The 57,671-nt window shown below is 57.7% G+C and carries 57 protein-coding genes and 2 riboswitches (2 of these 59 only partly in view); of the genes, 1 reads left to right on the top strand and 56 read right to left on the bottom strand.

Annotation, left to right across the window (positions count from 1 at the left end; all coding sequences use genetic code 11):
• The 46 genes from ELR57_RS02370 to upp all read right to left on the bottom strand — a co-directional run.
• A protein-coding gene (locus ELR57_RS02370) for an S-layer homology domain-containing protein (RefSeq protein ID WP_158629901.1) crosses the window boundary here: on the bottom strand, positions 1–1,457 show its start. It extends 2,479 nt beyond the left edge of the window; 1,457 of the gene's 3,936 nt are visible here — the first part of the coding sequence; the start codon lies at positions 1,455–1,457; the stop codon falls past the left edge of the window.
• A gap of 147 nt (positions 1,458–1,604) precedes the next feature.
• The gene (locus ELR57_RS02365) at positions 1,605–2,750 is read right to left on the bottom strand and encodes an MraY family glycosyltransferase (RefSeq protein WP_370452175.1); all 1,146 of its coding nucleotides are present in this window, start codon (positions 2,748–2,750) and stop codon (positions 1,605–1,607) included.
• A 134-nt stretch (positions 2,751–2,884) separates the two neighbouring features.
• Positions 2,885–3,652: a WecB/TagA/CpsF family glycosyltransferase gene (locus tag ELR57_RS02360; protein WP_126956839.1), complete on the bottom strand. Its 768-nt coding sequence runs from the start codon at positions 3,650–3,652 to the stop codon at positions 2,885–2,887.
• Between the two features lie 6 nt (positions 3,653–3,658).
• A complete protein-coding gene (gene csaB, locus ELR57_RS02355) occupies positions 3,659–4,789 on the bottom strand; it encodes a polysaccharide pyruvyl transferase CsaB (RefSeq protein ID WP_126956837.1) in 1,131 nt (376 codons plus the stop codon).
• A gap of 372 nt (positions 4,790–5,161) precedes the next feature.
• Positions 5,162–7,210 carry a DUF5693 family protein gene (locus ELR57_RS02350; protein ID WP_126956835.1) on the bottom strand — a complete coding sequence of 683 codons (2,049 nt, stop codon included), beginning with the start codon at positions 7,208–7,210 and terminating at the stop codon, positions 5,162–5,164.
• Between the two features lie 171 nt (positions 7,211–7,381).
• A complete protein-coding gene (locus ELR57_RS02345) occupies positions 7,382–9,091 on the bottom strand; it encodes a phospho-sugar mutase (RefSeq protein ID WP_126956833.1) in 1,710 nt (569 codons plus the stop codon).
• A gap of 126 nt (positions 9,092–9,217) precedes the next feature.
• Positions 9,218–9,655 (bottom strand): 3-hydroxyacyl-ACP dehydratase FabZ, encoded by a 438-nt coding sequence (gene fabZ / locus ELR57_RS02340; protein ID WP_126956831.1) that lies wholly within the window; start codon positions 9,653–9,655, stop codon positions 9,218–9,220.
• Positions 9,656–9,845: 190 nt separating this feature from the next.
• The gene (locus ELR57_RS02335) at positions 9,846–10,355 is read right to left on the bottom strand and encodes a CDP-alcohol phosphatidyltransferase family protein (RefSeq protein WP_126956829.1); all 510 of its coding nucleotides are present in this window, start codon (positions 10,353–10,355) and stop codon (positions 9,846–9,848) included.
• 234 nt (positions 10,356–10,589) lie between these two features.
• Positions 10,590–10,823 carry a DNA-directed RNA polymerase subunit beta gene (locus ELR57_RS02330; protein ID WP_238162376.1) on the bottom strand — a complete coding sequence of 78 codons (234 nt, stop codon included), beginning with the start codon at positions 10,821–10,823 and terminating at the stop codon, positions 10,590–10,592.
• A 14-nt stretch (positions 10,824–10,837) separates the two neighbouring features.
• Positions 10,838–11,680 carry a flagellar hook-basal body protein gene (locus tag ELR57_RS02325; protein WP_126956827.1) on the bottom strand — a complete coding sequence of 281 codons (843 nt, stop codon included), beginning with the start codon at positions 11,678–11,680 and terminating at the stop codon, positions 10,838–10,840.
• A 38-nt stretch (positions 11,681–11,718) separates the two neighbouring features.
• Positions 11,719–12,582 (bottom strand): flagellar hook-basal body protein, encoded by an 864-nt coding sequence (locus ELR57_RS02320; protein WP_126956825.1) that lies wholly within the window; start codon positions 12,580–12,582, stop codon positions 11,719–11,721.
• A 10-nt stretch (positions 12,583–12,592) separates the two neighbouring features.
• The gene (gene mreB / locus ELR57_RS02315; RefSeq protein ID WP_126956823.1) at positions 12,593–13,591 is read right to left on the bottom strand and encodes a rod shape-determining protein MreB; all 999 of its coding nucleotides are present in this window, start codon (positions 13,589–13,591) and stop codon (positions 12,593–12,595) included.
• 96 nt (positions 13,592–13,687) lie between these two features.
• Positions 13,688–13,975, bottom strand: a complete 288-nt coding sequence (gene spoIIID / locus ELR57_RS02310; protein ID WP_027094289.1) for a sporulation transcriptional regulator SpoIIID — start codon at positions 13,973–13,975, stop codon at positions 13,688–13,690.
• Positions 13,976–14,222: 247 nt separating this feature from the next.
• A complete protein-coding gene (locus ELR57_RS02305; protein WP_126956821.1) occupies positions 14,223–15,380 on the bottom strand; it encodes an HD-GYP domain-containing protein in 1,158 nt (385 codons plus the stop codon).
• Positions 15,381–15,548: 168 nt separating this feature from the next.
• Positions 15,549–16,277, bottom strand: coding sequence for a M23 family metallopeptidase (locus ELR57_RS02300; protein ID WP_126956819.1), 729 nt, complete (start codon positions 16,275–16,277; stop codon positions 15,549–15,551).
• Positions 16,278–16,350: 73 nt separating this feature from the next.
• Complete coding sequence (gene spoIID / locus ELR57_RS02295; RefSeq protein ID WP_126956817.1) at positions 16,351–17,565, bottom strand: stage II sporulation protein D; 1,215 nt, start codon at positions 17,563–17,565, stop codon at positions 16,351–16,353.
• Positions 17,566–17,891: 326 nt separating this feature from the next.
• Positions 17,892–19,274, bottom strand: a complete 1,383-nt coding sequence (gene murA, locus ELR57_RS02290; RefSeq protein ID WP_126956815.1) for a UDP-N-acetylglucosamine 1-carboxyvinyltransferase — start codon at positions 19,272–19,274, stop codon at positions 17,892–17,894.
• Positions 19,275–19,498: 224 nt separating this feature from the next.
• On the bottom strand, positions 19,499–19,756 hold the full coding sequence (locus ELR57_RS02285; RefSeq protein WP_126956813.1) for a DUF1146 domain-containing protein: 258 nt from the start codon (positions 19,754–19,756) through the stop codon (positions 19,499–19,501).
• Between the two features lie 18 nt (positions 19,757–19,774).
• Positions 19,775–22,408: a S8 family serine peptidase gene (locus ELR57_RS02280; RefSeq protein WP_126956811.1), complete on the bottom strand. Its 2,634-nt coding sequence runs from the start codon at positions 22,406–22,408 to the stop codon at positions 19,775–19,777.
• A gap of 503 nt (positions 22,409–22,911) precedes the next feature.
• Positions 22,912–24,447 carry an NADH-quinone oxidoreductase subunit N gene (locus tag ELR57_RS02275; RefSeq protein WP_126956809.1) on the bottom strand — a complete coding sequence of 512 codons (1,536 nt, stop codon included), beginning with the start codon at positions 24,445–24,447 and terminating at the stop codon, positions 22,912–22,914.
• A gap of 4 nt (positions 24,448–24,451) precedes the next feature.
• Positions 24,452–26,062: a complex I subunit 4 family protein gene (locus ELR57_RS02270; protein ID WP_126956807.1), complete on the bottom strand. Its 1,611-nt coding sequence runs from the start codon at positions 26,060–26,062 to the stop codon at positions 24,452–24,454.
• A complete protein-coding gene (gene nuoL, locus ELR57_RS02265; protein ID WP_126956805.1) occupies positions 26,062–27,942 on the bottom strand; it encodes an NADH-quinone oxidoreductase subunit L in 1,881 nt (626 codons plus the stop codon). The genes ELR57_RS02270 and nuoL overlap by 1 nt, the downstream gene beginning before the upstream one ends.
• Positions 27,943–27,946: 4 nt before the next feature.
• Positions 27,947–28,255, bottom strand: a complete 309-nt coding sequence (gene nuoK, locus ELR57_RS02260) for an NADH-quinone oxidoreductase subunit NuoK (RefSeq protein ID WP_126956803.1) — start codon at positions 28,253–28,255, stop codon at positions 27,947–27,949.
• Positions 28,252–28,791 (bottom strand): NADH-quinone oxidoreductase subunit J, encoded by a 540-nt coding sequence (locus tag ELR57_RS02255; RefSeq protein ID WP_126956801.1) that lies wholly within the window; start codon positions 28,789–28,791, stop codon positions 28,252–28,254. The genes nuoK and ELR57_RS02255 overlap by 4 nt, the downstream gene beginning before the upstream one ends.
• 3 nt (positions 28,792–28,794) lie before the next feature.
• On the bottom strand, positions 28,795–29,256 hold the full coding sequence (gene nuoI, locus ELR57_RS02250) for an NADH-quinone oxidoreductase subunit NuoI (protein WP_126956799.1): 462 nt from the start codon (positions 29,254–29,256) through the stop codon (positions 28,795–28,797).
• A gap of 19 nt (positions 29,257–29,275) precedes the next feature.
• Positions 29,276–30,283: an NADH-quinone oxidoreductase subunit NuoH gene (gene nuoH / locus ELR57_RS02245; protein WP_126956797.1), complete on the bottom strand. Its 1,008-nt coding sequence runs from the start codon at positions 30,281–30,283 to the stop codon at positions 29,276–29,278.
• Positions 30,283–31,383 carry an NADH-quinone oxidoreductase subunit D gene (locus ELR57_RS02240; protein ID WP_126956795.1) on the bottom strand — a complete coding sequence of 367 codons (1,101 nt, stop codon included), beginning with the start codon at positions 31,381–31,383 and terminating at the stop codon, positions 30,283–30,285. The genes nuoH and ELR57_RS02240 overlap by 1 nt, the downstream gene beginning before the upstream one ends.
• 6 nt (positions 31,384–31,389) lie before the next feature.
• Complete coding sequence (locus ELR57_RS02235) at positions 31,390–32,199, bottom strand: NADH-quinone oxidoreductase subunit C (RefSeq protein ID WP_126956793.1); 810 nt, start codon at positions 32,197–32,199, stop codon at positions 31,390–31,392.
• Complete coding sequence (locus ELR57_RS02230) at positions 32,196–32,714, bottom strand: NuoB/complex I 20 kDa subunit family protein (protein ID WP_126956791.1); 519 nt, start codon at positions 32,712–32,714, stop codon at positions 32,196–32,198. Before ELR57_RS02230 ends, ELR57_RS02235 begins: the two co-directional genes overlap by 4 nt.
• Positions 32,699–33,070: an NADH-quinone oxidoreductase subunit A gene (locus ELR57_RS02225; protein WP_126956789.1), complete on the bottom strand. Its 372-nt coding sequence runs from the start codon at positions 33,068–33,070 to the stop codon at positions 32,699–32,701. Before ELR57_RS02225 ends, ELR57_RS02230 begins: the two co-directional genes overlap by 16 nt.
• A 219-nt stretch (positions 33,071–33,289) precedes the next feature.
• On the bottom strand, positions 33,290–35,932 hold the full coding sequence (locus tag ELR57_RS02220; protein ID WP_126956787.1) for a FecR domain-containing protein: 2,643 nt from the start codon (positions 35,930–35,932) through the stop codon (positions 33,290–33,292).
• Positions 35,933–35,950: 18 nt separating this feature from the next.
• Positions 35,951–37,537 carry a stalk domain-containing protein gene (locus ELR57_RS02215; RefSeq protein WP_126956785.1) on the bottom strand — a complete coding sequence of 529 codons (1,587 nt, stop codon included), beginning with the start codon at positions 37,535–37,537 and terminating at the stop codon, positions 35,951–35,953.
• 575 nt (positions 37,538–38,112) lie between these two features.
• Complete coding sequence (locus ELR57_RS02210; RefSeq protein WP_126956783.1) at positions 38,113–38,565, bottom strand: Dps family protein; 453 nt, start codon at positions 38,563–38,565, stop codon at positions 38,113–38,115.
• 72 nt (positions 38,566–38,637) lie between these two features.
• Positions 38,638–39,627: a YpdA family putative bacillithiol disulfide reductase gene (locus ELR57_RS02205; protein ID WP_126956781.1), complete on the bottom strand. Its 990-nt coding sequence runs from the start codon at positions 39,625–39,627 to the stop codon at positions 38,638–38,640.
• 92 nt (positions 39,628–39,719) lie between these two features.
• Entirely contained in the window at positions 39,720–40,118 is a 399-nt protein-coding gene (locus ELR57_RS02200; RefSeq protein ID WP_126956779.1) for a F0F1 ATP synthase subunit epsilon, read from the bottom strand.
• Positions 40,119–40,141: 23 nt separating this feature from the next.
• A complete protein-coding gene (atpD, locus tag ELR57_RS02195) occupies positions 40,142–41,548 on the bottom strand; it encodes a F0F1 ATP synthase subunit beta (RefSeq protein ID WP_126956777.1) in 1,407 nt (468 codons plus the stop codon).
• 41 nt (positions 41,549–41,589) lie between these two features.
• Positions 41,590–42,462, bottom strand: coding sequence for an ATP synthase F1 subunit gamma (gene atpG, locus ELR57_RS02190; protein WP_126956775.1), 873 nt, complete (start codon positions 42,460–42,462; stop codon positions 41,590–41,592).
• Between the two features lie 83 nt (positions 42,463–42,545).
• A complete protein-coding gene (atpA, locus tag ELR57_RS02185; protein ID WP_126956773.1) occupies positions 42,546–44,060 on the bottom strand; it encodes a F0F1 ATP synthase subunit alpha in 1,515 nt (504 codons plus the stop codon).
• A gap of 15 nt (positions 44,061–44,075) precedes the next feature.
• A complete protein-coding gene (locus ELR57_RS02180; protein ID WP_126956771.1) occupies positions 44,076–44,624 on the bottom strand; it encodes a F0F1 ATP synthase subunit delta in 549 nt (182 codons plus the stop codon).
• Positions 44,621–45,106: a F0F1 ATP synthase subunit B gene (atpF, locus tag ELR57_RS02175; protein ID WP_126956769.1), complete on the bottom strand. Its 486-nt coding sequence runs from the start codon at positions 45,104–45,106 to the stop codon at positions 44,621–44,623. Before atpF ends, ELR57_RS02180 begins: the two co-directional genes overlap by 4 nt.
• A 111-nt stretch (positions 45,107–45,217) precedes the next feature.
• Complete coding sequence (gene atpE, locus ELR57_RS02170) at positions 45,218–45,439, bottom strand: F0F1 ATP synthase subunit C (protein ID WP_126956767.1); 222 nt, start codon at positions 45,437–45,439, stop codon at positions 45,218–45,220.
• Between the two features lie 41 nt (positions 45,440–45,480).
• Positions 45,481–46,239, bottom strand: a complete 759-nt coding sequence (gene atpB, locus ELR57_RS02165) for a F0F1 ATP synthase subunit A (RefSeq protein ID WP_126956765.1) — start codon at positions 46,237–46,239, stop codon at positions 45,481–45,483.
• A gap of 1 nt (position 46,240) precedes the next feature.
• Entirely contained in the window at positions 46,241–46,651 is a 411-nt protein-coding gene (locus ELR57_RS02160; RefSeq protein WP_126956763.1) for an ATP synthase subunit I, read from the bottom strand.
• Positions 46,651–46,899 (bottom strand): AtpZ/AtpI family protein, encoded by a 249-nt coding sequence (locus ELR57_RS02155; RefSeq protein ID WP_238162375.1) that lies wholly within the window; start codon positions 46,897–46,899, stop codon positions 46,651–46,653. The genes ELR57_RS02160 and ELR57_RS02155 overlap by 1 nt, the downstream gene beginning before the upstream one ends.
• A gap of 308 nt (positions 46,900–47,207) precedes the next feature.
• A complete protein-coding gene (wecB, locus tag ELR57_RS02150) occupies positions 47,208–48,347 on the bottom strand; it encodes a non-hydrolyzing UDP-N-acetylglucosamine 2-epimerase (protein WP_126956761.1) in 1,140 nt (379 codons plus the stop codon).
• A gap of 35 nt (positions 48,348–48,382) precedes the next feature.
• Entirely contained in the window at positions 48,383–49,012 is a 630-nt protein-coding gene (gene upp / locus ELR57_RS02145; protein WP_126956759.1) for a uracil phosphoribosyltransferase, read from the bottom strand.
• 156 nt (positions 49,013–49,168) lie between these two features.
• Here upp and ELR57_RS02140 point away from each other — a divergent pair, with 156 nt between their 5' ends.
• Positions 49,169–49,489, top strand: coding sequence for an acetyl-CoA acetyltransferase (locus tag ELR57_RS02140; RefSeq protein ID WP_126956757.1), 321 nt, complete (start codon positions 49,169–49,171; stop codon positions 49,487–49,489).
• Between the two features lie 96 nt (positions 49,490–49,585).
• Here the strand turns inward: ELR57_RS02140 and ELR57_RS02135 are convergent, their stop codons facing one another.
• The 10 genes from ELR57_RS02135 to ELR57_RS02090 form a co-directional block, all read right to left on the bottom strand.
• Positions 49,586–50,365 (bottom strand): DUF4247 domain-containing protein, encoded by a 780-nt coding sequence (locus ELR57_RS02135; protein ID WP_126956755.1) that lies wholly within the window; start codon positions 50,363–50,365, stop codon positions 49,586–49,588.
• The gene (locus tag ELR57_RS02130) at positions 50,365–50,877 is read right to left on the bottom strand and encodes a DUF4178 domain-containing protein (RefSeq protein ID WP_126956753.1); all 513 of its coding nucleotides are present in this window, start codon (positions 50,875–50,877) and stop codon (positions 50,365–50,367) included. The genes ELR57_RS02135 and ELR57_RS02130 overlap by 1 nt, the downstream gene beginning before the upstream one ends.
• Positions 50,878–50,902: 25 nt before the next feature.
• Positions 50,903–51,307 carry a DUF350 domain-containing protein gene (locus tag ELR57_RS02125; protein ID WP_126956751.1) on the bottom strand — a complete coding sequence of 135 codons (405 nt, stop codon included), beginning with the start codon at positions 51,305–51,307 and terminating at the stop codon, positions 50,903–50,905.
• A gap of 66 nt (positions 51,308–51,373) precedes the next feature.
• On the bottom strand, positions 51,374–52,039 hold the full coding sequence (locus ELR57_RS02120; RefSeq protein ID WP_126956749.1) for a PspA/IM30 family protein: 666 nt from the start codon (positions 52,037–52,039) through the stop codon (positions 51,374–51,376).
• Positions 52,040–52,204: 165 nt separating this feature from the next.
• The gene (locus ELR57_RS02115) at positions 52,205–53,251 is read right to left on the bottom strand and encodes a hypothetical protein (RefSeq protein ID WP_126956747.1); all 1,047 of its coding nucleotides are present in this window, start codon (positions 53,249–53,251) and stop codon (positions 52,205–52,207) included.
• Between the two features lie 162 nt (positions 53,252–53,413).
• A riboswitch (cyclic di-AMP (ydaO/yuaA leader) is annotated at positions 53,414–53,563 on the bottom strand.
• A 191-nt stretch (positions 53,564–53,754) separates the two neighbouring features.
• The gene (locus ELR57_RS02110) at positions 53,755–55,002 is read right to left on the bottom strand and encodes a serine hydroxymethyltransferase (protein WP_126956745.1); all 1,248 of its coding nucleotides are present in this window, start codon (positions 55,000–55,002) and stop codon (positions 53,755–53,757) included.
• Between the two features lie 292 nt (positions 55,003–55,294).
• A complete protein-coding gene (locus tag ELR57_RS02105) occupies positions 55,295–55,942 on the bottom strand; it encodes a TIGR01440 family protein (RefSeq protein ID WP_126956743.1) in 648 nt (215 codons plus the stop codon).
• Complete coding sequence (gene rpiB / locus ELR57_RS02100; protein ID WP_126956741.1) at positions 55,942–56,400, bottom strand: ribose 5-phosphate isomerase B; 459 nt, start codon at positions 56,398–56,400, stop codon at positions 55,942–55,944. The genes ELR57_RS02105 and rpiB overlap by 1 nt, the downstream gene beginning before the upstream one ends.
• A 193-nt stretch (positions 56,401–56,593) precedes the next feature.
• Positions 56,594–56,674: riboswitch (ZMP/ZTP riboswitch) on the bottom strand.
• Between the two features lie 39 nt (positions 56,675–56,713).
• Positions 56,714–57,295, bottom strand: coding sequence for a low molecular weight protein arginine phosphatase (locus ELR57_RS02095; protein WP_126956739.1), 582 nt, complete (start codon positions 57,293–57,295; stop codon positions 56,714–56,716).
• A 49-nt stretch (positions 57,296–57,344) separates the two neighbouring features.
• Positions 57,345–57,671: the 3' portion of a manganese efflux pump MntP gene (locus ELR57_RS02090; protein ID WP_126956737.1), read on the bottom strand. Its footprint extends 234 nt past the window's final position; the window shows 327 of its 561 coding nt (coding positions 235–561); the start codon falls outside the window, past its right edge; the stop codon is at positions 57,345–57,347.

The raw sequence follows: 57,671 nt of genomic DNA, 5'->3' as shown, positions 1-57,671 counted from the left end.
CCGCTGGCGAAGGCGGATACCAAGTAAACTTGCTCCGTTCCGTCAGTCGCGAGTCCAGAGAATTGTGAAGAGGCATCCGTAAGCGTTACCGCTGTTGCACCCGGAACGTAAGTCGCTAACAGCGGCTTGGAAGGCGCGCTATCGGTCTTCACGAGAATATAGAAATCAGGCGTGAGAACCTCGGCACCGTTCAATGGAACCTTGCTCGCATTCGCAATCGTCGTATCCGTCGATTTGAGGCCGGAGAGGAAATACATTTCCTTGATAACCGTCTCGTTCGGACGATATTGGAATTTCCCTGTCTGAATGGCCGTGAATGAGAAGCTGCTTCCGTACTTAACTGTAACGTTGGCAGGTTGATCGATAACTGCTGAATCTACAGCATATGGGATTTGGAACGAAACAAGCCGGTAAGTAGCCGTAACCCCATCCGCGCCAGCAATAATCGTCTCCGTCGTTTGCCCTGGAATATTATCAACGACATCGTACGCAGATCCATTCAAGCTATAAGTAGCATTGTCGAGGAAAGGAATCGAATCGTAGGGGACAAGGAGCTCTACATTCAAGTTGGTAGTTCCCATAGTCGACTTCGTCACAATAGGAACATTGTTGTTCAATAACGAGTAATCCGTAGACCCGTCATTAAAATCAAGCTTCGTGAACGGACGATCCTTGTCGTAGTAATAAATCGTACGCGTGATCGTGATCGAGTCCGTGCCATTAATGATGACTAACTTAACGGTATTAATCCCCGGAGAGAGCGTAATCGCCGGCGTGAAGAAAGTACCGTCGTCCAGCAGGGACGTCATCATGGCCGTGCCGCCGTTCAAGCTGAGGGTCACCTTCGTCGCATTCTGTACGATACCTTGAAGGGTAACGTTGGCGCTGTCCATGACGACCTGGGTGCCTTCGTTCAGGTTCACCGAGCCGCTGGAGCCGCCGACTACCTTCAGGCTCTTGATATAAGGAACGTTATCGTAGAGCACGTAGAAAATATCCGAACGAGACACGCTGCCCTGGAGCCCCGTGAACGTGATCTTGTTGAAGCCGGAGAACAGAGGGAGACTGCCGGTCGTGAAGCGGTTCGTCGATCCCGACACGGCCGTCACGGTTCCGGTGGTCACGTGGGTGGCATCGGTCAGCCAGGTTCCATCCGAAGCGGCACTCAACTGCTCGACTTTGACGGACATGGAATTGGAAGAAACATAAGCATAAGTACCCGTTATGGTCAGATTACCGTTGGACGTCTGATAAACGTTGGTTCTCGTGATGTTGTTGTTTACGTCGGTATGATCCAGAAGCGCCGTATCCTTAAGAGCCTTCAGATCGGGAATGAAGTACGTTGCCGCCGTCGGCGTCGACGCCGCGCTAGCCTGCTTGGCGAGCTGAGCGGGTAGCCCGGTCAATACCAATGCCGCTACCAGCAGCCAGACTAGTGTTCTTTTGAAGCGGTGCATGATTCGATCTCTCCTTTTTCTCGAATGCTGACGGACATTAAATGTCGAGATATAACTATGTATCGGCATTGGCGCTTCCAATCTTTAGTGCGGAACATCAAAAAACCCGAAGCCGCTTCCGGCTCCGGGTACTCATTCGATAAACGATTATTTAGACCGAGTGTTCGTCTGCTGCCTCAGGAACATTCCCTTAAAGAAGTTGATAACCGGGCGTTTCGTCTTGTCGACGATTCCGATGACCTCCGCTCCGATCTGCAGCAGGAAGATCAGCACGCAGATGACGATGAACGTGACCCAGTTGCCCATTCCCGCGCTCGTCGCGACGGAGAGGATGACGGCGCATGCGCCGAAGAAGGCTGCGATTCCATAAATAATAAGGACGGTCTTGCGATGGCTGAAGCCAAGCTGCTGCAGACGGTGATGCAAGTGCCCTTTGTCCGGGGCGAAAATCGGCTTCTTATTGACCAACCGGCGGATGATGGCGAAGAACGTGTCCGAGAGCGGCACTCCGATGATCAGGATCGGAATCACGAAGGATACGATCGTAATCTGCTTAAATCCGAGCATGGACAGGTTCGCGAGAGCGAATCCTAGGAAAAGAGAACCGGAGTCCCCCATGAATATCCGAGCCGGATGGAAGTTGTAGTGGAGGAATCCGACTACGCCTCCGAGCAGAACCGCCGAGAGCAGGATGACGGAAGCTTGGCCCATGATCGCGGCCATCACGAGAATCGTCGCGATCGCGATGCCGGATACGCCGGCAGCCAGCCCGTCCAACCCGTCGATCAAATTAATCGCGTTCGTGACCCCGACGATCCAGAAGATCGTCAGCGGGATGCTCAGCCAGTCTCCCATCGGCTGCATGGCCGAGCCGAACGGTATATTAACAAGGTTAATCTTGATGTCGAATCCGAAGACTACGATACAAGCCGCGGCAATCTGAACGAGAAACTTCAGCTTCGCGTTCAACTGGAACCTGTCGTCCAGCGCGCCGAGAAGCACGATAACCGTACCGCCTACCAGCATTCCCGCGATCAGCTTCTCGTCGTGATCGCTCAAGAAGCTGTCCGGCAGCCAAGGCAACAGAAGCAGAATCGTAACCGTGAATGCGGCGTAGATAGCTAACCCGCCCATACGAGGCATGATCTTCGTATGAACTTTGCGATGATCCGGCACGTCCATGGCGCCTACCTTAACGGCAAACTTCTTGACGAACGGCGTAAGCGCAAGCGCTAGTGCAAGCGCCAATGCAAATCCGGCAATTCCGCTTCCTACCAACCAGCCTGTCGGCATCTCTATAACTCCCCTTTGTGTGTTCACCGGAATGAATTATACTCCGGCCCCACTGAATTCAACAAGGCAGTTTTTCGGCCAAATTCCGGCGAATTTCCCCGTATCGTTCATTTTCATGATTTTTTCACAAGAGTTCATCTTGTTTTCAGAACCTTTTCTCCGTCTCTGACGACCTTAATCGCGAATTGAGGCAATACCAACATTCTCTTGTAACGTTTCGGCTCCTGCAGCAATCGATACAGCCATTCCATCCCGAACTTGCGGAAAATAGCCGGTGCGCGCTTCAGCTTGCCGGAGATGACGTCGAAGCTTCCTCCTACGCCCATCATGACCGGAACGCCGAGCGCCTCCTTGTGCTTCGCGATCCAGGGCTCCTGGTTCGCGACCGAGCGGGCCACGAAGAGCAAATCCGGCTTCGCCGCCTGAATCTCCGCGATCACCTCGGCATCGTCTTCGTCTTTGAAGTACCCATTGCGCTTCCCGACAAAACGGACTCCCGGGAACTGCTGCTTCAGCTTGGCGTGAGCCTCGTCCAGAATCTCTTGCGAGGTTCCGAGCAAGTAGACTCCCCAGCCGCGCTTGTCCCCTTCTCGCAGAAGCTCGTGCATGAGATCGAAGCCGGCGACCCGTTCCGCGACCGGCTGCTTCACGTGCCGAGCCGCCCAGACGACGCCGGAGCCGTCCGGAACGACGAGATCCGCCGTCTCCATGATCCGCTGATACTCTTCGCTCTCGGCGGCAGCCATCAGCATGATCGGGTTGCCGGTAATGACCCGGTGAGGCTTCTTCTCTTCGACAGCCTTCGTTAAGTACTTGACGGTATCGCCCATGTTCATCTTGGAGAAGGGCACTCCATATAATGAGACGGTAGGATAGGGCCTAAGGTTGCTATTTCCTGTCATTTAACGTCACCTTCTATCTGGATTGAGCAGCGCGCTGACAATGCTGCGGGCGGGGAGAACGGATTCTTCCCGAAGTCGCCAGATCGCGGAGTGCGATCTCTCGCGCCAAGCCTGAGGATTGTCGAGCATGGCCGAAGCCGTGTCCGCGAACCGCTGCGCGTCGAGCGCTTCGGTCGTTCCGATGGCCCGCGCTCCCAGCCTCCCGAGGAACTGATCGATCTTCGGGTCGTAGGAGAGGCCGAGCAGCGGCACCTCCCGGTTGGCGGCATAGATCAGCGAATGCAGCCGCATGCCCACCAGCAGCGAGCAGCGGTCGACCTCGCGAAGCATATCCTGCGGCGCTTCGTGCGCCGGAGTCATCTCCGCGTCCGCCGCGAATCGCCCGAGCCGTTCCATCACGTACAGCGAGGCGTCCTCGTCCGAGCCGCGATGGAACGGCAGGAAGCGCAGCCGAACGCTTCGCCGTTCGGCCAGCGCTTGCAGCGCTCCCGCCGCGCGGTCCAGGTCCGCGCGGTCGGAGCGCCAGAACCGCACGGATACGCCGACGATCGGCTTATCCGTGCCGTTCCCGCCGCCGGCGGCGCCCGCCTGCGGCAGCGGCAGCCCCATGACCGGATCGGGCACGACGTCGATCCGGTCCCTCGCGACGCCGAAGTCGGCCAGCAACTCGGCCGATTCGCCGTCGCGCACGCTCACGTACGCCGCCTTGCGGAACGCGCGCGCGATCCAAGGGCGGAACATCGCCCGGTTCACCGGGCCGATGCCTTGCGCATACACGAATGTCGGTTTGCCACGCATTCGGGCGAGCTCCATGACCCCAAGATAATACGGAATCGAGCCCAATCCCGTTGCATCCTGCAGCAAGCTTCCGCCTCCGCTGATCAATCCGTCGCTCTCTCCCAGAGCCTTGCGAAGCTCTCCGAGCTTCATCCGGGGAACCGCGCGAACGCCGTATTGCTTCTCGGTCCATGCCGGATCCCCGGACAGCACGATCGGCTCCACTTCGATTCCCGCCTGCGTCGCTTCCTTCTCCAGTGCGGTGAGAATGCTCAGCAGCACAGCCTCGTCCCCGCTATTGCGGAACCCGTAGTAGCCGGACAGAACGAGTTTATACCTGCCGTCTTTCTTTGCCTTCATTATGTCACGCACCGCCCGTTCTTACATTAAAATAAGCTGAAATCCCAGCAAGAACCTGCCAGAGCCATTCCCAACCTGTCAGGATTGCGGACCGAAGTGCCGCCTATCCAAGCATAGAGCGAAAATGCACCTAATTCGTCTCTCGAAGAAATAATGGGCCTGATCAAGTGCATATCTGCACCTAATCCCACCCTTCCGCCATTCGACGGCCTCAACGAAGTGCATTTTCGCGCTTATCTTCATCCTAAGCTTAGAATTGACCAAACTTAAATGAATGCTGTAGCAAAAGAGGCCTACGGAGCCAACGCTTAAGCAGCTTAGCGGCTTTCGTGCATTGGCATCCTTACAAGCCCTCTATCTCCTTCGCAGCTCTTACAAACTGCGAGCCTTAACCCGATAGCTCCGCCAGATCTTCTCCGCCAGCTGCCAGACGGCGATGGCGATAAGGCCGAGCACCAGGCCGATTCCGAGGCCGAGCAGATCGCGCGTAGCCGACAGGTAGATAGGCGTGTGAAGATGTGCGAAGGTGTCCACCATGGACAGCTGGCCGAGCGTTGCGGCGACGAGGAACACGATGCCCCAACGGTACTTCAGCGCCAGGAAGAGACCCAGGATAAGCAGCGGGTGGCCGAGCAGGAATTCCTTCGTGCGCGGACGAACGCCGAACGTGCTCTCCAGGAACGAGCGGAATTGGAGCTCCAAGCCCGAGGCTTCTCCGCTGTTGCCCGTACGGGACAGGTAGTACATGCCCATCGCGCCTACAATGGCGATCAGGACGACCCAGAGAACCGTAATCGGCTGCTTCATGAGATTTTTGAAATTGCTCATAACCGTTCCGCCATAGCCATACAGCACCGCGTAGAGCGCGACGAGCGCGATCGGCGCCAAGTGAAGCAGGCTAACCCCGCGGAACTGCTCAAGCACGAGGTTATACGTAATTTTGTTGAGAATCGCGATCACGAACGGAACCGCCACGACCGACAGGACGGCCGTTCTTATGAACAAGACGATAGCGGCGCCCAGGCGGCTCCATGCCGTACGCGGCAAAGCATCCTTGCGGTCGTGCTTGGAGCGCAGCCACCGGAGCAGCAGCACAAGCGACGCCGTCGGGGCTGCGATCGCCGTGAACAGAGCGAGCGCCTGATTGAGCAAGGAGGAGTCCAGAACGAACACCCCTGCGCCTCCGATCGCTCCGATCACCGTCACGAGCGTCAGCAGACTCGGCACATACAAGCCGATGGTCACGGCGATCAGCGCGACGGCGCCGAAGATGGCGAACGCCTTCCACAGCTTCTCCGGCGACGGGTGGTGAATCGTGAACGAATGGGCTTGTCCGACCTCGAACCCGAAGTCCGTAATAAGCTCGGTCGCTCCCTTGGTTCCTTCCTCTTCGTCTCCGGCGACCGTCTTCACGACCGTATCGATAGAATTCGTTACTTGGCCCTTGGATGCGTCCTTCGACGCGCTTGCATTAAGGAAGATTAATCGAAGGTTGCGGTCCTTGACCGCCAGCAGAATGCGATCCGCCAGCGTCTCCGGCTTGCCGACGTTCATCTCTCCCTCGGAGATCGAATGAACGCGCATGACGTTATAATCAAGCAGACTGGCCAGGGTACCCAGGCCCTTCTGCGGGATCTTCAGGTTCTCGATGGCGCCGATCCCGATTCCCGCGTCTTTAAGATGAGCGGCGAACTTATCCAGGCTGCCCTCGTCCGCTTGGTCCGTGACACCGGTCACGGAATCGCCGTCGAAGATAATCGTCTTGACGCCGAGAGCCTTGAATTGCTCGATCTCGGCAGCGATCAACTCATCGTTGTAAGGCGATACCCGGTCCGACAGGCGCGGAACGATGAGGAAGCCCTCGTCCTTCAGCTTCTGCATCGCGAGCGGATTGGGAGGCAGAGGACGCATGACCGCATCGTCCGGCCCAATACCGAGCAGCAAACCATCTCTGCCCCCGGCGGACCAGCTCTCCATCTTCACTCCGTACCGATTGAACGCCTCCTCGATCATCGGACGCAGAACGGATACGTGATCGGGGTTATTGAACAGAAGGTACGTGCGATTGTCGCCCGTCGCAGGAAGCTTGCCTTCGAGAAGAGCGGCGTTCTGGGCATTGTAGACCGTGACTTCCTTCTCCCAGCTCAGCTCTTCCAGGCTGCTCTCGTAGACGGCCATCGCGTTCACTCCGGCATCCTTGAGCACCTTAATCTGCTCGTTAACGAACGCCTGAGGGTTCGCCTGGGTCTGGGAGATCTGAACGATATCCCGGTAGTCCATCACGAATTCCACTTTCTTCGATGAGGCTTCCGTCTGAATTCGCGTATAAGCGAACGGCAGGGAGCCTAGCAGTCCGATCAGGACCACCCACCACAACACCTTCGCCAACCGGCGATTGCTTTTCTCCATCCATTGGGGCACGTCAGTCACTCCTCTTATTCAATGCAAGCGATAAGTCATTGCGAATAGTGTGCGCATCTCAGAAACTGCCATGTATAGATTCGAAAATAGGTCAAAACAAGACAGGATTCGAGCGCATGCGAACGCGGCAAACCGCCAACCTGTGGGGATGACGGTTTGCTCCTTGCTATGTTAGCTTAATGAGTCGACGCGAGCCATGACGGCCGACACCAGGTTGGAGATGCCTTCCGACGCCTCCGTCAGGCTTGCTTTGCGAACCGCGAAGTAAACCTTGATCTTCGGCTCCGTGCCGGATGGGCGCAGGCAGAACCAGGATCCGTCGTCCAGCAGGAACTTCAGCACGTTCTCCGGAGGGAACCCGTCCAGGCCGCCGGAATAATCCAGCACCTTCGTTACTTTCACGCCTGCCACTTCGGCCGGCGGGTTGCCGCGCCAATCGTTCATGATGCCCGCGATCTTCTCGACCCCGTCCTTGCCCTTGAGAGTACGGGACTCCAGCTTCTCCAGGTAAGTTCCGAATTGCGCGTAGAGCTCCAGCAGAACGTCGTACAGCGTCTTGCCCTGCGACTTGAAGTAGGCGGCCGCTTCGCAGATCAAGAGTGCGGCGACGATCGCGTCCTTATCGCGGGCATACGTGCCGGTCAGGTAGCCGTAGCTCTCTTCGTAGCCGAACAGGAACCGATGGCTGCCCGTCTTCTCGAACTCGGTCATCTTCTCGCCGATGTACTTGAAGCCCGTCAGCGTGTTCATGACCTCGCAGCCGTAAGAGCGGGCGATATCCGCGCCCATCTCGCTGGTCACGATCGTCTTGATGACGGCTCCGTTCGCCGGAAGCTTGCCTTTCGCCTTCAAGCTGGAGAGCAGATAGTACACCATGATCGCTCCCGATTGGTTGCCGGACAGGACGACGTATTCGCCCTTGTCGTTCTTCACGACGGCGCCCATCCGGTCGGCGTCCGGGTCGGTGCCGACGATGATGTCCGCCGAGATCTTGTCCGCGAGCGACATCGCCAGCGTGAAAGCCTCGTGCTCCTCCGGATTCGGAGACTTCACCGTCGGGAACATGCCGTCCGGCTTCTCCTGCTCCGGAACGATATGGACCTGGGTGAAGCCAGCCTTCTCCAGAACCTGTCTGACCGGAAGGTTGCCCGTTCCGTGCAGCGGCGTATAGACGACCTTGATCGCTTCTCCCGCTCCGGCGCGAAGAGCTTCGGGGTTCACCGTCTGGGCTACGACGGCATCCGCGAACTTCTCGTCCGCCGCCTCGTCCAGCCAGACGAGCAGTCCCTTCGCCTCCGCTTCTTCTTGCGTAAGACGCTTCACTTCATCGAACGACTCGACCGCCCGGATCGAAGCGATCACCTTCTCGGCGTCGTCCGGAACGAGCTGGCCGCCATCGGAGCCATAGACCTTGTAGCCGTTGTACTCCGGAGGATTATGGCTGGCGGTGATGACGATGCCGCCCGCCGCCTTCAAGTCGCGAACGGAGAACGACAGCTGCGGAGTCGGGCGAAGCGAACGGAACAGGTAGGTCTTGATTCCGTTAGCCGCGAGCACGCAGGCCGATTCGAGAGCATAAACGTCCGAGTTGCGCCGAGAATCGTGCGCGATCACGACCGAAGGGGCGGATGAGCCTTGAAGCAGGTAAGCGGCGAAGCCTTGCGTCGCCTTGCCGATCACATACCGGTTCATCCGATTCGTCCCTGCGCCCATCACGCCGCGGAGACCGCCTGTTCCGAATTCAAGTTCGCGATAGAAACGATCCTCGATCTCATTAGGCTGCTCGGCAATGCCTCGCAGCTCCTCCTTCGTCTTCGGGTCGATGTTCGGATCGTCCAACCATGCTTGATAAACTTTGTAGGAAGCCGTCTCGTTCGCCACTCGCACTCATCCTCTCTACTTATCCTATTTTTTCTCTCTAGTGTAGTCTCTCTTAGTTCTCTCCGGTAAGGAAGGTACTTCCGGCTTAACTTCCTAGCCCTCTCAGCCGTATTCCAGGCTAGGCGATCAGCCCTTCGTCGGGTCCGTCAGGGCGAACATAAGCTGGCCTTCGGCAACGACGCGGTCCCCGACCTTCGCTGTCGCCTGGCCCTTGCCGATCGGTCCCTTGAGACGGACGATCTCCACCTCGAGAGTCAACGTGTCGCCAGGGACGACCTGGCCGCGCCAGCGGAATTCATCCACTCCCGCGAAGAGACCGATCTTGCCCTTGTTCTCCTCGACGCCCAAGATAGCCGTAGCGCCAACCTGCGCCAAGGCCTCCAGAATCAGAACTCCCGGCATGACGGGGAAGCCCGGGAAGTGGCCGACGAAGTGCGGCTCGTTCATCGTGACGTTCTTCAAGCCGACTGCCCGCTTGCCCGGCTCCAGCTCAAGAATCCGGTCAACCAACAGGAACGGCGGACGGTGCGGGATAATTTCCATAATTTGCTCAATATTTAGCATGAATATGCTCCTCTCTATTAGGATCGCAGCCGGCTCCATCGCATAAGCCTGCCGATCCGTGCCCATACTAGTAGTAACCCTTTGGCGAAACTGCAGTCGCTAAGGTTAAGATAAGATGGTTCGCCGCCGAGCGGTGCCATGGCCTCTGCCGGCGGCGGGCTCTTACCTGAATCCTCTATCCCCTCGAATCTTAAGTTGCCCGATTCAGATGACGGAATTTCATCAGATAGACCCCCGACGTGACGAAGGACATCGCAATCGCAATCCAGATAATCTCCACTCCCCCAGGAACCTCAAGGAAGAGAAAGACAATAGCCAGATAGTATACGAAGGTCGTCAGCTTGCCATAGACGTTCGCCGGGACGGTTCTCCTGCCGCGGAAATGAAAAATCGCCGCGCTGACGATCATCCCTACCTCCCGAAAAGCCATCGTGGCGGCGGCGGACCAAGGAATCTCTCCCCCGATCACGAGCGCAACGACGACGGAGAGCATCATAAGCTTGTCCGCCAGCGGATCAAGCATGATTCCGGTCTGGGTGATCTGTCCGCTTCGGCGAGCGATGTAGCCATCCAGCAAGTCGGTCAGACCTGCCAGAAGGACAATCAACAAGGCGATCACGGCATGGTCGTTAAAATATAACGTCAAGAACAAAGGGATCATCACGAACCGGGATATGGTCAGCATATTAGGCACGTTCATTTCCCGAATTCCCCCTCTACAATAACTCCACATATTATACCTTGAGCCAAGCCCGACGGCAAAAAGAAAGCTCCCCTGAATGTCGGAGAGCCTGTTGATGTGCCAAGCTTTGCGACAACAAGACAAGCAAAAACGCCTACTGCGTCCTTAGGACGCGGAAGCAGCTTTGCGGAGGTTATTCAGAAAGGAATAAGCGCGAGACCTATAAATTCTGAATAACGCCGTAAGTCCGTCTTAGTTGCCATTTGCGAATACAAGGTCGTACATATGCTTCCACGTGTTCACGTCGAACGCTTCGGACAGCTCCCGGTCTCCAAGAACCGTATAGCCCAGCGCAAGGCCTACGCCAAGCGCAACCACGCAGAGCACGGGAATAATCAACACTTTAATGCTCGTCCCAATGATCTGTCCAAAGAGGTGCAAGGCCGATCTCTTCTTCTTGACAGCAGGACGGTTAGACGCTGTCACGATATTCCCTCCCATCATCCGCGCAATTCAGTCGCCATCTGCATCATCTGATCTGCTGAGGATAGGGCGCGCGCATTCAATTGATACGCTCTCTGGACGGTCACGAGATCCGCCATCTCATCGGCCAAGCTCACGTTGGAGGACTCCAGCGAGCCTTGCCGCACGGCAATTCCGCCCGCTTGCTCCGGATTCGCTTGAACCGCTTGAACGACGTCGTTGACGTTTATGTTAGCCGGCACTCCGTACATGTTGTCCGCGACCGCTTGCAGAAGCTCCGGATTCATTACTTCAACCAGCTTCAAGGAGCCGAGCTCAAGCGTATCCGTATTATCCGCATTCGTCGCCGTCAGGGCGCCGTCTGCCGCAATGTTAAGCTTATAACCGTTCGGTACCGTAACGAAGGAATCCGTGCCGTTGTCCGTCGCCACGACCGGATAGCCCGAGTCGGTGAGAAGGATGCGGCTGCCGTCTTGCAGAGGCATCAGCTGGAACGATCCTTGGCGGGTAAACGCCCGCTCGCTGTCGATCGCCGTTCCGGCGCGAACCTCGAACAAGGCGTTGCCTTCGATCGCGACGTCCGTCTCCAAGCCGGTCTGCTTAAGAGGTCCCTGCGTCATATCCAGTGTCTGGCCGACGACTCGGGCTCCCCAACCCAGCGTGTATCCGAGAGGAGAACGACGGCCATCCTGGCGGAAGCTCTCTTCTTGAGGCTGAATGCTGGTCAGGATATCGTGGAAAACAGCGCTTTTGCGCTTGTACCCGTCCGTATTGATGTTGGCGATATTATCGGCCAGAATGTCGAGCTTCTGTTGCATAGCGCCCATGGATGCCGCAGCGCTGATCATGGAGTTGTTCATGCATCGCTCTCCTTATTCGCTAAGATAGAAACGCGCCGTTACACCTTGCCGACGTCGTTGACCGCCTTGCTCAGGCTGCTGTCATAGAACTTCACGACCTGCTGGTTCGCCGAATAGGCGCGGAGCGCCGCCATCAAATCGACCGCCGATTGAGCCGAATCGACATTGGAGCGTTCGAGGAAGCCTTGGCGGATCGATACCCGGTCGCCCGCTTGCACCTGCTGGAGTCCGTTAGGCTGTCCGGCGTATCGGAATACCCCGTTGCCTTCCTGAATCATCTGGTTCGGGTCGCTCACCTTCGACAACATGAGCTGCTGGTTAAGCGGCTGATTGGTCGTCCGGTCGTACAGCGTGCCGTCCGAGGACACCGTTACGTTCTCCCAGCTGCCTTGAACGTTGATCGGCTGGCCGTTCGTGCCGAGCACGGCCATTCCCTCGGAGGTGACGAGCGTGCCGTCCTCCTTGGTCTGGAAGCTGCCGTCGCGGGTATAGCGAACCTGCCCGTCGGCCGTCTGAACCGTGAAGAAGGCTTGAGGCTGGTAGGTCACGTTGCCTTGAGCGTCCACGTACTTCCCGGAAGCGTCGAACGAGGCTCCGTCGACCAGAATGTCGGAGATAAGGGCCATGTCCTGAGAACGATCCGTTTCCATCATATCGCCCTGAAGCATGGCGATCAAATTCTCTTCGGCGAACACGCCCGTATTGAGCTTGCCGATCGAGCCGCTTGCCGAGGAATCCTGTCCCCCCATCGCCGCGATCAGCATCTCGGGAAAGGCGCGGTTCACGGAGCTTGTCCCCTTGTAGCCGGGGGTGTTGAGGTTGGCGATGTTGTTCGTCACCGTATCATGGCGGCGTTGCTGCGCAATCATCCCCGATGTGGCCGTGTACAGTCCCCTAAGCATATAATCCCTCCTAGCTCATTTTGCGTGTCATTTTGTCCAGATGGTCAAGCATGATTCCCGTTCCTTTAACCACGCAATGCATCGGATCTTCCGCAATCAGCACGGGCACCTTGAGCTCGTCCGCCAGCAGAGCGTCCAAGCCGTCCAATAGGGCCCCGCCTCCCGTCAGAATGACACCTCTATCAATTATATCGGCAGAAAGTTCCGGAGGTGTACGTTCCAGCACGGATTTAGCCGAAGACACGATGGAGGACACCGGCTCCCATAGCGCTTCCCGAATCTCGTCGGAATAGATCGTTACGGTGAGCGGCAAGCCCGACACCATGTCCCGGCCGCGAATATCCATCTCTTCTCGTCTGCCCCCGCTGTAGACGGTTCCGATCTTGATCTTGATGTCCTCGCTCGTTCTCTCGCCGATCAGAAGCTTATATTTATTCTTTATGTACTTCATTATCGCCGCGTCGAACTTGTCCCCCGCGACTTTAAGAGAAGAGGCGGTTACGACGTCGCCCATCGACAGAACGGCAACATCCGTCGTACCTCCGCCAATATCGACAACCATATTCCCGCTGGGCTGGAAGATATCCATCCCGGCTCCGATCGCGGCCGCCTTCGGCTCTTCTTCTAGGAAGACTTCCTTGGCGCCGCTTCTCTCCGCGGCTTCGCGAATGGCTTTCTGCTCGACAGACGTAATATTGGTAGGCGCGCAGATCAGAATGCGCGGACGGCTATACCAGTTCCGTCCTCCGACTCGCCCGATGAATGCCTTCAGCATCATGTCCGTAACTTCGAAATCCGCGATCACGCCGTCTTTGAGCGGACGGATCGCAACGATGTTGCCCGGGGTACGCCCCACCATGCGGCGAGCGTCTTCGCCAACCGCCAATACTCGGCGCGTATCATTCTCAATCGCAACGACGGATGGTTCGTCGAGCACGACTCCCTTGCCTTTCACATGAATGGACACGTTGGCGGTGCCCAGGTCGATTCCGATGTCTTTACTGAACATGTTCTAAGAATCCTCCACGGCGCTGTAATATCGTAATAGTACCAAATTCGCCGCAAGAAGAGAAAATCCTTTTTTTGTCGAAGAGAATATTAGTCCTTAAGCCTTCCCCGCCGTCAATACTTCGCGTTTCTTGACGGTTGTCTTCTTGTACTTGATCTTGGTCGCCTCTCCTCCCCTCAGATGGCGTATGGATTTATGGTACTCGAGAATGTGTTTGACCTGATCCGCCAGGTCCGGATTGATCTCCGGCAATCTCTCTGTCAGGTCTTTATGCACCGTGCTCTTGGAGACGCCGAATTCCTTGGCGATCGTCCGTACCGTGTTGCGCGTCTCTACGATGCACCGGCCGATCTTGATGGTGCGTTCTTTGATGTAATCGTGCACGCTCCCGCCTCCCTGCTCGATTAGATTGGTACAGTATATGAGGGGCGCGGTCACTTATTCTTTGTTCCGAGGGCTGACAAGCCCGGAATGTGGGTCAAACGTCCAGCGGGAGGTGCCTAAAGACCCAATTCGCCGGTACGCCGAAGCTTGCGGACAACAAAAAGGACAGGGTTGCCCCTGTCCTTTCAGTAAGATTGACGTCCTGATCTAATGCGAATCATACTCCCGGCAGTTGTGCCGGTTCAGCCTAGATGCCCTGCACCAGCCGAAGAATCGCCAGCTGGTGATTCTGGTTCAAGTCGACGGTGTACGGCTGGGCGATCGGATCGCCGTTCGCTTCGCGGATCATCCGAAGGACGGGACGATGCGCCAGCCGGTTCCCCGTCTGTTCCACGATGCCGATCTGGCCGTTGTTCAGTTCGACGACCGAAGAGACCGGGAAGATGACGATATGCTTCAAGAACATCTGAACGATGTTCGCTCCGAAGTCGTGATTGCTCGCCGCGAACAAATATTCCATCGCCTCGTTGCTCGGATACGGATCGCGGTAATGCCGCTTCGAGAGCAAGGCGTCGTAGATGTCCGCGAGTCCGATCAACTGAGCCAGCTCCGGAATGTCCTTGCCCTTAAAGGACAACGGATAACCGTGGCCGCCGAATTTCTCGTGATGCAGCAGCGCCGCCCGCGCCGCTTGCTGCGGAACTCCTTTGATCTCCGACAGCACCTTGTAGCCCAGCCGGGTGTGCTCGCGAACCTTCTCCAATTCCGCTTCGGTCAGCTTGCGATTCGCTTTGATGAGCTCTGCGGGAAGCCGAGTCATGCCGACGTCGAACAGCAGGGAGCCGATCGTCAGTTCATCCAGCTTCGACTTGTCGTACCCGTTCACGTCGCCCAGCACATTCGAGAGAAGGGAGACTTGCAGGGAATGCTGGAACAGCTGGGGATCGCTCTGCAGGATGACGCTCAGTTCATCGGCGAGCGCCTTCTCGCTCAGCACGGAGAGGACGCGTTCCCGGAAGTCCCGGCGGAATCTCGCCGTCTCCAGGAACGGAAGCGACATCCGGGAGAACGTCAGATCCGACTCGACGAAGCGGCGGATGTTCTCCCCCGTCTTGCGCAGAGCCTCTTCGTTGCTCTTCATCTCCGCGATGGCTTGCGCCAGGGTCTCCGAAGAGGAATCCTCCGTCTCTTTCCTGCTTCGCCCGGCAGCCAAGAGATTCTCCCTCGCGAGTCGATCTCCCGCGTCTCTCACTGCCACTCTCTTGAAGCCCAGGGTTCGAAGCCTGTGAATATAATAGTCCGTCAGCACCGTTCCTTCTTCCAGCATGACCATGCCGGTCTTGGACAGAAGCGTCTTGTTCACGACGTCTCCCGGGCGCAAGTCGTCTATATGGATCTCTCTCATCGCGCGAGTCTCCCCTCTGCCGAGCAGCCTGCCAATCGTCCTTTTTACACGGTCCTATCGTACCATATTCCGACATTATTTGGTTGATAGAATTACAAAATGTATACTCCGGAACCAAAGAAAAGAAGCCCCCGGCTCATTGCCGGAGGCTTCTTTTCCAAGCGCTTCTTATTGCGCCTTCACCAGGGAATTCGGATCGATAGATTGGCCGTTGCTAAGAGCTTCGAAGTGAAGGTGAATTCCTTCGTCCTTCTCCATCTCGCTGCGGTCGGCCATCGCGATCACATCGCCTTGCTTCACTTCGTCGCCTACTTGGACCTTCAGGTCGGTCAGGCTTTGATAGACGGTCTTCAGACCGCTTGCATGCTCGATCTGAACTTCATAGCCGTTGATCGGGCTCTTCTCGGCTACCGTGACCTTGCCGCTCAGGGCTGCCAGAACTTCGAACGTCTTGCCGTCCTTGCGCGCATAGTCCAGGCCGCTATGTGCCGTGAACTGGTTGTCGTACTCGACGACGGCCGCTTGGCGTTCCTCGGCGGAGCCGTTCTCGTTGTAGTAAGGCAGCTTGACGACCATGTCCTTGGAATCCTGGTACGGCAGCTTGAGAGATTCTCCCGGCACGGCAGCTTCCACGGATTCCTGGCTGTTCGTTGCGCCCGCTTCTTCGCTTCCGATGCTCGGCTGTCCCGAAACCGGCTTTTGCGGATCTTCTTTTCCGCCGGCGCCGTTCAGCCAGAGAATCGTTACGATGATTGCGGCGGCGGCCATGTAGACAGCTGGGAAAACCCAACGCTTGCTGAACAATCTCTTAAGCCCCGACGACTGTGGTTGCGGCGCTCCCGCGTTTGGCTTGGAGGCCTCTTCGAGTTTACGAGTGTTTTTGTTTTGGTCACTCATTGTTTATCACCTCAGTAAGCAAGTGTTGCCAGGTGATAGACTTTTATACGTGCGGGTTGCAAGATTTCTATTCTTATAGCGGTAGTTTCCTCAGCCACTCCGACGCGCCTGCCAGTTGAACGCCCTTGTAATAGTATTTGATAATCTCCTCGGCGCCCTTCCCTTGCTTGGCCATTCCTTCGGCTCCCCACTGGCTCATGCCGACCCCATGGCCGCTTCCGTACGTCGTGACGTGCACTCCCTGCTTGTCCTGCTTAAGAGAGAAAGCCGCGGAGCGAAGGCCTAGCTTCTCCCTTGCCTCTTCTCCGCTCACTCGTTCGTCTCCTACGAGAAGATCCTTGACTCTCCCTCCGGTCGTCCAATCCAGAATGCGGACGAGAGACTTGCCCGAGGGATTCGCCGCCGCTTCTACGGAACCGACTCCCATTTTCTTATAGAATTCGGTCAAGCCGAGCGTGCTCTTCACCTCCCAATTGCTCGCCTCCGTGCGGTCCCAAGGACTGTCTACCGAGCGGAGATAGGGAAGCTTCATCGGGAACACCTCTTCGGAATTCTCCGTATGCCCGTTGCTAGATGCGAAAAAGAGAGCTTGGATCGGTTCCCCTTCATAGACGATGATTCTTCCCTTCGTTCGTTCGACCGCCCGATCTACCTTGCTCCAGCCCTCCCGGTCGGACTCCTTGAGCTCGGCCATCTCCTTCAGCGATTTGTACACTTGATGGGTAACCGTATCCGTGACGTCCGCCTCGCTGGCGGTTCCCGTCTCCGGAATGCCGGTGCGGTCTTCCAGCACCAAGCGGCGAACGATATAGGTTCGAGCGGCGAGGGCTTGAGCCTCCATCGCAGCCGGTTCGAATGCGAGCGGCAGCTCGGCAGCGACCACTCCGCGCACGTATTGCTCCAGGGTGACGGTCTCCACTTCTCGCTTATCGGCCAGGTAGACCTTGATTTTCAAGCGATCGAGCAGGGCCATAGCATCTTTGGAAACTTTGGAGCTCTCGGTATTATTGGAGCCTGCGGTTCCGCCCGCTGCAGTTGCGGGTGCCTTCGAACGGCCGGTTTCTCTTCCGGATTCTCGAACCCCGGCCGCGGATGCGGCAACGACAGGCGGAGCTTCCGCAGCCCCCGTCAACGTCGATGGCGATTGCGCCCGGCGGACTTCCGGCAGTTCGGCGCCCCTATCCTTCCCAAGACGATAGCTTGTCTCATGGGAGAAAAGCCAGACGATCATCCCTACGCAGATGCCGACCGCAAAGGCCATCCAATCAACGCGCCGTTTTCCGCTCATAGATTCTCCTTTGGACCCGACGTTTCTCCCATTCTATGTCCCCCCGGCAATTGCTAGAACCGATAGCCTGGAAGAGCGCGGCGGAACGCCGCTGACCTTATACCAGTCGGCTTCTCGCATTCTGATTGCGCCGGAAGACATTAGATCTCCTCTCCCATTCGCATTTGGCGGGGTGTTAGTCGATTTTTTCGATTATCAACTTAAAAAGCCCCTCCCTATCGCAGCCGCCATCAGGCAGCCGCTTCTAGAGAAGAGCCCGTTCCAATTGTTAGATGATAGGAATAAGGTCGGATCAGAGAGTGGGCAATCGCGAATCACCGACGCCGTTAGGCCAAGGTCGGTTGAATGCGGATCTTGCCGATATCAGCCGCAGCGGTTTGACCTTTGATCTCTTCCAGAATCTTCGAAGGATGCCGGGATGCCCGTTCGGCTTCCGCCATCACTTCTTCCGGAGAAGGAGCGCGATAGATCTCGGCCCCAAGGCCGGCCAGCTTGCCGACGATATCCATGTACCCTCTGTCGATGTGATGGACGCCGGATACCTCCGTCGTTCCTTCGGCGACCAGGGCGGAGCAGATCAGAGCCGCTCCCGCGCGCAGATCGGTTGCGCATACTTGCGCGCCGACCAGCTTGGAGCTTCCCGTGACGATAGCCGTACGGCCGTCTACCTTGATCTGAGCTCCCATCTTGATGAGCTCGTCGACATGCATGAAGCGGTTCTCGAAGACCGTCTCCGTCACGATGCTCGTGCCTTCCGCTTGAAGCAGAAGCGCCATCATCTGGGCTTGCATGTCGGTCGGGAAGCCCGGATACGGCAGCGTCTTCACGTCGACAGCGCGAAGCGGATGAATCGCCCGAACGCGAATGCCGTTCTCGTCGCTCTGGACGTGAACGCCCATCTCTTCAAGCTTCGCCACGACAGGTCCGAGGTGATCGCGAATCGCGCCTTCGATGTAGACATCGCCGCCGGTCATGGCCGCCGCAACCATATAGGTGCCGGCTTCCACGCGGTCCGGGATGACGATATGCTCGACGCCCGAGAGCCGTTCGACTCCCTCGATCCGAATAATGCCGGTTCCGGCGCCGCGAACCTTGCCTCCCATCGCATTCAGGAAGTTGGCGAGATCCACGATCTCCGGTTCCTTGGCGGCATTCTCGATGATGGTCGTTCCTTCCGCCGTCGCGGCTGCCATCATGATGTTCTCGGTAGCGCCAACGCTTGCGATATCAAGATAAATACGAGCGCCGCGCAGCTTGCCCTCTACGCTCGCTTCGATGGAGCCTTGGCCGAAGCCGATATCGGCTCCCATGGCTTCGAAGCCTTTGAGATGCTGGTCGATCGGACGAGTTCCGATCGCGCAACCGCCCGGCAGGGAGATGCGAACCTTGCCCAGTCGGGCAAGCAATGGCCCCATCACGAGGAACGAGGCTCTCATTTTGCGAACGAGCTCATAAGGAGCATCGTAAGAGGACAGCTGGGACGCGTTCAGCCGAACGCTTCCGCCATCTTGGCCTGATTGCACTCCCAATGCCGACAGCACCTGTATAATGTTGTGAACATCGTCCAGGGCGGGAACGTCATGAATGACGCACGATCCCTGTTCCGCCAATAAAGATGCGGCAAGGATGGGCAGGACTGAATTTTTGGCGCCGTGTACGCGGACAGTCCCGTTTAGGGGACGGCCGCCGCGGACGATGATTTTGCTCATGGGTGTTCCCTCCGCGGGTATATAATCATTCCGAAAGCCGCTCAATAGGCTGAGATGCACTCCAGAAAACCCAAACTCCATCATAACACCGCGGTCACTTTTCACACAAGTGGCAACTTTTGTCGTTTTCAGGAGTTTTTCAGGAGATACTGCTCATCGAACGGACGCATTTACGCCATATTATCCAGTGTTATCTTTACGCTCTTTGGTTATGCGGTTGCGGCTCAATTGGAGCCGAACAGCCACTTGAGGGACGAAGTCCAGTCCCAATAATCGAGAACAAACGATGCAAGCTGGCGGCCGATCGCTATCGCCAGAATCAGCTTGAGCAATTGCGCTCCCGGGCTGAGCGGATGCTTCAGCAGCTTCTCCCAGCGAAGCTCCCGCAGCAGCACCCATGTCACCACGATGAGGCCCAAGGTGACGAACATGGAGAACAGCCCGTTCCAGCCTACCGATTGATAGATATTGTCATCGTTCATGAACGAACCTCCACCTCACTACAGCAGCTTAGCCATCAACGCGGCCCACTCGGCGCGCGTGATCGTCGCGTCGGGACGGAAGGTCCCGTCGCCATAGCCGGAGAGCCAGCCTTTGCGGACCATGGCATCGATCGCGGCCGCCGCTTGGTTGCTGGTCGGAACGTCCAGGAATCTCATCTGCGGAAGCCTTGATTGCGTCAAGCCCGCGGCATTCGCTACGAGCATGGCGGCCTCGCCTCTGGTCAGCGCGCGGCCGGGCTCCAGCCGAAGCGTTCCGAATCCGGAGAGCCAGCCCTTCGCTTCCGCTCTTGCGATGGAATCGTACGCCCAGTTGGACGCAGGAACGTCCGCGTACTTGGACTTCGCGGCCGTATTGGCGGGCTGGAAGGCTCGAACCGCGATGACGATCGCTTCCGAACGAGTCAATTGGCGATCCGGACGGAAGCTTCCATCCGCGTATCCGGCCATCCACCCCTTCTTGACGACAGCCGAGATGACCTGCTTCGCCCAATGCCCTTCCACGTCGTTGAAGGTCTGCGCGACAGCCTTGCCCTTCAGAGTCAATCCGTAATAAGAGCTCTGGATGGGGGCGTCGGCTTCGACCAAGACATAATAGGTCCCTGGAGGAAGCTGGCGGGTGCCGTCTATTCGAGTTTTGCCTCTTGCGTTGCTCCATCCCGTCAGTAGATTTACCCCTTTGTCGTACAGCTTCAAGGAGGCTTGCACATTGGACGGGATGTTCGTAAGCTGCAGGCTCACCGACTCCCGTTCGGAGATGGTGAACCGGTACCAGTCCTTATCGGCCGCTGTGGAGATAAGGCCTTGGGTCGAACCGTCCCCGTTCAGCTTCACGACGGTCGCCTTCAGCGGCGTGTCGTTCGGCTCATGGGGATCCACGTATGGAGTAATATATTCCAACTGCACGGTGTAGGTCCCGATCACCGGCTCCGGGTTCTCCGAGACGGCATTGCGCACTTGTATGTAGTATTTGCCCGAACTCGCATTCGTTAGCACAAGCTGCTCGCTTCGGCCGTCCCCGTAATCGTCTTTGGTCCAGGAACCTTCGCCCGAGGCTTGCTCGACGTGGATCGCGGGATCGATCCGAGTGGTGCTCGGCTCTACCGTGATCCGAAGCTTGCCGTCCTTAGGCAGGTTGATCTGTACCCAATCCTCGTCTCCCGCATGATCGAAATTCCCCGTCCAGCTCTGGGTTCGGGGGGAGAGCGTGAACGCCCGGAGCGGAGAGCCGTTCGGCTCCATGGCATCCGCCGACATGCCGAAGCGGCTCTCCAGCCGGTAGGCGAAGGAAGTGCCCTTGGCGGCCGCTCCGCCCTTGTTGGTCTTGAGATAATACCGTCCTTTGCTTACTTGCCACGTCAGCAGGTTCGTGCCGATCAGGAACGGAGAAATCTCGTCCGTCGAGGCTAATGACGACAACAGCAGGTTCGGCCGGAACGACGTCCTGCCGCTCGTCTCCCAGGAGACGGTCAGCTCGCCGTCATAGGGAACGTCGATCCAATAATAATCCCATTCGGCATCATACGACCATACGCCCATTACCTCGGCGCCGAGCGGGAAAGCGGACGCCGTCTGCCTGCTGTCGTCCGGCTCCCGCCAATCGATGTTGTCGTCGCTGGCCGCCGCCAAGTCCGCCCGGACGATTCCATAACCCGTCTGGGGATCCCAGCCCTTGGCGGCGACATCCTGCGCGGTTCGGCGAAGCGTATCGCGAATCTGCGCGGGCGTATATCCCGGCTTAGCTGCCTTAAGCAGCGCCGCCGCGCCCGCGACCTGAGGCGCTCCCATCGAAGTGCCCTCGATCGAGAGGGTACCGCCTCCCGGCTTGAACGTGCTGACTCTCCAAGGAGCGGCTAAGTCGATCTCGCTCCCGGGCGTCGATTCCGCCTGCGGCTTGGTGCCGGTCGTCCCTCCGACGCCTAGAACCGTCGGATAGGCCGCCGGGTATTGAATGGCCGCTTTCTTGCCGAAGTCGGCCGCGTCGTTGCCCCCGGCAGCGACTAGCAGCACTCCCGCCTGCTCCGCAAGCTCGACGACCTTCCGCATCTCCGGAGCGTCTCTTCTTAGCCCGAGCGAGAGCACCACGATGTCCGCCTTCTTGTCGATCGCGTACTGGATTCCTCTCACCAAGCTGATCTCGCTGCCCTCGCCCTTGTTGTTCAGAGCCTTGATCGGCATGATCTTCATCTTCCAGGACGAGCTTGCGGAGCTTGCCTCTGCCGCTTCCGCGATCTGAGCCAGAATTCCGGCCACCGCCGTCCCGTGACCGTTGTCGTCATCGGGAGGCTTGCGGCTGTCCAGCAGGTTGACGCCATCGGTTAGATACTTCGAGAGGACAGGATGATTTAAGTCCACCCCGGTATCCACGATCGCGATCGTTCCCGTCACATCCCTGTCAAGAGCGCGCCATGCCGCCGGAATTCCGATGACATTCAGGAAATCCGCCGACGCTTGCGAGCTGGCGCTCGCTTGCACGATCGCCATGCTCGCAGCCGCGACGGAGGTGTCCGAATCGACGATAGCGGTCGAGACGGCGGCCCCTGCCGGAAGCGGACGGGACGCCGGTCCTACTCCGGCGGCGAGGATGACGGCGCAAGCCGTGCTCAGAACAAGGATATAAGCTGGTCGCTTCATGGTCAAACCCTACCTTTGCACCCATGCTGGCTAAGACGCTTCCCGCACCTTCAGGCGTGCGGGAAGCTGGGCTGGGGGAGTGCGTCCTCTTCTCTCGGGCCTATTAAGCAAACAGCCGGAGAGAACGGAAGCCGGTACCTGCCGGCCGGAGCCGACCCGTTGCATTCGTTCCTTTTTCCCATACCACGCAGAGCCCATTCCGAATCATCAGTCCCATTGCGGATATGGCCTTCAGCGGTTCTTGCGGATGAAGAACAACAACCTTCTACCCTATTCTTTATACTATTTCTAGATTCGACACGTTCTTCCTTCCTATTTGCGCAAAAAGAGGACTTTCGTCACGCTAGCAATATTTTCCGCCATTTAGGATAGAACCAAAGAAGGAGCATTTGCCATTGCGAGAGGAAAATGAGCTGGAGGGAGAGGGGCTTCGCCGGCGGCCGGGAACACGTTCTCAGCGCCCTTGCCGAAACCGCGGAACGGCAAGCCCCATGGATGATTTATTACGGAGCGAGGAAATCCTTCGTAACCGAGAAGAGATCGTTGACCCATTCGAGGATCGGCTTCGGAAGCACGCCGAGCGCTACCGAAGCCAGTGCGCTAAGCCAAATCACGAAGCCGACGGCCGGAGGAACTCGAACCTGCTTCTCCGATTCGCCGCCTCTCATGTACATCTGGCGAATAAATTTGAAGTACACATAATAAGACGTCACGGTCGTCGCGAGCAGAATGGCGGCCAGCCAGATGACCTTATTCTGAACCGCGCCGAACAGAATGAACAGCTTGCCGAAGAAACCTCCGGTCACCGGCAAGCCAGCCAGGGAGCAGACCAGGACCGTCATCGCCCCCGCCGTCCACGGAGCCCGATGGTAGAGCCCCGCGAAAGCGGACAGCTCTTCGCTTCCCGATTCACGGGAGACCGCGGTCAGCACGGCGAACGCTCCGACGTTCATGAAGACGTAGGCAAGCAGATAGTAAAAGAATTCCGAGAACAAGGAGGAATGCAGGTTGGTTACGTCAAGCGTCAGCGGGATAAGCAGGATGCCTGCGTTCGCCACCCCCGACAACGCCAACAGCCGCTTCACGTTCTGCTGCCTCAGGGCCCCGACGGTTCCGACGATCATGGCGGCGGCCGCCAGCACGGCGAGCGCGAGGTAGAGATCGTCGCGAACCTGCGCGTTGTCCGAGACGGCGAACAAAGCGGAATTCATGAAGATGCGATACAGCATGGCGAACGCGGCGCCTTTCGCTACGACGCCCAGGAACGAAGTAACGGGGGTCGGGGCTCCTTGATAGACGTCCGGAGCCCAAGCGTGGAAAGGAGCAAGCGCCAGCTTCAAGGCGAACCCGACGATTATCAGGAAGAAAGCCGCGTATACCATGGCTTTGTAATCGCCGACGGCACCGCTCTGCAGCGCTTGCCCAATGTCGAATAGTCGGGTCGAACCCGTCACGCCGTACAGGAAGGACATCCCGTAGAGCACGAAGGCCGACGCCGTTCCGCCCGTCACCACGTACTTAAAAGCCGCTTCCCCCGACAGGCCGCTGCTCTTGCGGATGCCGACGAGAACATAGGAAGTGATGCTAAGCAGTTCCATTCCGACGAACAGGGTAATCAGGTCTCCGGAGGAGGCCATTACCATGGCGCCCAGGACGGCGGGCAGAACGAGATAATAGAATTCGCCCTTGATCGGGATCTCTTCCTTCTTCAGCGTCCCCAGGGATGCCAATACGATCAAAGCGGCCGCCCCCAGGAAAACCAGCTTGAGCAGGTTGCCGAAATCGTCCACGCGATAGCTTCCATCGAGCAGATTGTAGTAAGGATCACGCCCCGCCGAGTCCCAGACACCAAGATCATGAATGTGCCAGCCGACGAATACGCCGGCCGTCAACAAGCCGAGCACGGCGCCCCACCCGATCAGATCGCGGTTGATCCGCCCGGGGAGAACCAGATCCGCAATCGCCAGCACGAGGGTAAAAGCGGCCAGAACGATCTCGGGGGCCAGGTACCAGGTTTCGCTCCAAGTCAATGTCTGCATCTCTTTACCCCCCGTGCCCAGGCTGAAGTAGCTTGATCATGCCGTCGAAGCCGTGCGACATTATATCGGTCATAATCGATGGATATACCCCTATCAGAACGATTAGCGCCGTCAGCACGATCATCGGCAGCGCTTCGACGAAGCGAACTTCCCTTACCGCCGCGAAGCGGTCCGGCAGCCCTCCGTACGTCATCGAGAGCACGCTTCGAAGTACGTACACCGCCGCGAACAAGAGGCCGAGAACGCCGGCCGCCGTCAGCCACGGGTAGGCGTCGAACAAGCCCATGAACGACAGCAGCTCCCCGACGAAGCCCGACAGCCCCGGCAATCCGAGAGAAGCGAGCCCGGCCGTCAGCAGAATGCCCGAGGTGAACGGAAGCACCCTTGCCAGTCCGCCCAGCTCGTCGATCCGAGTCGTCTCCGTTCGCTCGTACAAGCTCCCGACGATCAAGAACAGCAGCGCGGAGATGAGCCCGTGCGAGACGCTCTGGAACACGGCTCCCTCGAGGCCCGTCTCGTTCAAGGAAGCGACCCCGAGCAGAACGATCCCCATGTGGCTGATGCTGGAGTAAGCGAGAACGAGCTTGAATTCCTTCTGCGCGCATGCCAGAATCGCTCCGTACAGGATATTGACGACGCCCAGCGTCGCCAGCACCGGCGCCCACGAATCCAATTGATCGGGGAACAGGAACGCCCCGAAGCGAATCAAGCCGTACGCACCCATCTTGAGAAGGATGCCGGAGTGAATCATGACGACCGGCGGAGCCGCTTCCGCATGCACCTTCAGCATCCAGGTGTGCAGAGGGAAAATCGGAAGCTTGATTCCGAAAGCGACGATCAAGAGGACGAATGCGGACCACTTCAAGGGATCCGACAAATGCATCGCGCTGTTCAGGTTAGCTGCCGCATTCGGATCGGACAGATTCGCGAACAGCACCTCATAGCTTCCGCTGAAGGTCAGCTGCATGCCCGTTGCCGAAGGCGCCGTGCTGAAGCCTGCCGTCGCGATCAGAATAAGGAACGCCAGCAGCATGAACGCCGAGCCGAGCCCGTTGTAGACGAGGAATCGATTCGCCGCCTGCTCCCTTCCGAAGTAGCCCCAGATTCCGATCAGGAAGAACATCGGAATGAGAGTCAGCTCGAAGAAGATGAAGAACAGAGTCAGATCCCGCGCGAGGAACACCCCGTACATCCCCGTCTGGAGCAGCAGGAAGAGGAAGTAATAGAGCTTCCTGCGTTTGCGGATGTGGACGGAGGCCAACGCGGCCATCGACGAGACGACTCCCGTCAGAAGCACGAGCGGGAGGGAGATTCCGTCGATGCCCATCCGATAGTCGAAGAGCAGCCGATAGGAGGTCACTCCGTTGTTGCTCAGCCCCGCGTCCATATTAAGCGGGATGGACAGCCAGGTCAGCTTCTCGGCGAAGGCTCCTCCGCCGACGGCGGGTTCATAGGAGATATAGAGCGCGATTGCCAGAAGCAGAGGAGCAAAGGTGAAGACGAGTGCGGTGAAGCGGATGATTCGGCTGCCGCCCTGCGGGAGAAACAGCGTAACCAATGCCCCGAGCAGAGGCAGGAAGGCGATAATCGATAAGATCGGAAGGTCCTCCAGCATCACCAGAACCTCCTTCCGGCGATGGCTAGAATCAGGATGACGGCGCCCAGCACCCCGTACAGCGCATACGCCTGAACCTGCCCGCTCTGCAGTCTTGTATTCAGCTTGCCGGCCGCTTGCACCGAGCTGCCGACCAATCGGACCGCTCCGTCGACGACTGCCTCGTCGAACCGGGACAGCCCGCGCCCTAGCTTCGCCAGTGGACGGACGAACGCCAGCTCATAGAGCTCGTCGACGTAATATTTACGCTCCAACAGGCGCGTGAGCCAAGGAAGCCTCTCCGCGACCGGGTTGCGGCCGGCGGACGTTCTTCCGTAGAATAGCCAGCCGAGATAGAGGCCGAGCAGCGATGCGCCGATCGAAGAGATCACGACCATGCTGCTGAACGAACCCTTCTCCTCTCCGTCGGTGAGCCAGGAGCCCAGCCACTCGTTCCACGGGGTCTCGACGAAGCCCGCGGCGACGGAGAAGACGGCAAGCACGAGAAGCGGCAGCGTCATGACGAGAGGCGATTCCTTCGCATGGGCATAGGCCCGCGCGTCTCCCCGAGCCTTCCCCATGAAGACGAGGAAGAACAACCTCGCCATGTAGAGCGCCGTGAAGAAGGCGGCCGCGAGACCGACCGCGAACAACCAAGGGCTGTCGTCCAGAGCGGCGGCCAGTACCGCATCCTTCGACCAGAAGCCCGCGAACGGCGGGATTCCGGACAGCGCGAGCGCCCCGATCCCGAAGGTCCATGCCGTTATCTTCATCCGGCGGCCCAGCCCGCCCATCTCGCGGATATCCTGCGTATGGACGGCATGGATGACGCTCCCGGCCGCGAGGAAAAGAAGCGCCTTGAAGAAGGCATGCGTGAACAGATGGAACATTCCCGCCGTCGTGGATCCCGCTCCCAGCGCCAGCATCATGTAGCCCAGCTGGCTGACCGTCGAATAAGCGAGGATTCGCTTGATATCGTTCTGGGCCAGCCCGACGGACGCGGCGAAGATCGCGGTGAACGCGCCGACGACCGCGACGGTCGTGAGCGCCGCATCCGATGCGGCGAAGATATCGAACGTCCGAACGACGAGATAGACGCCTGCCGCCACCATCGTCGCCGCATGGATCAGCGCGCTGATCGGCGTCGGGCCTTCCATCGCGTCCGGAAGCCACACGTGCAGCGGGAATTGCCCGGACTTGCCGACGGCTCCCAGGAAGATAAGAAGCGCGATTAAGGTAGTAAGAGAGGTCGAGATCAGCCCGCTCTGCGAGTGGAACACGTTGTAGAAGCTGGTGAAGTCGAGCTCATGGTTCGGCATGTTCCAGTACAGCAGCAGAATGGCGATCAGAAGGCCCAGGTCTCCGATCCGGGTGACGATAAACGCCTTCTTCGCTGCCGCTCTCGCTTCCGGCTTGCGGAACCAGAAGCCGATCAGGAGGAACGAGCACACCCCGACCAGCTCCCAGCATATGTACAGCGTCAATAGGTTGTCGGCCAGCACCAGCCCAAGCATTGAAGCGGTAAACAGGGCCACATAACCGAAGAAGACGGAGATCCTCTCGTCGTCCTTCATATAGCCGAGCGAGTAGATATTCACGAGCAAAGCCACAAGCGTCACGATGATCAGCATAAGGGCGGTAAGATTGGTCACTTCATAGCCTGCGTGCAGAACGATCGAGCCCGCTCTCAGCCATTCGATCCGGCCGGTATAATCCTCCGCCGAATCCCCGAGCCTCTCGATGGCGATCAGAAGCGAGAGCACGAAGGAGAGCAAGGAAGCGATCGTGGCGACCCATGCCCCGGTCGTTCGAAGCCCCCGCCCCATCGCCGTCAGGACGGCGAACGCGGCAAGCGGGAACAGCGGGGCGAACCAGGCATACTGCGAGAAAACGATATCCATGGCGCTACCTCCTGAGCTCATCGAATTCGTCTACGTTCACCGTAACCCGGCGGCGGTAAAGCGAGATGAGCACCGCGATCCCGACGGCGGCCTCCGCGGCCGCGACCGTCATCGTGAAGAGCGAGAACACTTGGCCTCTCAACGAGGCATTGATACCGTACTTCGAGAACGCGATGAGATTAAGATTGACCGCGTTCAGCATCAGCTCGATGGAGAGGAGCACGATCACCGCGTTCCTCTTCGTGATCACCCCGTACAGCCCGATGCAGAAAAGAACGGCGGCCAGCGTCAGATAGGATGACAGCATCGTCATGACGGCCCCCCCTCCTTTTCCTCCGGCTCCCGCTTCGCCAGCGCCACCGCTCCGATGAACGCGACGGTCAATAGCACGGAGACGAGCTCGAACGGTATCGCATACGCGGAATAGAGCAGCTTGCCGAGGCTCATCGTATTGTCTGCCGGAAGCTTATCCGCCGGCTCGGGGAACGACGCGCTGCGGATCGCGTAGAACAGGATGCCGAACAAGCAGATGCAGCCGACGGCGGCAAGCCCTTCCAGCAGCGGTCGCGTCCGTTCCTTCCCTTCGTCCTGATGCTTCGTCATCATGATTCCGAAGATCATCAGGATCGTGACGGCGCCGACGTAGATCAGCACCTGGACGAAAGCGACGAACTCCGCCTCCAGCAGCACATAGATGCCCGCCAGCGAGACGAAGGTGAAGGCGAGGGAAAGCGCCGTATGGACCACCTTCGTGAAGTTGATCGCGAGCACGGCGCCGACGATCGCGCATACCGCGAGAAGGAAGAAAGCGAAGAATTCTCCGTTGAATTCGATGTTAAAGTTGAACACGGCTTATTTGGCTCCCCCTCTCTGAGGAGCGCCTATGTTGTTGTTGTCCTCGCGGATATTCCGGTTATTGCCGTACAGCCAATCCCGATCCTTGAACAGATCGTCCCGGCTGTAGGCCGCCAGCTCGAAGTTGTTCGTCATGACGATGGCCTCGGTCGGACAGACCTCCGTGCACAGGTCGCACAGAATGCAGATCTCGAAGTTCAGGTCGAACGTATCGATGACCTTGCCCTTCTTCTCGGGGTCCGGATTCGGCTTCCCCGTTAACGTGATGCAGTCGGTCGGGCAGATGCGGGCGCACTGGTTGCACACGATGCACTTGTCCGGCTCGAAGTACTGGATGCCGCGGAACCGGTCCGGCATCTCGATCGGCACGTCCGGATACTTGAGTGTGACTTTCTTCGCCCCCATCGTCCGCAGCGTGACTCCCAGGCCTTTTACGATTCCCGTTCCTCTTATAGCCATCAGCCATCAGCCTCCCCTCTTAACCCCACCATTCAATGCCAAGCGCCGTTAGGAAAATATTCGCGATCGCCAGCGGAAGCAGCACCTTCCAGGCCATGCCCATGAGCTGGTCGACGCGGAGCCGCGGAAGCGTGGCCCGGATCCAGAACAAGAAGAAGACGATGAACGCGAACTTCAGCGCGAACCAGAGCAAGCCGGGAATAAAATCAAGCTGAGGAATCGGAGGATTCCAGCCGCCCAAGAACAGGATCGTGGCGAGACAGGCGATCGCGTACACGTAGATATATTCGGTGAGCATGAAGAAAGCGAAGCGGAAGCCGCTGTACTCCACGTGATAGCCGGCCACCAGCTCGGACTCGGCCTCCGGAAGGTCGAACGGCGTCCGGTTCAGCTCCGAGATCGCCGCAACGACGAAGACGGCGAAGCCGATGATCTGCGGGATGAAGTTCCAATGCCAGAAGTACCCTTCCTGGTGGATGACGATGTCCCTCAGGTTGAGGCTCTCCGTCATCATCGCGATGCCGACGACCGAGAGCACGAGCGGCACTTCGTAGCTGATCATCTGCGCCGCCGATCGCATGCCTCCGAGCAGGGCGTACTTGTTGTTCGACGACCATCCGCCGATGACGATGGCGATCGTGGTAATTCCGGAGAGAGCGACATAGTAGAGGAAGCCGACGTTAAGATCCGCGAATTGAAGGTTTAACCCGTAAGGAATGATGGCGAGCACGAGAAAAGAAGGCACGAACGCGAGGGCGGGCGCGAGGATGAACAGCGCTTTGTCCGCTTTGGCCGGAATCGTGTCCTCCTTGATCAGCAGCTTGGCGACGTCCGCCACCGTCTGAAGCAGGCCCAGCGGGCCCGTGCGGTTCGGTCCCCTGCGGTATTGCATCCAGCCGATGACCTTGCGTTCGAAGTAGATGGCGTAGGTGACGAAGACGATGACGACCGCCAGAACGGCGATGGCCCCGAGCAGATAGATGCCCGCAAGTCCCCAGGAAACCTGATCGTTCCAGAATTTCTGCATCAGCAGTCCACCTCTCCGAGCACGATATCGATGCCTCCGAGAATGGTCACGAGATTGGTCATGCTCTCCCCGACCAGCAGCTTGGGCAGGATCTGCAAGTTAACGAAGGAGGGACGCCGGAACTTAAGGCGGAACGGTTCGGCCTTGCCCTTGGAGACGATATAGCAGCCGATCTCTCCCCGAGGGGATTCGATCCGCACATAGATCTCGCCGCCCGGCGGCCGGATGACGCGCGGGACCTTGCCCATCGTCTCTCCGCCCTCCGGGAACTGCTCCAGCGCTTGCTCGAGAATGCGCAGGCTCTGCCGCATCTCCTCCATCCGGACGAGATAGCGGTCGTAGCAGTCGCCGTTCCGTCCGACCGGAACATCGAACTCGAAGCGGCTGTAGAGGCTGTAGGGCTCGTTCTTGCGGAGATCCCACTTCACCCCCGTCGAACGGAGATTGGCCCCGGACAAGCCGTAGTCGATCGCCGTCTGGGCGTCGTATGCCCCTACCCCCTTGATGCGGGAGAGGAGAATCTCGTTGCCGCTGGCCAGGTCGTCATACTCGGCCAGCTTGTCGTGCATGGAGCGAACGAACTCCTTGACCTTGGCGATCCACCCCTCCGGGGCATCCCACTTCACGCCGCCGACTCGCATGTAGTTGTACGTAAGCCTCGCTCCGCACAGCTCGTTGAACAGCTGCAGGATTCTCTCGCGATCGTTAAAGGCATAAAGAAACGGGCTTAACGCCCCGATATCCAGCAGATACGTGCCCCACCACACCATATGGCTGGCGACCCTCTGAAGCTCCATGACGATCAGCCTCAGGAATTCGGCCCTCTCCGGCACCTCGAGCCCCATCATTTTCTCGACGGCGTGCACGAGCACGTAATTGTTCGTCATCGCCGACACGTAGTCCATCCGGTCGGTGTACGGAATGATCTGCGTGAAGTTCAGGTCCTCGGCCAGCTTCTCCGTTCCGCGATGCAGATAGCCCATCACCGGAGTCGCTTCCTTGATGATCTCCCCGTCCAGCTTGACGATGATGCGGAAGACGCCATGGGTGCTCGGATGCTGGGGTCCTACGTTCAGCAACAGCTCCTCGGTCCGAATCATGAGACGTCACACCTCCGAATCCAGCGGCACATAGTCTTTGCGAAGCGGGTGGCCGACCCAGTCGTCCGGCATCATGATCCGTCTAAGATCGGGGTGGCCGGGAAAATCGATCCCGAGAAGGTCGTAGATCTCCCTCTCGTTCCAATTGGCGGTCTGCCAGACGGGAGTGACGGAAGGGACGCTGGGGCGTTCGCGGTCGGTGCGCACTTTCACCGCATAGACGTGTCCGCTGTCCATGCTGAGCAGGTGGTAAACCACCTCCATGTGCGTCTCCTGATCGACGCCCGATACGTTGCGCAGGTAGTTCGTATTCAGCTCCTGGTGGCTTCTGAACAGCTTTGCGGCCTCCAGCCAGCGCTCGTTCTTCACGACGAGCGTCGGAAGGTCATCGTTAAGCTCGTTAATCGCCGCTTCCTCGACGGCGTCCTCCGCGACCAACTCTCGCAGCAGCTGGACGGCTCGGTCGAGGCGCGGCTGATTCGGAGACGGAGGCGGCGGGGGCGCGGCTTCCGCCGTCTCTGCCGCCTCCGTGCCGGTGGACGGAGCTGCGGCAGCGCTCGGCTTCGCGGCTGCGAGCGCCGCGGCAGCCTTAGCGGCCTCGCGAGCCTCCAACGCGGCCTTGCGGCGAGCCGCCTTCTCCTCGTCCGTCTCCTTGCGGCGGACGGGCGCTTCCCCTTCTGCAGGGGCGGAGGCAGGCTTCTCCTCGGAGGCGGCGGGCTCCGCCGCAGGCGCTTCTGCTCTCGCTTGTTCGGGCGGCGTTTGACTCGCTTCTATGGCGGGCTCCTGCTCGCCCGCGCGCTTCTCCTCTTCGCTCATGAGCTCGTCACCCGCTTCCCGGTCCGCGCCTCGTAGCGGATTTTCTCCTGGAGCTTGTTAATGCCGTATATCAATGCCGCCGGGTTCGGCGGGCATCCCGGTATGTACACGTCGACCGGAACGATCTGATCCACGCCCTTGATCACGGAATACGATTTGATGTACGGCCCTCCCGCCGTCGCGCAGGAGCCCATCGCGATCACCCACTTCGGCTCCGGCATCTGGTCGTACAGCCTGCGGAGCAAGGGTCCCATCTTCTTCGTGACGGTTCCGGAGACGATCATGACGTCGGCCTGGCGCGGCGAGGTGCGGAACATCACCCCGAATCGGTCGAGATCGTAATGCGGGGCTCCCGCCGCCATCATCTCGATGGCGCAGCACGCCAGCCCGAAGGTTAACGGCCATAAGGAATTGCTGCGCACCCACCCCTTGAGCGTCTCGATGCTGCCGACGAACACGTTGCGCTCCAGCTCCCGCACATCCTCCGGCGAGATTCTCGCTAAATCGAATTCCATTGGAACACCTTCTTCCTCCAGGCATAGATGAGACCGATGAGCAGCAGACCGACGAAGACGACCATCTCGAACAGCGCAAAAAGGCCGAGCTGCTTATACGCAACGGCCCAAGGGTAGAGGAACACGGTCTCCACATCGAAGACGACGAACATCAAAGCATATAAATAGTATCTGACGTTAAAGCGAATCTGGCTGTCTCCGACCGGCTCGTTGCCGCTCTCGTAGGTCGTTTCCTTCTCCTCGTTCGGCTTGCTCGGACGCAGCAGCTTGCCGATCTGCAATACCACGATGGGGAATAGAATGCCAAGCGCAAGAAATACCGTGACAATCACATACTGATTCGCATACTTCTCCACATCATCGCCTCCGGCGAATTGGAATGAAGAGATTGCAGATACTGGTATTTTTACCTTCACAAATTATAACAAATGCGCCAAATTGCGTCCATCATAAAAGCGTTTACATCGTTCGACAGGAAACGTCCCGGAAGCCGCCATTCTGACGAAAAGAGCCCGCGCGCGTCTTCAACTTTCGAGACGTTCGCGGGCTTGCGACCTATCGCAGTTAAGCTAAGATTAGAGCAGCGGCGCTGCCTCAATATACAAGACGTAAGTCATATAGCGGCCTTCTTCGTTCCTAACCGTCACATAAGCGACAGTGAAGCTTTCTTGCAGCGGAATGGCATATTTGCCGTTTGCATTTCTTGCCTCCGCAAAGTAGTCGTCGAGTTCGTAGTCTTCATAATGAACGCTATCGATCGAAGCACCGTATTCCGATGGTGCAGCAGGGTCGATATAGGCGAATCCGTCGTTATCGCTATTCACGTAAGCAGACCATTCCAGGGTAGGCCCTTCAACGATCGATGGTGTCGCTTCTCCGTTCGTTACTTCGATCGAGTTGAGTCTTAAGTCTTCAGGAAGGCTATCGCCTACCCATATCATAAGATCGTACACGCCGCTCGGAGCGCTCGGATCCATCGCCGGATTATCCATCGTGATCGTCAACTCATTCCATCCCCGTTCGAGGTTGGCTTGGTAACCCTCAATAAACTCCAGTTGCGTTTCGCCCATCGTGATATGAATGCTCGGCTGGCTGCCTTCCGATCCTCGCCAATACTCGGAGAGTACAGGGTTAATAGTCAGCGTCGTTGTTGCATTTTCTTCGCCCGGCTCGATTGCGCTGTCTACTATCACCGCAGAAGAGAATTTATGATCGCCTGCCGGGTAGAAATCATAACTTACATGATCCGCGCCTTGTGCATAAATGGTTCTGAGTTCAGGAGTTCCGATATATACGGTGAACCTTAAATAATATCTCTTCGTCGCTTCTCCTTCCCCAATGCGATAATAGATCGAAGCATCGTTAGCGCCCGAGTGCCATTGTTGGCGGGACAGCGAGAGCGATCCGCTGCGGGTACTCGCATTCAGTACGAACGCTTCGCTCGCATCTACATCTTCAAAGGACACGCTATCGTCCAACGTAAAATTGACTTTGAAAGACTCGGGAGCTTCTTCGAAGTACAACTGATAAGACCGGTCGTCATCGTTTTCGCTGATATAGGAATCAGATAGATCCCAAGACACTTGCTCGCCATTAACCAGAGTGCTCCATTCCTTGACCCCAGTGAATAGACGCTTCACAAGAATCGTATACGTCTTCGTCGCCGAACCGTCCGTTACGGTGATCGTCACCTTCGTCATCGTTCGATCCGGAGACGGTTGGAAGGAAGCGCTGCCGCTGCCTTCTTGGACAACCCCGTCCACGGCTATCGTTACGGTTGCCGTCGCGGCCGCCGTCGGGTGCACCCCGATCTCGCCTCCGTAGTTCTCGCCTAAATTAACGCTATACGAGTAAACGTTCTTGCTGAAATTCGGGCTCAGTTGGATTCCGTCCCCCAACAGGGTCAGCCCGGTCAGCTTTCCTTTATCCGAATTCGACGACGAGGATTCGGATGGACCGGGAGAACTCGGCGGCGGCGTTCCGTTCAGGTTGGACTGGTTCGTCAGATAATCCTTCTTCTGCTGTTCGGTCATGCCGGCAAGCAGCTTCGCTTCGGCTTCTTTTCTCAGCCTTTCCGCTTCGGCTAGATTCTTCGCGTCTTGTTCCTTCTTCTGCTGTGCCAACAGCGCCAACTGCTTCTGCTGTTCCGCCAATTGCTGCTTTCTCTTCTCCGCTTCCTGCGCGGCCAGCATTTGCTCTTTTTTCTCAAGTTCCTCTTGCTTCTTCTTCTGCAGGTCCGTTAGAGTGAGTTCCTTGCTAGGCAGGTCAAGCTTCTTGCCTTGGGCCTGCTCGACCTGCTGAATTAGCGAATTCAGCTGCTCCTGCGTGATCGCATGATTTCCCAGCGCCTGCTGCAGCGCAGCCCCGATCAGATTGGTCAGGTTGTCTTCGACGACTTGGATGTCCGTTCCCAGGACAGGAGGGAGGTTCTGAGTTCCGTTCTTCAACTTATCGATAAATTGCTGGTTCTCTTCCTGGATCTTTCCGTAGCTGCGCAGAATCGCCTCGATCAGCTCCGGCGTCAGATGGGACGTGAGCGCAGGCAGGTTTACCATGGACACTTGATCGGGCAACTGACTGGATGGCGTATCCGGAGTGACGTTGATCTGGTTGGTCGGGTAGATCAGAACCGCTCCCGGATTCGGGAGGGTCGGAGTCCCTCCTATAGAAGGAGGCTGAGAAAGCGACGGTGCGCCCAGTTGGACAACCCCTGCGAAGACGGACGTATTGGTCGAGCCGGTGTTCGGATTGACGAGCACGAGGAAGTTCGTTCCGCGAACGCCCATAATCGCCGTCGGCGTCTCGACCTGGAACTGGTCGTCCTTGCTCTTGATCGACTTGACGTCCACCCAGGCGGAGCCCTTCAGCATGCTCACCTTCGTCACCGTGCTTCCGTTGCTGGAGAGCTTGGAGAACTTCAGCGTCGTGTTGGCGGCTGCCGTCATCGTATCGTCGGACGAAGTGCCGTTGGAGAACTGCAGCGTGGCCGAGGAGCTCGATCCCGTGAACAGGATATCCCCTTGATTCAGATTCAGCTTCTTGAACGCTTTGATCTTCTTGCTGCCGCCGGACTTCTGGACCTGCACGTCCCCGGAGAGCTGACTGATAATCGCCACCCGCGACGATTCGGCCGCCAGCGATTCCTTCCCGAGCACTCCGAGCAGCGGCAATGCGACGAGCAGGAAGGCCAGAGCTTGTATCGTTAACTTCCTAAGCATTCGGTGCCATCTCCTTCCTTATTGGAAAATAGGGCTGCGAAGAACGACGACGGACGAAGAGGAATCCCATGCGGTATCCAAGCCGGCTTGTTCCGCGAAGAATCGGACCGGCACGAATAATCTGCCTTCGAGGCTTCCCGGAGCTCCAGGCAGGTTGATAGCGGTCGTCCTACCATCCGAAGTCATCTCCACCTTCGAGATCCCTTCCCTAATCTCATAAACGATGCCGTCCTTCGAGAGCTTGGCCGTCTTTGTTCCGGCTTCATAGCTAACTTCATAACCAAGCGCTTCACCCAGGCTGCGAAGAGGCAGCAGCGTCATTCCATGTCTAGCGAACGCTGGAACATCCGACTTCACCAATTCGCCGTTCAGCAGAATCTGAATCGTCGCGTCCGGCTTGAACCCGGAAGGCGTGCCGTATTTCTCCAACACCCGTACCTTGTTTCCGCCTTCGTCCGCAATGGCCAGCCTTCCGTCCGAGAGGACGACGACATCCGTCGGGTGGTCGAAATGAGCGGCATACGCCACTCCGTCATTGGAGCCGAACTCGGTTCCCTCACCGGCCAGCGTACTCACCTTGCCGTCCTTCAGAAGACGGATCGCATGGTTTAGGCTGTCCGCGATAACAAGCGTTCCGTCCGGCGCGATAGCCAGTCCTTCCGGCGCGTCGAACTTCGCGGCCAGCGCCGTTCCATCCGAGTATCCCCCGTCCGCATACAGGCTGTCGCTCGCGTAGACGGGCTTCGAGCCGGCAACGGTCGTGACCGTTCCCGCCGCGAAGTCGACGTAGCGAATGACGTTGTTCCCGCGGTCGCTTACGTACAGATTCCCCTTCTTATCCAGGACAAGGCCGCTAGGTTCGTTGAACTTGGCCGAAGCGATCGGACCGTCCGAATAGTCTCCGCTCGTCTCGACGGCGCCTGGCAAGTACTGAACGACTCTCTCGGACGGAGCCGTCAGCGTCGTCACCGTCCCGTCCGCGGCGATCTTGCGGATTGCGTTGTTCAGGGTATCGGCGACATAAACGTCGCCGGAGGCATTGACGGCAACGTCCGATGGATAATAGAAGCGCGCGTCGCTTCCCTTCCCGTCCGCAGTGCCGATGAGCCCGTTGCCCGCCAGAGTCGTGACTTGTCCGCTTGCCGATATCTTGCGGATCGCGTTATTGGACGCGTCGGCCACGAAGATATTGCCGGTTGCATCGACGGTCAGCCCTGCCGGTTCGTTAAAGAAAGCATCCCGGATCGTCCCGTCGCTGTATGCGCCTACCGGCATTCCCGATTCGTCGTAGCTCAGGATCGAACCGCCGAAGGCGGAGACGGAGTCGGCGGTCAATGCGCGCAGCAGATGATTGCCGGTATCGGCGACGAGCAGACGCCCGTCCGGCAGCTCGGCGAGCGAACGCGGCCGGAACAGAGTCGCCTTCTGCAAGGCCCCATTGTCCGAACCCCATTCTGCTTGACCTGCCCAAGTATGTACTTCATAAAGTTTCGCGGAAGCCGTCCAACCGGTATCCGGAGCCGCGGATGCGCCTGCCGCCGCCGTCCCCATAGACAGGAGCGCCGCTCCCAGGAAGATTGTCCCGATCTTGCCCGTTCTTCTCATGATTCCACCCTCTCCTTGCTAGCTTCATATTTACGAACCCCATATCCAACGGAGTTCTGGTTCTTATGCCTCTGCCTATCTTTCGATGAATTAGGACATGATCCCCTTGAGTATACCTAATTTTGGAGCATTATTGTGGATTTTGTCTACTGACCAAAGTTAAATATCGCCAATATGTCGTACTTTGCTCCCAAAGTTACTCCAAAAGGGGTATGCGCGAAAGCGAGTTGGGTCATCCAGTGCGTTTGCGAGACGAGGGCGCGACCGCCGCCAATCAGCGAAGTAGAACCATAAGAGCCGTAACGGAAGCGAGAGACTCTTAGCGGCCTCCAAAGCCGATTTTCAACATGTAACGGAAATAAGAGACGCTTAAACTGGAGGATATAGTAAAAATAGATCGATTCCGCCTAAATAACGGCTCCAGCTTCCGTTAGATTTTCAAATTGCCGATTCTTTGGATGTAAGGGGCCGCTATTTCCGTTAGAGCTTCGAGCTTGATGTTAAAAATAAAAAAGCGGCGCAGGAATGTTCCTGACGCCGCTTCTAGCTAATGCCCGCCTATTAAGTTGATGCCCTCAAACCTTGACCGGCAGTCCCTTGGACGTCGCGGTCAGCATCCAGATTTGCTTCTGCAGTTCTTCCATGTGTCCGTTCAGCAGATCCGTCGTGACCGCATCTCCCGATTCGTCCGCGAGCTTGGTCGTTTCCTTCATGCTGCTGACGAACGTCTGGAAGTCGCGAATGACCGCGTTCAGCATCTCATCCGCCGTGCTTTCCTTGCCGGCCTCGGTAAGCATCGTCTGATCGAGGTATTGCTTGAGCGTCGAGATCGGCTTGCCCCCGATCGCCAGAATCCGTTCCGCTACTTCGTCCAGAGATGAAGCGGCGTAATCGTACAGCTCCTCGAACTTCGTATGCAAAGCTAGAAAATTAGGGCCCGTGACGTACCAGTGATAATGATGGAGCTTCGTGTACAGAAGATTCCAATCCGCCAGATGAATGTTCAGTCTGTCTGCGACAGTCGGCATATCGGATTCCCTCCTTATGGCTTCGTTCCCGATTAACTTACCCAATCCGGATACGAATCAAACACGAGGCTCTCAGGCTTGCTTCTCCGCTAGATGCCGGGCGATCTTCCGTCCGTGGAAGCGTCCGCTCTCGATGAAGATCTCGTTGGCATCTCTGCCGGTCGAGACAACGCCAGCCAGGTACAAGCCGGGAACGTTCGTCTCCATCGTATCCGGATCATGAGTCGGCGGGATAATGCCATCCGGCGCCTCGATTCCCATCGAGCGCAGGAAGCCCCGATCGGGGCGGAAGCCGGTCAACGCCAGCACGAAGTCTGCCGAGATGATCTCGGAAGTCCCTTCGTTCTCGCCGGTCGATTCGATCCGAGCCCAATCGTCCCCGATCTCCACGACTCGGCTCATCAGCTTCAATTCAATCAAGCCCTTCGCCACTTTGCCGTCGAAGACGGGACGAACCCAAGGCTTGATGTTCGCCGAGACCGATTCTCCGCGGTACACGACCGTTACCTTGGCTCCGACTCTCTCCAGCTCGAGCGCGGCGTCGACGGCCGAATTGCTTCCTCCGATGATGATCACTTTTGTTCCCGCATAAGGGTGAGCTTCCCGGAAGAAATGAGTAACATGAGGAAGGTCTTCCCCGGGGATGCCGATCCGGTTCGGATGATCGAAGTAACCCGTCGCTATGACGACAGCCCTCGCCGGAGTCTCCCGAACGCTGCCGCCTCTTCCCTCGGAAGAGACGATAAAGGTTCCGTCCTCCTGCCGCTTCACGCCGGTGACCTTCTCGTAACGCCGAATGCGGAATTCCCGTCTCTCCGATACCATCCGGTAATAGTGCAAAGCCTCCAAACGGGAAGGCTTTTCCCCAACGGTGGTAAAGGGGACGCCGGCAATCTCAAGCAAGACGGACGTGCTGAAAAATTGCATGTTGGCCGGGTAACGCGTAATGGAGTGAACGATGTTCTCTTTCTCGATGATAAGCGGATCGAAGCCTTGATCCTGCAGCTCCGCCGCTGCCGACAAGCCGCACGGGCCGGCTCCGACGATGACCACTTGTTCCATGTGACGGCCTCCTTGTAGGGTCTATGGAAAAATCGCCGGTAAGCTGAGTTCCCAGAAGGAACCCCGCTTGCCGGCGATTCGGATGAAGTTATTTATTTACCGGTCGTTTGGATACGCGTGACCGCGCGTTGGAGGGCAAGCTCGGCTCTCTTGTGATCAAGATGGTCGTTCTTGCCTGCGAGGCGCTGTTCGGCGCGTTCCTTCGCTTGGTTCGCACGGGAGACGTCGATGTCTGCCACCTGCTCAGCCGCTTCCGCGAGAATCACGACCTTGTCCTTGCGCACTTCCATGAAGCCGCCGTGAACGGCGATGAGCTCTTCCGAGTTCCCCTTCTTCACTTTAAGCGGCGCAATCTTCAGAGGAGTGATCAAGGGAACGTGATGAGGCAGAATACCCAACTGGCCTGCGACGCCATGGGCTACGACCATGTTGACGTCTTCCCCGTAAACGATACGTTCCGGCGTTACAATCTCCAACCGTAAGGTGCTCATTGGTATTCCTCCTTAGCGGCGGATTAGAGCCCTTGTGCGAGCTTTTTCGCCTTCTCCACGGCATCTTCGATAGTACCGACGTTGTGGAACGCCGGTTCTGGAAGATCGTCGTGCTTGCCTTCAAGAATTTCTTTGAAGCTGCGTACCGTTTCCTTAACCGGAACAGCCAGTCCAGGGATGCCGTTAAACGGTGCGGCAACGTGCAGCGGCTGGGACAGGAACAATTGAATGCGGCGAGCGCGGTGAACGACAAGCTTGTCATCTTCGGACAGTTCGTCCATACCGAGGATGGCGATGATATCTTGAAGTTCCTTATAACGCTGCAGCAGTCGCTTAACGGCTTGAGCAACGTTGTAGTGCTCTTCGCCAACGACTTCAGGAGTCAGAATCCGGGAAGAAGAAGCCAGCGGGTCAACGGCCGGGAAGATACCCATTGCCGCGATGTTACGCTCCAGGTTCGTCGTGGAGTCCAAGTGAGCAAACGCCGTTGCCGGAGCCGGGTCGGTGTAATCGTCCGCCGGTACGTAGATTGCTTGGATGGACGTAACGGAACCTTTCTTCGTGGAGGTGATCCGTTCTTGCAATTGGCCCATCTCCGTAGCAAGCGTAGGCTGGTAACCTACGGCCGAAGGCATACGGCCCAGAAGGGCGGATACTTCGGAACCAGCTTGCGTGAAGCGGAAGATGTTATCGATCAGAAGAAGAACGTCGCGTCCTTCTTGGTCGCGGAAGTATTCCGCCATCGTCAGGCCCGACAGAGCAACGCGAAGACGCGCGCCCGGAGGCTCGTTCATCTGGCCGAAGACCATCGCGGTCTTGTCGATAACGCCGGAATCCGTCATTTCGTGATAGAGGTCGTTACCTTCGCGGGTACGTTCGCCGACGCCGGCGAATACGGAGATACCGCCGTGCTCGGAAGCGATGTTGTGGATAAGCTCTTGCAGCGTAACCGTCTTGCCGACGCCTGCGCCGCCGAACAGACCGACCTTACCGCCCTTGGCGTAAGGAGCGATCAAGTCGATAACCTTGATGCCGGTCTCCAGCATTTCTTGTTGCGTGGAGAGTTCTTCGAACGTAGGAGCCTTGCGGTGGATCGGGCTGTTCAACGTGCGATCCACTTCGCCATGGTTGTCGATCGGGTCGCCCAGGACGTTGAATACGCGTCCCAGCGTTGCCGGACCTACCGGTACGGAGATCGGCTTGCCCGTGTCGACCGCTTCCGTGCCTCTTACAAGACCGTCGGTAGACGACATCGCGATTGCGCGCACGAGGTTGTCGCCCAGATGCTGAGCGACTTCAACCGTCAGCTTAACCTCTTTGTCGCCGGTTTGATGGATTTGGATTGCGTTCAGGATGTCAGGCAGATGTCCATGGTCGAACTCGATGTCGACGACTGGTCCCAAGACCTGAACGATACGTCCCTTGCTCATTCGTGTCCCTCCTGTAACTTCATTATGAACCGATATATCCGTTAACTAATCGCGTTCGCTCCGCCGACGATTTCCGTAATTTCTTGAGTAATCGCTGCTTGGCGAGCACGGTTATAGTGCAGGGTAAGCTCGTTGATCATCTTCGTCGCGTTCTTCGTCGCGCTGCTCATCGCCGTCATGCGCGCGCCGAACTCGCTCGCCTTGTTCTCGAGCAGCGAGCTGAATACGAGCGTCTCCGCATACTTAGGCAGGAGCACGTCCAGAATCGCTTCCGGTTCCGGCTCATACTCATAGAGCGCCGATGCGCCGGATTCCTTCTTGCTGAACTCAGACGCGTCAAGCGGAAGCATCTGCTTGAGGGTCGGGATCTGAGTGACCGCATTGACAAAGCGGTTGTAAACAACGAAGAGCTCGTCGTAAGATCCGTTCTCGAACCCGTTAACCGCGGCAGACGCAATCGACTTGATATCCGCGAAGGTCGGAGAATCCGGAACGCCGATTGCTTCTTGTTGAACCGTGTATTTGCGGCGGACCAAGAAGTCGTAGCCCTTGCGTCCGATGACGAACAAGGAGAATTCGTCTTGCGACTTGTGCTTCTCCTTCAGCGTCTCCAAGAGCTTCTTCAGCAGGTTGGAGTTCAGGCCGCCGGCTTGACCGCGGTCGGAAGTGATTACCAGATAAGCGCTGCGCTTGATCGGACGGCTCTCGAGCATCGGGTGCTTCACGCTCGATCCGCTCGTCGCGATGCTCGCAACGACTTCCTTCAGCTTATCGGAATAAGGACGGCTGGCGAGCGCGGCGTTCTGAGCGCGTCTCAGCTTGGATGCCGCGACCATCTCCATCGCTTTGGTGATCTGCTTCGTATTCTGCGTACTCTTGATCTTACGCTTAATCTCGCGCATTCCTTTAGCCATTCATGTCACCACCTTATTGCCAGGCTTCCTTCGGGAGACCGAAGGAAGCCCGCGCAAACTATTCAGACCTTTGGTGCCTGAGATTAAGCTGTCGTAGCGAAGCCCTTCTTGAAAGCGCCGATCGCTTCGACGAGAGCCTTCTCGTTGTCGGAAGTCAGGTCTTTCGTATCGCGAATGTTAGCGAGGATCTCCGCCTTGTTCGCATCTACATAAGCCAGGAATTCCTGTTCGAAGCGAAGAACGTCCTGTACCGGAATGCTGTCCGCGTGGCCTCTTGTTACGATGTACAAGGAGAGCACTTGACGTTCGAACGGCATCGGAACGTTGATGCCTTGCTTCAGGATTTCGAGAGTACGCACGCCGCGGTCGAGGCGGGATTGCGTGACTTTATCGAGGTCGGAGCCGAATGCGGCGAACGCAGCCAGCTCGCGGTATTGAGCCAAGTCGGTCTTGAGCGTGCCCGCAACCTTCTTCATCGCCTTCGTCTGTGCCGAGCCGCCTACGCGGGATACGGAGATACCGACGTTAACGGCAGGACGTTGACCGGAATAGAACAGGTCGGCTTCCAGGAAGATCTGACCGTCCGTGATGGAGATAACGTTCGTCGGGATGTAAGCCGATACGTCGCCGGCTTGCGTCTCGATGAACGGAAGAGCGGTCATGGAACCGCCGCCGAGCTCGTCGTTCAGCTTGGCCGCGCGCTCGAGAAGACGGGAGTGTAAATAGAAGACGTCGCCCGGGAAGGCTTCGCGGCCCGGAGGACGGCGGAGCAGCAGGGACATTTCGCGGTATGCGGCAGCTTGCTTGGACAGATCGTCATAAACGATCAGGACGTGCTTGCCGTTGTACATGAATTCTTCGCCCATCGCGCAACCGGTGTAAGGAGCGACATAGAGGAGCGGAGAAGGCTCGGAAGCACTCGCCGTAACGACGATCGTGTATTCCAGCGCGCCTGAGCGACGCAGGGATTCGACTACGTTACGAACCGTCGATTGCTTCTGGCCGATTGCCACGTAGATACAGATAACGCCGTTGCCCTTCTGGTTAACGATCGTATCGATAGCGATGGCGGTCTTACCGGTTTGACGGTCGCCGATGATGAGCTCGCGTTGGCCGCGGCCGATCGGGATCATGGCGTCGATCGCCTTGATGCCGGTTTGCATCGGTTCGTGTACGGACTTACGGGCCATAACGCCCGGAGCCGGAGATTCGACCGGACGAGTCTTCGTCGTCTTGATCGGGCCTTCGCCGTCAACCGGCTGACCCAGAGCGTTAACGACGCGGCCGAGCAGGGCTTCGCCTACCGGAACTTCCATAACGCGGCCGGTACGCTTGACTTGGTCGCCTTCGCGGATGCCCGTGTAAGGACCCATGATAACGACACCGACATTGCTCTCTTCAAGGTTGAGAGCCATGCCCACGGTGCCGTCGGCGAACTCGAGCAGTTCGCCTGCCATCGCGTTCTCCAAACCGTGTACGCGCGCAATACCGTCACTAACTTGGATGACCGTACCGACGTCCACGACTTGAATATCGGATTGATATTGTTCAATCTGTTGTTTGATCAGCGTGCTGATTTCCTCAGGACGGATACTCAATTCGTTCACCCCTGTCTATTTAGCCGACGATTGCAGCGCTTTGTCCAAACGGTTTAGCTTCGTGCGAAGACTGCCGTCATAGAGCGTGTCCCCGATGCGCACCGTTAATCCCCCGAGCAAGGACGAATCGACCGTGTCGTGCACGCGGACCGTCTTGCCGAGCAAAGCGCCGAATTTCTTGGCCAATTGGTCTTTCTCATTAAGCGTAAGCGGTTGAGCGGAAGCGACGTAAGCGTCGGCGCGGCCGATCGCGTTGCCGGCCACTTCGAGATAAGCGTCTACAACCGCAGGCAATTCGTTCTGACGTCCTCGTTCGATGAGGAGCCCTACCGAGTTCACGATGAACGGGAGCAGCTTGCCTCCGAACGAGCCTTCGAGAGCCTTGATCTTGGTCTCGGGCAGAATGCTTGGCGAAGAGAGGAATGTCTTAAAGTCAGGATTCTTCTCGAGCGCGTCCACGATCTGCTTCAACTGAGTCTCCGTCTCGGAGACCAGGTTCTGGTCTCTGGCGATATCGAAGATCGCCTTGGCGTAACGCTTGGCGACTACGCTGCTGCGGCTCATGACTTCGTCCCTACTTCTTGCAGATATTTGTCAACAAGCTCGCCTTGCGTCTTCTCGTCGACTTGCTTCTCGATGATCTTGGAAGCAATCAGCACGGACAATCCGCTGACTTGCGCCTTGACGGAGGCGATCGCTTTGTTCTTCTCGCTCTCGATCTCGCGAACGGCTTCTTCTTTCAAGCGATTGGCTTCGCTGCGAGCCGCTTCTACGATGTCGTCGGCTTGCTTCGAACCGGTCGTCTTCGCCAGTTCGATAATATCGTAAGCTTCCTTGCGCGCTTGTTGCAGCGCTTGCTTCTGTTCTTCCAGATAACGTTCCGCATCCGTGCGGCTCTTCTCGGCGCCGTCGATTTGTTCCTTCACCAGTTGGCGGCGCTTCTCCATGATGCCGAACAACGGTCCGAAAGCAAACTTCGACAAAAGCAAAAACAAAATGCCGAAAGACACGACCTGGATGACAAAACTAGTCCAGTTAATGCTCACCGGTAGCCCACTCCTTTCACCTTGTTGCTGAGATGAATCTCAATCGCTGATTCCATAATGAAGGCGTGGAGGCAATACGCTCTCCGCGCCTAACGTTATTCATTCGATTGCTTACTTCGACATGAAGATGAAAGCCAGAACCAGGGAGATGATCGGCAGTGCTTCTACGAGACCTACGCCGATGAACGCAGTCGTTTGCAGCGAGCCGCGAAGCTCCGGTTGGCGGGAGATGCCTTCTACCGTCTTGCTGAAGATCAAACCGTTACCAATACCTGCGCCCAGTGCGCCGAGACCGAATACGATAGCTGCTGCTAACAGTGCATAAATTTCCATGTGTGTAAATCCTCCTCAAATTGGTTGAAATGTAGTTTAGATCAATGATCTTCTTCGTGAATGCTGTATTGACCGATGTAAACCATCGTCAGCATCGTGAATACGAAAGCCTGGATAGCGCCGACGAAGACGCTGAAGCCTTGCCATACGAGCATTGCCGGAATTCCGACCCACCCCATCCCGAGGATGACGGAGATCATGACTTCGCCGGCATAGATGTTACCGTAAAGCCGCAAACCGAGCGTCAATGGCTTCGCCACCGTCTCGATGATGTTGATCGGCAGGAAGAACGACCACGGCTGAACGTAGTGCTTGAAGTAGTGCTTGCGATTATGGCGAATCCCTTGAATATGAGAGAGCACGATAACCGTAAGCGCCAAAGCCATCGTCATTGCGGCATCGGCTGTCGGCGACTTCCACCAAGCGAATTCGGCTTCGTCCTTGCCATCCATGAACAGGTCCATTCCGAGGAATGTCGCATGCCCATGATGAGCTTCGGTAATAAAGTTGAACGGCAGACCGAGCATGTTGCCGACGAAGATGTACATGATCAGCGTCAGGCCAAGACTGAGGTAAACCTTACCTCTTTTGAAGTCCGTAGCCATGCCGATGATGTTGCTAACGAACTCGACGACCCACTCCATGAAATTCTGCAGCTTGCCGGGGTTCTCTACCGACATCTTGCGAATCGACAAACGCGCCAGAACAAAGACAATAATACTGGTCACTACCATCATGATGATCGCAGAGAGGTCGACCTTCTGACCGCCGATAATTACGATTGGCGCAATGTGTTCCATGTTAGTGTTTCTCACCCCTTTCATCTGTGGGATGGCCGTCCGAGCGACGACTTCTGGAGATTAGACCCAATACGAGTGTTGCCATCGGCGACGCAATTATTCCCGTTACCGTTGCCGCCAGATTAAACTCCAGCATGCGAACGGAGATGACTCCGGCCAGGAGGCCGATGCACGCCCGGGTGACGAATCCCAACCCGGAACGGGGCTTGCGTCCAGATACGACCGAATCGCCGATTCTGACGAGCTTCCAGGCAAGATGCCAGGAGATCGCCATGCCGCCGATCACGCCGATCATGAACCCTCCGAATACATTCTGGTAAGCGGGCCAGACAGCCCACCCCAGACAACCCATGGACAAAAAAAAGAACGCAATTCTGGAAACGCGTTTGAGCAGATCGGGTAGTTCGTTCATTACTTTCGCCTTTCTCCTGCGAACTTCCGAATCAGGGCAATAGCGGAACCGATTCCGGCCACCAATCCGGCCACAAGACCGATGAGGTACCAATAGTCCGTTCCGTTATCGCGGTCAATTACCGCCCCAAGCCACCATCCCAGTCCAACGCAAACGGCGAGTTCCGCGCCCAGTGCGGTGACGAGACCGGCAGCCCGCCAAGGATTCTCATCCGGCGGCAAAGGCGGCTGACGTCGGGATTCTGGCACATCTATCCACTCCTTCGACGCCTTTCGGTTTATTGAAAAAGTGCTAAAGTAAGCCCTTTCTCCCCCTACGTTCCCGTTATATTGTATCGTCGCCAGACTGCCTTGTCAATTCGCCTAAATATTAATATTATGTGAACTGACCCCTGGAAAACCGCGTAACGGCGCGGTTTCTCCGTTTTCCTAACCGTACAGTTGCACTGTATACTGTATGTATCAACCGGGCTTTCCGATAATATCTGGAAAAGCCGACCCGATTAGTCGCTGATCGGGCCGGCTTTCGAAGCCGTTCTTGGAATTTAGAGAGTCCCTCAAGCGCGGAAAGAATCCGGCCGGTCTCCCTTGCCGAAATGGTGAAGAATCGCTTCGGCGATTCTTCGGGAGGCTTGTCCGTCGCCGTAAGGGTTCGCCGACCGGCTCATCCGCGCATACAGCTCGGAATCGGTCAGCAGCGCTTTGGTTCGGCTGTAAACCGCTTCTTCCTCGGTTCCCACCAGCTCGAGCGTTCCCGCTTCGATCCCTTCGGGACGTTCGGTGGTTTCCCGCAGCACGAGCACGGGAACGCCGTAAGACGGCGCTTCTTCCTGAAGGCCGCCGGAGTCGGTCAGGATCAGGGTCGCGTGAGGATAGAAGTTATGCAGCTCCACCACATCCAGCGGCTCGATCAGCTTGATTCTCGGATGGTCCCCCAGAATCCTCTGAGCGGGCTCCTTTACCGCCGGGCTCGGATGAACCGGATAAACGATCGCGATATCCTCGAACTCGTCGGCGATCCGCTTGACCGCCTCGAAGATCCGGCGATGCGGCTCGCCCTGCGCTTCCCTGCGGTGCGCGGTCATCAGGATCAGCCGCTTGCCCTGCGCCCAGTCGAGCACCGGGTGGCGGAAGTCCTTCGTAACCGTGTATTGGAACACGTCGGTTACCGTATTGCCCGTAATATAGATGTTCTCCTCGGACTTGTTCTCCTTGCGGAGGTTGCCCGCCGACCAACTCGTCGGCGCGAAGTGGAGGTCCGCCAGCACGCCCGTCAGCTGCCGGTTCATCTCTTCCGGATACGGAGCAAGCTTGTTCCACGTACGGAGGCCGGCTTCGACATGCCCGACCTTGATCTGCTGCAGGAACGACGCATAGCTGGCCAGGAACGTGGTCAGCGTATCGCCGTGAACCAGAACCAGATCGGGCTTCGCCTCCCGAAGGACGGGCTCCAAGCCTTGCAGGACCCGAATCGAGATGTCGTTCAGCGTCTGCTGCGCCTGCATGATGTCGAGGTCGTAATCCGGCTTTATCCGGAACACCTCCAGAACTTGGTCGAGCATCTGGCGATGCTGAGCCGTTACGCATACGATCGGCTCAATCAACCCCGGATACTTCTGAAGCTCGAGAATAAGCGGAGCCATCTTGATCGCTTCCGGCCGAACTCCGAATATGGTCATCACTTTAATCGCACTCACGTCGGTAGCCTCCCCCAGCCGTCCCGGAATCCCGGTTACTTCGTTCCATACAGACGATCGCCAGCGTCGCCCAAGCCCGGAACAATATAGCCGTGATCGTTCAGGTACTGATCAAGAGCCGCCACGTAGATATCGATATCCGGATGCGCGTCCTGAACCGCCTTGACTCCTTCAGGAGCGGCGATCAGGCACACCAGCTTCGTCGGGCGGCAGTCGCGCTTCTTCAGCGACTCGATCGCCGCGATCGCCGAACCGCCGGTCGCCAGCATCGGATCCAAGACGATAAGCTCGCGTTCCGTTACGTCGGAAGGCACGCTGAAATAATATTCAACCGGCTTCAGCGTCTCCGGATCGCGGTAAAGCCCGATATGGCCTACCTTCGCGGAAGGCAGCAGCTTCAGCATGCCCTCCACCATCCCGAGTCCGGCGCGCAGAATCGGAATAAGGCCCAGCATGCGGCCGGCAACGACCTTGCCTTCGGCCGTGGAGACCGGCGTCTCTACCGTAACCGTCTCCAGCGGGATGTCTCGAGTCACTTCGTAAGCCATCAATGTCGAGAGTTCGTCCACCAGTTCGCGGAATTGTTTGGTGTCTGTATTTTTGTCGCGTAGAAATGTCACTTTGTGCTGGATCAACGGGTGATCGCAGATGATAAAACGACCCAAAGGTTTCTCCCCTTCCGTACTTCTTGCGTGTCCATTATAACATTGTCTCCCTGCATGCGCACTCCATCCCGCAAGAATGAATGTTGACGTAGTTGGCTGTCACCGCAATCCGGGCTGCCGCATAGCTTAGTAGCAGAAAACCAGGGAGGAATGCCCATGAGCGTCAGAAGCGTCAACCAAGGAAGCCATACCGTCCTTTACAAAGCCGAGAACCCTTGGGTCGAACAAGTGAAGAAGAACCGCCGGCATCTCTCCGAGCTGTGCGGCCGGCATTACAACCGCCCCGTCCGAGTTCAGACGATCGACGGGCATACGTATGAAGGAGTGATCGTCGGAACGGACGGCTGCCACCTTCATCTGATGACTCAGCCGCCGCAGAGCGCGCCGGATGGGCAGCGTTTCTACAACCCTTATCAGGCCGCCGCCATCACCACGCTAGTCCTTTTCGAGCTTCTGGTTATAACGCTCCTCATCTGATTGCTGCCATGTTTATCCTTCTCCGCGGTTTCAAAAACCATGCAAATAGAGGTGCGGCAGGAGAAAATCCCGCCGCACCTCTTTTGTTGTTAGCCGTCACCTTCGTCTGGATATTCGTCCCGAGCCTCCGAATTTCGTCCTCGGAGAAGACTTGCGCGGATTCAGCCAACCGGAAGAGCCGGAGCTGCCCGAGCCGCCGTTCTTGTTGCGCGTAATTCTCCCGGACGTCCCGGAGCTCTTCGAATAATCCTGCGGCTTCTTGCCGAAGAGGCCGTCCGAGCCCGCTCCCCCTCCGTCGGAAGAAGTCCCTCGTTTAAAGATAGACCCCTTCCTCGTCACCGTCATCGGAGGCGCGGCTTTGGTGTCGCTGGCCGTCGGAGCGCGGTACGTGCCGGTCTTCGGCGGCTTCGTCGTCTGGCTTCCGTAGCCCCGGTAGTCGCCATAGCTCCGGGACGGCACGGAATCGAACAAGCTGCCGATAAAGCTCGCGAGCAGATAGCCCTCCAAGAAGGACGGGCTGTAGTTCTGGCGCACATAATCCTTGCTGTCGACTTCGATCAGCGTGTCTTCCGGATGGCTCTCATCCTTCTGAACGTGGATGACCTGATCCGAGTAGACAAGGAACATCCGCTCCTCGTCCTCGGGGGATTGCTGCTGCGGCTTCTGCTTGGCCGCGAGCTCCGCGGCCACCTCGGGAACCGTCTGCCCGGCTGCCCGATAGACATACGAAGTCGTGCTGCCGCTTCCGTTCACGGATTCAAGCGGGTAACTCTCCTCGACGTTGACGGTTCCGCATGCCGACAGCAGCGTAACGACAAGCGCAAGAATGACGGACAGATGAATCCAGGAAGTCCACTTGCGGCGACGGGACTCCATCAAGAGCCTCCCCGGAGCCACTCGACGTCCGCAGGAAGAATCGATTCCCCTTCATACAGCATGAATCGGCCGTTCTGCCACTCGATCCTCAGCAGCTTGCGCCCGTCCGACTGGTAATTCCAGACGTGCAGATCCCCCCCGGCGGAGGAGAACGGCGTGCTGCCGTCGTCCAGAATCCGGGAATAGAATTGCTCGTCCAAATAATATTGGACGCCGTCCAGTTCGATCTCCGTCGGCACCTCATCCACCGAATCGAGGCGTCCGTCGATAACGGAGAAGAGGCCATAGATCGTGCGCTCCCTCTCCTCGATGCTTAAATAGCGAATATCCGCTCCGTCGCGGAGCGTGAGCCACACCGCATCGCGGTTAACCGGCCTCGTCCTTCCCGTAATCTGATACGTAACCAGCGACACCTCGATGACGTCTCCCGGGCCAAGCGTAAGAACGCTTCGTTCCGGCTTCAGCGGCTCCGGCTTCTTCAACAGGTTCTTCACTCTCTGAAACAAGCTCATGCTCGGTCCTCCTTCCCGCGCGCCGTTACAGGCATGCGCCGATAATCAGCGCACCGACGCCGTGCAACGATCCGGCGATCAGGCCGTAACCGACGATGCCCTTCTTCACGCCTTCGTCCAGCCGAAGATCGGCGAGAGCCTTCAGTACCGCCTCCACGATCCCTTCCAGAATAAAGAGGATAACGAACGAGATGAAGGAGACGAGCAGCGCTTCCCACAGATCGTCCGACGTGACGATCGACCGGGACAGAATATACCCTTGCGCGGCGAGCTTCAGCACGAAACGGACCGTCACGGCCGTGTTGCCGTTCTTCATCTCTTCGAGGTCGCGATACTTCGTGAACATGGCGTCGATGGTCATCAGAATAAACAGCAGCACGGCGCCGGCGGCGGTCCATACCAGCGTTCCCAGGATCTCGTTAAACGTCAATGAGAGGTCTCCCCTTCGACAGCGTCAAATAATCATAAAGAAAGAAACCCCCGAGGGGGTCGCTTCTTATTCGTACTTCTTCATCAGGGCGGCCAGTTCGTCTTCGACCGCTTTGTCCTTGCCCAGCGCTTCGAATTCCTCGTCCAGCGACTTGCCCTTCGATCCGCTGAGCTCTTCGGTCGCTTCCGCGTGGGCTTCCATCTGAAGCACTTTCTCTTCCATCCGCTTCAGGCCGGAGAGCGCGGAATCGGATCCGAAGCCCGACATCGCCTTGTTGATCTCGGCTTGCGCCTTCGCGGCGTTCGCGCGCGCAACCAGCGTCTCCCGCTTGTTCTTCAGCTCGGTGAATTGCTTGCGCATCTCGTCGAGCTTCTCGCGGAGCCGGTCGGCGGCCGCTTTGTTCTGATCCCAGCTGGCTTTGTATTCGGAGGCTTTCTGTTCGGCGCCTTTCTTCTCTTCAAGGGCGCGTCTGGCGAGATCGATGTTCTTGTTCTGAGCCGCGATGTTCGCTTGCTCGTCGCGCTTCTGAACGAGAGCCGCTTGCTCTTCGTACAGCTGCTTGAACTTCTTCTCGAGAGCGATCTGGGCGGCTACCGCCTTCTCCGCTTCCTCGAGGTCCTCCTGCATATCCCGCAAATATTGATCCGTCATCTTGATCGGATCCTCTGCCTTGTCGATAAGCGCATTGATATTGGACATCGTAAGGTCGCGAAGCCTCTTGAAGATTGCCATTGTTCATTTTCCTCCCTAGGGGATTGTTTTCCCCGTTTCTTATACAGCGTAATACGCTCAAGAAATCGAAGGGTTTCGTTTCAAGCAAGCAAAAACTCCTTCGTCACCGTTGGATGCCGAAGGAGCTCTGCGAGTAGCGAAGGCTTCCGCCTTCTAGCATAAGTTTTAATCGGGTATTTCATGCGGGGTTTTGAGGTACGACTTCTTGCTCGGCAAGTAGCCCGGCCTCAATTCGATATCGGCCGCGGGCTTCCTCGGCCCGGATTCCTCTTCGTCCGCGCTGGACGCCGCCTGCTCCCAATCGTCCGCCCATAGCGATTGCTTATCGGCGTCTACGATCAGGAACCGGCCGCCGACTTCCTCCGGAGAAGAATGCCACTTGATATAAGCTTTGCCGTCCTCGACGGCGAGCACTTCCATCAACCCGTCCGTGCGAACGAGCGAGAGGCGAATTCTTCTTCCGAGTCCCATCGTCCTCGTCTTCACCGCTTCCGTCAACCGGTAAGCCCGAGCCAGATCGAGCGCCTGCTCCTCCTGCCCCTGCGCCGGCCGCTCCAAGATGAATTGGTAAGGAATCACGCTCGCCCGAGTCAGCAGATTCATGAGCTGGGACAGCGTATCGGCGCTATCGTTCTCCCCTCGAAGCATCGGAATCTCCGCGATCAGATTGGCCCCCGCTTCATGCAACGCTCGGAAAGCCGCGATAACCTCGTCCGTAATCTCCTTCGGGTGCCGGATCTTGACCATCATGTAGATGCTCTTCCCCGGCTTGGAATGAAGTCCGATCAGGTCGAGCAGCGCCTTGTTGCCGTTGATGCGGGAAGGCTCCGAGATCGGCACCCGCGAATGCAGGCGAATCATCTGCACATGGTCGATCTGCCGGAGGGAGGCGACGATCTCCTCCAGCCGCCCGCGCGGCAGCCGGAAGCAATCCGAGCCGGCCAGATGAACATGATTGATCGGTTTATGGCTGCGAATATAGGACATGGCGTCCGAGAGGTCGGCCGTCTCCAAGTTTCTCAGTAGCACGGTCGAACGGTTTACGTGCAGATAGGCAACCGGCTCTCTAGGGAGATCCGGCGGCGTATCGACTCTATCGGCTTCATTCCATTCTTCGAACGTCTCCGCTTGCGGCGATTCGATCATCGCAGGCTCGAAGCCGTCCGCTTGCTCGCCGAGACCGTTCTGCGCGAAATCATGTGGACATGTCATCTTGCATCATCCTCCTTGTCCAAGTGATTGTCCCGCCTCTGCTCCTTCCGAAGATACAAAAGGACCCTGGGCGGCAGGGCAACGGTGCGCTTAGCCAGCATAGGGTCCGTAGAACGCAGAAAAGACCCTTAAACAGGGTCAATAAGTTGAATAAAATGTGATTGATTGACCCATCTACTGCTTACGAGGTTAGCTGACGGACTCGGGTAAGATGGTCCCCTATGCTCTCTCACCGAAGCAAGATGCAATTCGCCCCTAAGATTGGTTCCCCCGCTTCCAGGCAAGTCGCCCGAAATTAAGCGTAATCTTAGTATACCTTTTGCCAAACGGCAGCGTCAATCGCAAATTCGCCTCGCGATGTCATCCTATTCTCCACCTTCGGATTAGGTGACATGCGCATTCCGGGTTCTTGTCGCATTAAGAAGCCCCCTGTCCGGCGCGTACGGCCGAACAGAGGGCGAAAGCTCGCGAAGAGCTTCAGAATGCAATAAGGGATCGAGACCTTAGTAAGACAGGCCCGGGTACAGCGGGAATTGATCGCTCAGGGCGCTGACCATGCCGCGGGCTTGCGCCAGCACCGCTTCGTCCTTGGAGTTCTTCAGCGTCAGCGAGATGATCTTGCCCATCGTCTTCATCGCTTCCGCGTCCATGCCGCGGGAAGTGACGGCCGGCGTGCCGATCCGGATGCCGCTCGTGACGAACGGGCTCGTCGGATCGTAAGGAATGGCGTTCTTGTTGACCGTGATGCCGACGGAGTCCAGGACATGCTCCGCATCCTTGCCGGAGATGCCGAGGTTGCGGGTATCGACCAGCATGAGGTGGTTGTCCGTGCCGCCGGACACGAGGTTGAGGCCTTCGGCCAGCAGCGTGTCGGCCAGCACCTTCGCGTTGTTCACGACGTTAGCCGCATATTCCTTGAAGGAAGGCTGAAGGGCTTCGCCGAGAGCAACCGCCTTCGATGCGATCACGTGCATCAGCGGACCGCCTTGCGTTCCCGGGAATACGGCCTTGTCGATAGCCGCAGCCCACGGCTGACGGCACAGGATCATGCCGCCGCGAGGTCCGCGAAGCGTCTTGTGCGTCGTCGTCGTGACGAAGTGCGCATGCGGAACCGGGCTCGGGTGCTGGCCGCCGGCTACCAGTCCGGCGATGTGCGCCATATCGACCATGAAGAGGGCGCCCACGTCTTGCGCGATCTTGCCCAGCGTCTCGAAGTCGATCGTGCGCGGGTAAGCGGAAGCGCCGGCAACGATCAGGCGAGGACGATGCTTGAAGGCAAGCTTGCGCACTTCGTCGTAATCGATGCGGAACGTTTGCTCGTTGACGCCGTAAGCCACGAAGTTATAGAGCAAGCCGGAAGCGTTGACCGGGCTGCCGTGCGTCAGGTGGCCGCCGTGCGCCAGGTTCATGCCGAGAACCGTATCGCCCGGCTTCAGCGCCGCCAGGTAGACGGCAAGGTTCGCTTGAGCGCCGGAGTGGGGCTGAACGTTCGCATGCTCGGCGCCGAACAGCTCCTTCGCGCGGTTGCGGGCGATCTCTTCCGGAATGTCGACGTACTCGCAGCCGCCGTAGTAACGCTTGCCCGGATAGCCTTCCGCGTACTTGTTCGTCAGAACCGTGCCCATTGCTTGCATGACGGCTTCGCTGACGATATTCTCCGAAGCGATCAGCTCCAGGTTGTTGCGTTGGCGGCCCAGCTCCAGGTTAAGAGCCTTGACGATCTCGGGATCTTGATTGCGCAATTGTTCCATGGGTAAGTTCCTCCTATTTGGTCGTAGCTTTGAATAGTGAATAATGTGAACAAACGGAATGTCCAATCTTCTCTAAGTCGGTCGGGTTGGCCAATGGATTCGATTTTTCGAATATATTTCTCAGAAAACCGGCTAAATGGCGCGTTGTACATGAAAATTCATACACAATTGCCCGTTTTCCAGAGAAACAGCCTGTTTCTATATGATTTTTCGAATATAATCTCTGGTTCTCGTTATTTTGCGCCGATTAAACGCGAAAAATCACATACATTTCCTTTAACTCGAGCGTCCGTTAGTCGCAAGTGCCGTTATCGGCAGCGTTCGAGCCCGAAGACGGATCCGGTTCGTTCGTCGACCCGGCGCCGTTGGTTCCGGTCTCTTCTTCCATGCGATAGACCGCCCGTTCACCGCCGATCAGCTTCGGCCGCGAGTAGGCCATCGTCAGCCGGGCCTGCCCGATCCACGGAACGGAAGGGCGAACCGGAACGGCAACCGGCCTAAGGTGCATGCCGATCAGCGTCTCGCCGATGTCGAAGCCGGCGTCCGCCTGGACCGCTTCGACCAAGCAAGGATCGGCTTGCTTCCGGTAAGCGTAGGCCGCCATCGAACCGCCGGCCTTGCGGACCGGCACCGCGGAGACGATCGTCCAGCCCATCTTCTCCGCCTGCTCGCGCTCGGTAACGACCGCCCGGTTGAGATGCTCGCAGCATTGCCACAGCGCGTGGAAGCCCGCCTTCGAACGAACGCGCTCCACGCCTTCGTAGATCTGCGCGGCGATCTCCTCGGCTCCGGAGGTTCCGATCCTCCGGCCCCGCACCTCGCTGGTGCTGACCCCGAAGACGATTCTCCTCCCCGGCTTGATCGCTCCCGCTTCGACCAGCTCCGTCAGAGCGGTCTCCACCTGATCGGCGATGGACGAATCCCTTCCCGTCGTATCCATTAACGAGTGCCCGCCGCCTGCGATTCCAAAGCTTTCACTTTGTTAATCCGCCCGACATGGCGCTCTCCCTGCGAGAACGGGGTGTCCAACCAGATGCGGACGATCTCCTCGGCGACTCCGGGCCCGATGACCCGTTCGCCCATCGCCAGCACGTTCGTGTCGTTGTGCTCGCGGGTCGCTTTGGCCGAGAACAGATCGTGCACGAGCGCGCAGCGAATGCCCGCAACCTTGTTCGCCGCGATCGACATTCCGATTCCGGTGCCGCAGATCAGGATGCCGCGTTCCGCTTCCCCGCGGACGACCGCTTCGCATACCGGAACCGAGTAGTCCGGATAATCGACGGAATCCGCGCAGCTGCAGCCCATATCGATGATCTCATGGCCTTGCGACTGAAGGAAAGGAACGATCACGTCCTTCAGCCTATACCCTGCGTGATCCGCGCCAATTGCAATTTTCATCGTATAATCCCCCTTAATTGCACCAACTGGAACGGCCTTGCTTCCGCCCTGCCATCCAGCGGGTGTCCGCCAAGCCCAACCCCGGCGTTCGAGAACGCCGAGCGCGCTTGCTTGTCTGAAAGTATTATACCTAAAAGCCAAAAAAAGCGCGAAAAAAGACGAAAGAGAGCTAACGCACGTCAAGACGCGCGTTGCTCTCTGCCCAGGCGACCGGCCGACATTCCGATGCTCCACTGTGGTTACCTCCACTGTGTCGCCAGTTACATCGGAACTGCAACGATTACCCTCATCATACCGAAGGCCAAGCCAAAAATCAATCGGTTTTATGAAGCTTCTCGACGGAAAGCTTCAAGGCTTCCAGGATCTCCTCGGCGCAACGCTCGTACACCTCGAGAGGACCTCCGAACGGGTCGGCGATATCGAAGTTCGGCAGCCTGCGCTGAAGATCCATCAGGCGCTTCCGGTCTTCCTCCGGCAGCTCTTGCCCCAGAGCGCGGCGTACCTGCCACTCCGCGAACAGCCGCTCCGCCTCGGCGAGATCGTCCATTACCGGGTCTCCGTGCAGCGCGAACTCCTTCAGCGTGAAGGTCTTCTCCTCCGCGGACGGGTACCTCTCAAGAACCGCCCGCTTATGGCTGGCCGTCATCGTCAGGATCAGGTCCGCCCACTCCGTCTCTTTGCCCGAGAGAGAGGTGGACCCGGCCGGCTGCTCCATCCCGAGCTTGCGCAGCGTCTCCGCCGCGTTCGGGGAGACCGGAAGCCCGTTCACGGTCGATACCCCCGCCGACTTCACTTCCACGTCGAGCCCCCGTTCTCGGGTCAGGCTCCGCAGCATCGCCTCGGCCATCGGGCTTCGGCAAGTGTTGCCCGTACATACGATAAGCACCCGCTTCATTGCCGTCTCCTCCTTCCGGCGATTCGCCAGGAATGTATCGTGAACCTCTTTATATCAGAAACAGGACGCCGAACGCAAACAGAATCGCGCCTCCAAGCGCCTCGCCGTATCCGCCCAGCCGATAGCTGATTTTCCTGCCCAGCATAAGCCCGAGCACGCTCATCAATCCCCCGACGGCCCCGAACATGAGAACCGTGATTAGAATATGCGATGCGAACATCCCGAGGGACACCCCGACCGAGAAAGAATCGACGCTGACGGTAAGCGCAAAAAAAAGCATCCCCCAGAACGTCCGGTGGTTGATCGACCGCATCTCCTCGCCCTTCAGCGAGCTGTAGACCATGTGCCCCCCGAGCAGAAGCAGGAGCGCGCCCGC

Origin of the sequence: Cohnella sp. AR92 (assembly GCF_003990975.1) — a bacterium.
Lineage (GTDB): Bacteria > Bacillota > Bacilli > Paenibacillales > Paenibacillaceae > Cohnella.
Note: the sequence above shows the minus strand (reverse complement) of the source record. Positions and strands in the feature narration are given on the sequence as shown.

Coding starts and splice junctions, on each gene's coding strand:
- ELR57_RS02365 (WP_370452175.1), bottom strand. CDS start 2,750: ATGCCGACAGGCTGGTTGGTAGGAAGCGGAATTGCCGGATTTGCATTG.
- ELR57_RS02360 (WP_126956839.1), bottom strand. CDS start 3,652: ATGACAGGAAATAGCAACCTTAGGCCCTATCCTACCGTCTCATTATAT.
- csaB (WP_126956837.1), bottom strand. CDS start 4,789: ATGAAGGCAAAGAAAGACGGCAGGTATAAACTCGTTCTGTCCGGCTAC.
- fabZ (WP_126956831.1), bottom strand. CDS start 9,655: ATGCTAAATATTGAGCAAATTATGGAAATTATCCCGCACCGTCCGCCG.
- ELR57_RS02335 (WP_126956829.1), bottom strand. CDS start 10,355: ATGAACGTGCCTAATATGCTGACCATATCCCGGTTCGTGATGATCCCT.
- ELR57_RS02325 (WP_126956827.1), bottom strand. CDS start 11,680: ATGAACAACTCCATGATCAGCGCTGCGGCATCCATGGGCGCTATGCAA.
- ELR57_RS02320 (WP_126956825.1), bottom strand. CDS start 12,582: ATGCTTAGGGGACTGTACACGGCCACATCGGGGATGATTGCGCAGCAA.
- mreB (WP_126956823.1), bottom strand. CDS start 13,591: ATGTTCAGTAAAGACATCGGAATCGACCTGGGCACCGCCAACGTGTCC.
- ELR57_RS02305 (WP_126956821.1), bottom strand. CDS start 15,380: ATGAGAGAGATCCATATAGACGACTTGCGCCCGGGAGACGTCGTGAAC.
- ELR57_RS02300 (WP_126956819.1), bottom strand. CDS start 16,277: ATGAGTGACCAAAACAAAAACACTCGTAAACTCGAAGAGGCCTCCAAG.
- spoIID (WP_126956817.1), bottom strand. CDS start 17,565: ATGAGCGGAAAACGGCGCGTTGATTGGATGGCCTTTGCGGTCGGCATC.
- murA (WP_126956815.1), bottom strand. CDS start 19,274: ATGAGCAAAATCATCGTCCGCGGCGGCCGTCCCCTAAACGGGACTGTC.
- ELR57_RS02285 (WP_126956813.1), bottom strand. CDS start 19,756: ATGAACGATGACAATATCTATCAATCGGTAGGCTGGAACGGGCTGTTC.
- ELR57_RS02280 (WP_126956811.1), bottom strand. CDS start 22,408: ATGAAGCGACCAGCTTATATCCTTGTTCTGAGCACGGCTTGCGCCGTC.
- ELR57_RS02275 (WP_126956809.1), bottom strand. CDS start 24,447: ATGCAGACATTGACTTGGAGCGAAACCTGGTACCTGGCCCCCGAGATC.
- ELR57_RS02270 (WP_126956807.1), bottom strand. CDS start 26,062: ATGCTGGAGGACCTTCCGATCTTATCGATTATCGCCTTCCTGCCTCTG.
- nuoL (WP_126956805.1), bottom strand. CDS start 27,942: ATGGATATCGTTTTCTCGCAGTATGCCTGGTTCGCCCCGCTGTTCCCG.
- nuoK (WP_126956803.1), bottom strand. CDS start 28,255: ATGACGATGCTGTCATCCTATCTGACGCTGGCCGCCGTTCTTTTCTGC.
- nuoI (WP_126956799.1), bottom strand. CDS start 29,256: ATGGCTATAAGAGGAACGGGAATCGTAAAAGGCCTGGGAGTCACGCTG.
- nuoH (WP_126956797.1), bottom strand. CDS start 30,283: ATGCAGAAATTCTGGAACGATCAGGTTTCCTGGGGACTTGCGGGCATC.
- ELR57_RS02240 (WP_126956795.1), bottom strand. CDS start 31,383: ATGATTCGGACCGAGGAGCTGTTGCTGAACGTAGGACCCCAGCATCCG.
- ELR57_RS02235 (WP_126956793.1), bottom strand. CDS start 32,199: ATGAGCGAAGAGGAGAAGCGCGCGGGCGAGCAGGAGCCCGCCATAGAA.
- ELR57_RS02230 (WP_126956791.1), bottom strand. CDS start 32,714: ATGGAATTCGATTTAGCGAGAATCTCGCCGGAGGATGTGCGGGAGCTG.
- ELR57_RS02220 (WP_126956787.1), bottom strand. CDS start 35,932: ATGCTTAGGAAGTTAACGATACAAGCTCTGGCCTTCCTGCTCGTCGCA.
- ELR57_RS02215 (WP_126956785.1), bottom strand. CDS start 37,537: ATGAGAAGAACGGGCAAGATCGGGACAATCTTCCTGGGAGCGGCGCTC.
- ELR57_RS02210 (WP_126956783.1), bottom strand. CDS start 38,565: ATGCCGACTGTCGCAGACAGACTGAACATTCATCTGGCGGATTGGAAT.
- ELR57_RS02205 (WP_126956781.1), bottom strand. CDS start 39,627: ATGGAACAAGTGGTCATCGTCGGAGCCGGCCCGTGCGGCTTGTCGGCA.
- ELR57_RS02200 (WP_126956779.1), bottom strand. CDS start 40,118: ATGAGCACCTTACGGTTGGAGATTGTAACGCCGGAACGTATCGTTTAC.
- atpD (WP_126956777.1), bottom strand. CDS start 41,548: ATGAGCAAGGGACGTATCGTTCAGGTCTTGGGACCAGTCGTCGACATC.
- atpG (WP_126956775.1), bottom strand. CDS start 42,462: ATGGCTAAAGGAATGCGCGAGATTAAGCGTAAGATCAAGAGTACGCAG.
- ELR57_RS02180 (WP_126956771.1), bottom strand. CDS start 44,624: ATGAGCCGCAGCAGCGTAGTCGCCAAGCGTTACGCCAAGGCGATCTTC.
- atpE (WP_126956767.1), bottom strand. CDS start 45,439: ATGGAAATTTATGCACTGTTAGCAGCAGCTATCGTATTCGGTCTCGGC.
- atpB (WP_126956765.1), bottom strand. CDS start 46,239: ATGGAACACATTGCGCCAATCGTAATTATCGGCGGTCAGAAGGTCGAC.
- ELR57_RS02160 (WP_126956763.1), bottom strand. CDS start 46,651: ATGAACGAACTACCCGATCTGCTCAAACGCGTTTCCAGAATTGCGTTC.
- ELR57_RS02140 (WP_126956757.1), top strand. CDS start 49,169: ATGAGCGTCAGAAGCGTCAACCAAGGAAGCCATACCGTCCTTTACAAA.
- ELR57_RS02135 (WP_126956755.1), bottom strand. CDS start 50,365: ATGGAGTCCCGTCGCCGCAAGTGGACTTCCTGGATTCATCTGTCCGTC.
- ELR57_RS02130 (WP_126956753.1), bottom strand. CDS start 50,877: ATGAGCTTGTTTCAGAGAGTGAAGAACCTGTTGAAGAAGCCGGAGCCG.
- ELR57_RS02120 (WP_126956749.1), bottom strand. CDS start 52,039: ATGGCAATCTTCAAGAGGCTTCGCGACCTTACGATGTCCAATATCAAT.
- ELR57_RS02115 (WP_126956747.1), bottom strand. CDS start 53,251: ATGACATGTCCACATGATTTCGCGCAGAACGGTCTCGGCGAGCAAGCG.
- ELR57_RS02110 (WP_126956745.1), bottom strand. CDS start 55,002: ATGGAACAATTGCGCAATCAAGATCCCGAGATCGTCAAGGCTCTTAAC.
- ELR57_RS02105 (WP_126956743.1), bottom strand. CDS start 55,942: ATGGATACGACGGGAAGGGATTCGTCCATCGCCGATCAGGTGGAGACC.
- rpiB (WP_126956741.1), bottom strand. CDS start 56,400: ATGAAAATTGCAATTGGCGCGGATCACGCAGGGTATAGGCTGAAGGAC.
- ELR57_RS02095 (WP_126956739.1), bottom strand. CDS start 57,295: ATGAAGCGGGTGCTTATCGTATGTACGGGCAACACTTGCCGAAGCCCG.